Below are 57,671 nucleotides of genomic sequence, written 5' to 3' on the forward strand. Positions count from 1 at the left end.
GACCCGGACGGTGCTGGGCAAGGCCGGGATGACGCTGCAGGACATCGATCTGGTCGAGATCAACGAGGCGTTCGCCTCCGTGGTGCTGTCGTGGGATGCCCCGCACCACCGCGTCGTTGATCTCCGCGGCGAGCTCGGCGCCCTGCGGCAGCCCCTGGTCCTGGAGCATCGCGGCCAGCCCGCCCGCGTACCCCTGGCCGACGGCGCGCACCTTCCAGGCGCCCTGCCTGCGGTACAGCTCCAGGGCGACCACCGCGGACTCCGAGTCCAGATCGGTGATCGAGTAGCTGGCGATCTCGGCGCCGTCAAGCCCGGTGACGGCGACGAACGGCGCGGCCATGGCCCCGAACCGGACCGGACCGCCGACACCGGCCGGCAGCGCGAGCAGCACGGTGACGCGGTGGACGCTCTCGGGCATCGCACCCAAGTCGACGGCGAGCCGGTGGTCCGCCGCGGCCTGTTTGGGCACCTCTATCCCGGGCAGCTGCGGCGAGGCGGGGTGCGCGACCCATTCGGCGCCGTGCACCGTGCCCTGCTCATCGCCGAGTGTCGCCCCGGCCACGATCGGATTGCCCGCCGAGACCCGGATCTCCAAACGGGTCTGGGGCAGGGGGTGGTTCTGCCCTCGGACCAGCTCGGCCGTCATCGCCGCTTCCCCTCGTTGTGTTCCGGTGTGTGCATGTACACCAGGTAGTGCCGTGAGCGCGTCGGCCCGGCGGGCAGTGCACCACCGGGCCGACGACGGGATGTGCCGCTTCCAGACGCGGCTTACAGACGCGGCTTACAGATGCGGCAGGATGTGCGGCATCAGGTCCTGGAAGGTGCGCCCGTTGGCCGGCTCACCGACCGCCTTCATCTGCCAGGCGCTGCCCACCCGCTGGACCTTGGCCATGATCTGCGCGGTGTACTGCCCGCCGCCGGTGAGGGTGTAGCGCGCCAGCTCCTGACCGTTGGTCTCGTCCACCAGCCGGCAGAACGCGTTCTGCACCTCGGCGAAGGTCTGACCGGTGAAGGAGTTGACCGTGAAGACGATCTGATCGATATGCACGGGCACCCGCTGCAGATCGACCAGGACTGCCTCGTCGTCGCCGCCCTGACCCGCACCACCGACCAGGTTGTCACCGGTGTGGCGCACCGAGCCGTCGTCGCTCACCAGATGGCGGAAGAAGACGACGTCGATCGGCTGCTTGTCGGCGAAGAGCACCGCCGACGCATCGAGGTCGATCTCCCGGGTACGGGTTCCGAACAGCCCGCGGCGGGGCGCCGCCTGCCAGCCCAGCCCCATCCGCACCGCGGTCAGGGTGCCCCCGTCGGCCTTCTGCAGGCTGATGGCCTGTCCCTTGGACATATTGACCGTCACGCGCTGTCCCTACTCTCGTCTCTCGGATTCCCCGTGGCCGCCTCGTGCGCACGGCCCCGGCCGCGCCGTCGTGCACGGCCTTCTCGAAAAACCCTATGCACTGCCGCGCGGACTCCGGCCGGGTGAGCGGGCTTTTGTGTCGGTCTTGCAACACAGCGGAGGCACAGCTGCCCCAGGGCGTGTCCTACGCCCCAGGGCGCCGGCCGTCAGGAGAGCCCGGCCTCCTTCATCTGCCGCAGCTCCTTCTTCAGCTCCCCCACCTCGTCCCGCAGCCGCGCCGCGACCTCGAACTGCAGCTCAGCCGCCGCGGCCCGCATCCGGTCGGTCATCTCCTCGATGAGCTCGGCCAGTTCGGCCGCCGGACGGTCGGTCAGCTCCCCGTCCTTGCCGGCCTTCCCCGCCTTCCGCGATGCCAACGCGGGCACGGGCGCCTTCGCCTGCCCCTTGCCCTGGTCGGCCGTCTTACGGTAGCCCGTGCCCAGCAGCTCCTTGGTGTCGATCTCCTCGCGGGCGAGGGTCGCGACAATGTCGCCGATCTTCTTGCGCAGCGGCTGCGGGTCGATCCCGCGCTCCGTGTTGTACGCGATCTGCTTCTCGCGGCGGCGGTTGGTCTCCTCGATGGCCTTCTCCATCGCCGGGGTGACCTTGTCGGCGTACATATGCACCTGGCCCGAAACGTTACGGGCGGCACGGCCGATGGTCTGGATCAGCGAGGTGCCGGAGCGCAGGAAGCCCTCCTTGTCGGCGTCGAGGATGGCGACCAGCGAGACCTCCGGCAGGTCGAGGCCCTCCCGCAGCAGGTTGATGCCGACCAGCACGTCGTACTCACCGGCGCGCAGCTCGCGCAGCAGCTCGACCCGGCGCAGGGTGTCCACGTCGCTGTGCAGATAGCGCACCTGGATGCCCAGTTCGAGCATGTAGTCGGTGAGGTCCTCGGCCATCTTCTTGGTGAGGGTGGTGACCAGGACGCGCTCGTCCTTCTCGGTGCGCGTGCGGATCTCATGGATCAGATCGTCGATCTGGCCGTCGGTGGGCTTGACGACGACCTCGGGGTCGACGAGGCCGGTCGGCCGGATGATCTGCTCCACGAAGCCGTCGCCGCGCGAGAGCTCAAACGGGCCCGGGGTCGCGGAGAGATAGACCGTCTGGCCGACGCGCTTCAGGAACTCCTCCCACTTCAGCGGGCGGTTGTCGAGCGCTGAGGGCAGCCGGAAGCCGTGCTCGATCAACGTCCGCTTACGGGAGGCGTCGCCCTCGTACATCGCGCCGATCTGCGGCACGGTGACATGCGACTCGTCGATGACGAGGAGGAAGTCCTCCGGGAAGTAGTCGAGCAGGGTGTGCGGCGGGGTTCCGGACTCCCGGCCGTCGATGTGCAGCGAGTAGTTCTCGATGCCGGAGCAGGTGCCGATCTGGCGCATCATCTCGATGTCGTACGTCGTGCGCATCCGCAGCCGCTGGGCCTCCAGCAGCTTGCCCTGCTTCTCCATCCGGGCGAGGGTCTCCGTCAGCTCGGTCTCGATCCCGGCGATGGCCTTCTCCATGCGCTCGGGCCCGGCCACATAGTGGCTGGCCGGGAAGACATACAGCTCCTGGTCGTCGCTGATCACCTCGCCGGTGAGCGGGTGGAGCGTGGACAGCGCCTCGATCTCGTCGCCGAACATCTCGATCCGGACCGCGAGCTCCTCGTAGACCGGGAAGATCTCGATGGTGTCGCCTCGGACCCGGAAGGTGCCCCGGGTGAACGCCATGTCATTGCGCGTGTACTGGATGTCGACGAAGCGGCGCAGCAGCTGATCGCGGTCGATCTCGGCGCCGACCTTGAGCGGCACCATGCGGTCCACGTACTCCTGCGGCGTGCCGAGGCCGTAGATGCAGGAGACGGATGCCACGACGATCACATCGCGCCGGGTGAGCAGCGAATTCGTCGCGGAGTGGCGCAGCCGCTCCACCTCCTCGTTGATCGAGGAGTCCTTCTCGATGTAGGTGTCCGACTGCGGGACATACGCCTCGGGCTGGTAGTAGTCGTAGTACGAGACGAAGTACTCGACCGCGTTGTTCGGCAGCAGCTCGCGGAATTCATTGGCGAGCTGGGCGGCCAGGGTCTTGTTGGGCGCCATGACCAGCGTCGGCCGCTGGAGCTTCTCGATCATCCACGCGGTGGTCGCGGACTTTCCGGTGCCGGTCGCGCCGAGCAGCACGACATCCGGCTCACCCGCACGGATGCGCCGGTCGAGGTCGGCGATGGCCGTCGGCTGGTCGCCGCTGGGCCGATAGGGGCTGACGACCTCGAAGGGCGCCACCTTGCGTTCGATCTGAGTTACGGGCCGCATGACACCCACCGTACGACTCGCCACTGACAACGGCCGGAGCGTTATCGGACGCACACGCCCCGTAGCCTGGCCGCATCACCCGGGACGCCCCGAACGAAGGGAATCGATCATGTACGAGTACAAGGTGATCCAGATCCGCGAGGGTCTGATCGGCGGCAAGATGTCGGCGGAGAAGATCGAGGACCTGCTGAACAAGTACGCGGCCGAGCGCTGGCGGGTGAAGGCCATAACGAGCGCCGAGGTGAAGGGGCGGGTCGGCCCCGGCGGCGTGGAGGGGCTGCTGGTCACCTTCGAACGGCCGCGCGGCTGACGTCGGACAGCGCGGGCATGTTCCGCCCCTTCGATATCTATCCCGGGCGCGGAACATCTGGGACCCTCTGCCCGTCCGCGAGTCATCAGACGACGCGAGGAGTCCGTATGCAGATCCGCCCCGCCGCCGCGCTGACCGGCGCGCTCCTGGGTATGTCCGTGCTCTTCCTCCCCATGGCCACGGCCACGGCCGCGGCGGCCCGGACCACCGGCCATTCGCACCACCCCCACCCGGTCACCCTGGCCCATCGGGGTGCCTCCGCCTACGCGCCGGAGAACACCCTGGCCGCCGTCGACGCCGCCGATGACCTGGGCATCGACTGGGTGGAGAACGATGTCCAGCGCACCAAGGACGGCGAGCTGATCATCATGCACGACACCACGCTCAGCCGGACGACCGATGTGGAAGAGGTCTTCCCTGACCGCGCGCCCTGGAACATCTCCGACTTCACCCTCGACGAGATCGAGAAGCTGGACGCCGGAAGCTGGTTCGGCCCGCAGTTCGAGGGCGAGTCCGTGCCGACGCTCGACGAGTACATGGACCGGATCTCGGACAACCACCAGAAGCTTCTGATGGAGCTCAAGGCGCCCGAGCTCTATCCGGGTATCGAGCGCCAGACGCTGCGGGAGCTGCGCAGGGAGGGCTGGCTGGACCACCGGCACAAGCGGAGGCTGATCGTCCAGAGCTTCAGCGCCGACGCCGTAAGGACGGTCCACCGGCTGCGGCCGGATGTAAAAACCGGCTTCCTCGGCACCCCGGCCGTCGCCGATCTGCCGGAGTACGCCGAGTTCACCGACCAGATCAACCCGAGCTACAAGACCATCGACGCCGATTACGTGGCCGAGGTCCAGTCGATGGACGGCGCGCACGGCCGGCCGCTGGAGGTCTTCACCTGGACCGTGAACGACGGCCCGACCGCGGTCGGGGTCGCCCGGATGGGGGTGGACGGCATCATCACCAACAAGCCCGATGTGGTCCGGGACGCCCTGGACGACGCACTCTGATCTGTCCGGCCCCGCCCTGACCTGGCACTCTCCGATCGAGACGCCCCGGCAGCCGACGGCCGCCGGGGCGCTGTCAGTGGCCGCGCCTACGCTGGCACCGTGACGATCGCAGAGCGGCGGACCCCGCCGCATCCGGAGCAGCGGCCCGAGGCGCACGATACGCACGCCTGGTCATGGGCGGTGCTGGAGGCGCCCATCGGCCCCCTGCTGCTCGCGGCCACCGGCCAGGGGCTGGCCCAAGTGGTCTTCCATGCCGACGAGAAGACGGCCGCCGAGGCCGTCTCGCGCCTGACCCGCCGCCTCGGCACCGGGCCCACGGCCCCGACGGCACCCCTGGCGCCTCGCTGCCCCGCGCATCTCGCCACGGCGATACGGGAGCTGGAGAGCTATTTCGCCGGTGACACGAAGGAGTTCACCGTCCCCCTGGACTGGTCGCTGATCACCGGCTTCAACCGCCGGGTGCTGCGCGAGCTGGCCGCCCATGTTCCGTACGGCACGGTCGTCGGCTATCAGGACCTCGCGGACCGGATCGGCGAGCCGGGTGCCGCGCGCGCGGTCGGCGTGGCCATGGGCAGCAATCCACTGCCGGTCGTAGTCCCCTGCCACCGGGTCGTCGAAAGCGGCGGCGGCATAGGCGGCTTCGGCGGCGGTCTGGAGACCAAGCGCACCCTGCTGGCCCTGGAAGGGGTTCTTCCGCAACCCCTCTTCTGAATCGTTCTCCTGGCCCCGGGCCAGAAAATATCTTGTTCCGGAAATCCTCGGCCGTCTTGTGGTTGATGCCTTTCCCCCTTATCTTAGGAGCGCTCGCGGACCCGCACCGGGCAAGAATGCGCCGGAAGCCTATCCAGGCGCCCATTGATCTGGCATTTGCCAACCGCCGGGCATCTCTCGCGATCGGCCGTACAGCACGTACCGCACGATAACGCTCGACAGCTCTTCCGTTCTTCAGCCGTTCCGCTCTTCGGCTGTCCCGCTCTTCGGCTGTTCCGCCTCGAAGCTCTTGCGTTCTGCCGCTCTTCCCAGAAAGACCGTACGCATTTCAATCACGGCTCAACCACGTCCCCGTAGATGACCGAATTGGAGAGCCATGTCCGGTGTTCTGCTCGCGAGCGGCGCAGCCGCGGCACTATTCGCCTCGGCCCTTTCCGTCCAAGGTGTTTCCCCGGCCCCCGATGTGCCGCCGGACAAGATCCAGATAAGCGTCAAGACCGTGAACGGCTCGGGCTGCCCCAAGGGGACCGCCGCCGTGGCCGTCGCAAGCGACAACACGGCGTTCACCGTGACCTACAGCGACTATCTCGCGCAGGTCGGCCCCGGTGCGGACCCGACCGACATCCGCAAGAACTGCCAGCTCAACCTGGGCGTGCACATACCGCAGGGGTTCACCTACGCCATCGCCCAGGTCGACTACCGCGGCTACGGGTACCTCGAAAAGGGCGCGAAGGGCACCGAGAAGGCGAGCTACTACTTCCAGGGATCGTCGGACACGGCGTCACGCACCCATGACTTCAGCGGTCCGTACAACGACAACTGGCAGACCACCGACAGCGCCGACTACAGCGCGCTGGTGTGGGCGCCCTGCGGCCAGGACCGCAACTTCAACATCAACACCGAGCTGCGGGTGAGCGCGGGCACCTCCGCGACCGGCACCACCAGCTTCATGGCCATGGACTCGACAGACGGCGGAGCCAACACCATCTACCACCTGGCCTGGAAGGAATGCCCCTCATCCCTCCAGTAGCACGGTAAATCCACCAATCGAATGGAGAATCATGCCCGGTGTTCTGTACGCAGGCGGCGTGGTCGCGGCGTTATTCGCCTCGACGCTCACCTCCCAGGCATACGCGCAACCACCGTTCGACACCGTGCCACCCGACAAGATCGTGATCACGGTCGCGACCGTCAACGGTTCGGGCTGTCCGGCGGGCACGGCGGCGGTGGCCGTCTCCCCCGACAACACCGCGTTCACCGTGACGTACAGCGACTATCTCGCCCAGGTGGGCAAGGGCGCCAAGCCGACCGACTTCAGAAAGAACTGTCAGCTGAGTCTGGTCACACATGTGCCGCAGGGCTTCTCCTACGCCATCGCCAGCGTCGACTACCGGGGCTACGCCCATCTGGAAAAGGGCGCGTCCGCCATCGAGAAGGCCTCGTACTATTTCCAGGGACAGTCGCAGACGACATCCAACTCGCATGACTTCAACGGCGTCTACGACGACAACTGGCAGACGACCGACACGGCCGATATCGCCACCGTGGTCTGGTCGCCCTGTGGTGAACTCCGGAACTTCAACATCAATACCGAGCTGCGGGTCAACGCCGGCACGTCCAACACCAAGGACACAACGAGCTTTATGACCATGGACTCGACGGACGGCGATGTGAGCACCACCTATCACTTCGCTTGGAAGGAATGCCCGGCGCAGAAGTAGCAGCCGCGCGCCGGACGGCCCCCGGACCGGGCCTACGGCTCCGGGCGGCGCCACGCCGGATGCCGGGGGTCGTCCACCCGCACCACCACATCCGCGGTCTCGTGCGGCCGCACCTCGTCCTCGTAGCGCGCGAAGGCGGGCAGCGTCCACCGCTCGTCCTGGTCGGTGCGGCGGGCGAGGGCGGCCGGGGACAGCCGCAGATGGACCGACAGATCGAACGGGAACCAGTGCCCCAGGAGCAGCGCTCCATGGAGCAACAGCACCCCGCCCGGCGGCAGTTCGGCATACGGGGTGCGGGTGGCCCGGTCGGTCGCCGGATCCCAGAGGTCGGGCAGGACCCGCCCGGTCTCGCCCGCCCCCGGCTCAAGCGGGTCGAAGACCTCGCGCCACAGGGCGCCCGTGTCCAGCCAGCGGTCGTAGTACGCGTCGGCGTCCCGCCGCCCGTACTCATAGCGCAGCGAGGCGGGCCGCCAGAACCCGGCCGCCGCGACCACCAACGCCGGCCGCCCCCGTATCCGCAGCGCCTCGGACAACTCCCGCGCCAGGTCCCCGGTGCGCGCCGCCGGAGCCCCGTCGACCGCCACCCGGAGCCAGGGGCTGCCGTCCGCGGCCGTCAGTCCGGCGATCCGGTCGGCGGTCGCGTCGGTCAGCCGTTCCCAGGAGATCGCTTCGAGCCGCACGCCCCCATCATGCCGTGGCCCGCCCCGCCGTGGGTTGCCCCGCTGGGGGTTGCGGGTTGCCCGCTCATGCCGTGGCCCGCCCCGCCGAGGGCCGTACGATCGGATCGTCCGGCCCCGAGGAGAGGCGACCATGGCATCCCAGATAGCGCTGCTCCGCGGCATCAACGTGGGCGGCAAGAAGAGGTTCCCGATGGCGCGGCAGCGCGAGCTGATGGCCGATCTGGGCTTCACCGACGTCACCGTCCACCTCCAGAGCGGCAATATCGTCTTCGCCGACCCCGGCACCCCGCCCGAGGAGACGGCCCGTACGCTCGAGAAGCGCTTCGCCGCCGACCTCGGCTTCTCCGTACCCGTGCTGGTCCGTACGCGCGACGAGCTGGCCGCGACCATCGAGGCCAACCCCTATCCCGAGGCGACGGCCGAGCCCAAGACCCTGCATGTGGTCTTCCTGTCGGACGCCCCCGCTGACACCGCCCCGCTGGACGCCCTGGATCTGGCCTCCTACGCCCCGGACGAGTTCCGTCTCATCGGCGGTGCGCTCTATCTGCACTGCCCGGACGGCATCGGCCGCTCCAAGCTCGCCGCGAAGGTCACCGGCCTCCGGCTCGGCGTCCTGGCCACCGCACGCAACTGGAACACGGTCACCAAACTGCTGGCGCTGGCCGACGCCTGACCCCGGCTCCGCCGCTCAGCTCCAGCCGTACCGCTGACGCAGCCGCACCACGACCCCGTCGAAGCGCGGCCGGTCGAGCGCGCACGCCTCGCGGCGCATCCCGTCCGGATGCACCCGCAGCACCCGGTCCAGGTCCACCCAGGACTCCCGCCCGGCGCGGTCCCACGGCCCGGAGCCGATCCCGACCCACTCGCGGTCGTCGTCGTGCCGCTTGCTCGACAGCTGTACGGCGAGCAGCGTCCCGCCCGGCTCGCGCGCGACGACCAGCACCGGCCGGTCCTTGCCACGCCCGTCGTTCTCCTCGTACGGCACCCAGGTCCAGACGATCTCGCCGGGGTCCGGGTCCCCGTCCGGATCCGGTGCGTACTGCGTCCGCACGCGCCCGACCTGCCGCGGATGGGCTTCGACGGTGGCGGCGGGGCCGGTGCGTCCCGGGAGCGCCTCGCCGTCCGCGGCCCCGTTGGCTGCGTTGATCCCGTTGGTCCCGTTGAATGGCCTGATCACGACCCACACGTTAGCCCGTCCGCGAGACGGGGTGACATGCCAGGTCCCTGAGGTGGAAGGGCAGTACGTGCCAGATGTTCTCGACCCGGTGGCGGACCTCGTCAAACGGCGCAGCGACCCGGTCGTCGTACAGACCCTGCGTTCCGCGGCGGCCGCGACCATCGCATACGTCGTCGCCCTCAAGCTCAGCAAGGAGCCCGCCCCGCTGACAGCCCCGCTCACCGCCCTTCTCGTCGTCCAGGTCACCCTCTACGCGACCCTCACCACCGGCATCCGCCGGGTGAACTCCGTGGTCGTGGGCGTCCTGATCGCCATCGGCTTCAGCGCGCTGGTGGGGTTGACCTGGTGGAGTCTGGGCCTCATCATCATCGCTGCCCTGACCATCGGTTATTTCGTACGCGTGGGCGAGTTCGTCCAAGAAGTGGCGATCAGCGCCATGCTCGTCCTCGGCGTGACCCGGGTGGCCACCACCGCCTGGGACCGGGTGCTGGAGACCCTCATCGGCGCCGGGGTCGGGCTGGCCTTCAACTTCTTCCTCGCCCCACCGGTATGGGTCGAGTCGGCCGGCAAGTCCATTGAGGACCTCGCCCGCCGGATGCGTCAGCTGCTGCTGCACATCGGCGAGGAGCTCGGCAGCCAGGTCCCCGTCGACCGCGCCGCCGCCCGTCTCCACGAGGCCCGCCGCCTCGACCACGACATCGCCCAGGTCGATGCCGCCCTCCGGCAAGCTGAGGACAGCGTGCGGCTCAACCCCCGCGTCAAGGAGGGCCTCCTCTACCGTGTGGTCCTCCGCACCGGCCTCGACACCCTGGAGATCTGCACCGTCATCCTGCGCGTCATGACCCGCACCCTGACCGACCTCGCCAAACAGCGGACGGACGAGCCCCTCTTCTCCCAGGACGTGGCGGATGCCCTGAAGGACCTCTTCACCCACCTCGCCGCCGCCGTCGAGAACTTCGCCGTCCTGGTCACCACCCAGGTCAGCACCAACGCCGAGGAAGCCGAATCCCGCCTCGCCAGCGAGCTCGCCAAAGCCCAAGCCAGCCGCGACCGCGTCGCCCAGCTCCTCCTGCGCCGCGTCCAGGAACACCCCCGTCAATGGCAGCTCCACGGAGCCCTGCTCGCTGAGATCGACCGGATCCTCGACGAACTGGACATGGAGCAGCGCTCCAAGCGCCTCATGGAAGAGCTCGACCGCAGCACCCGCGAGAAGCGCGAGCGCTTCCCCTTCCTCCGCAAACTCCGCCGTTGGGCCCGCGGCGAGGGCCGGAAAAGCGCCTCGGCCTCCTGACCCGGCCCCGGTCCACCGGACGCCCCTAGTTGAGCGGGTACCGGTCCCGGGGGAAGACCACGTCGTCGTAGGGCTCGTACAGCTCGACGGAGCGGTGGAACGCGAAGGCGAAGTCGTCGGCGAGTTCGGCGATCACGGCGCGGCCCTCGGTCCGGGCCAGCCAGGACGGGGGGAGGCGGAGGTCGCCGTGGTGGGCGCCCAGGAGGTTGCCGCAGATCGATCCGGTGGAATCGCTGTCGCCCGAGTGGTTGACGGAGAGCAGCAGGGCCGCCTGGACGGGGCTGCGCGGGGGCATGGGGTCGTAGCTGATCTCACCGCCGGGGCCGTAGTCGATCTGCTGGGCCGGGGTACGGGCCAGGGCGCTGTAGACCGCGATGGCCAGCGCCTCCTCGGCGACCCAGCCACCGCCGAGCGATTCGGTCTTCTCGGGGGTCGAGTCGCCCTCGGCGGCCAGGTCGATCGCCGTGCGCAGGGCGGCGGTGGTCTCCTCGTGGCGGGGGTAGCGGGCGAGGAGTTCCAGGGTGCGCAGGGCGGACCCTTCGAGGGACTCGCCGTGGAGAAGACAGGCGATTATCGCGGCCAGGGCACCCGCGGCGTAGTAGCCAGTCGGATGGCCGTGGGTGATCTGGGCGCAGCGGGCGGCGAGTTCGAAGCAGTCGCGGGGGTCCTGGCCGGTGAGGCCGAAGGGCGCCGAGCGCATCACGGTGCCGCAGCCCTTGGAGCCGGGGTTGACCGGGCCGGGGGCGCCGTCGAGCGGGTCGTGCGGGGCGGGGATGTGCTCTTCGGTGAGGCCGGAGAGGCAGGCGTTGCCGGGTGCGCGGCGGGCATAGAGCCAGGGTTCGGTGCGCAGCCAGCCGGAGCGGACCAGGTCGTGTTCGTTCTTGGCGGGCGGCGGCGCGGGGTGGTTCTGGGTGTCGAGCCAGCGCAGATAGGCGTGGCGGACGATGGTGGTCTCGGCGCCGCCGATGCCCTTGGACGAGGCCCTGGCGTGGGCCCGTATCAGGCCTTCCGCCGTGAACAGGGTCATCTGGGTGTCGTCGGTGACACGGCCCACGGCGCCGCTCCCGTCCGGGACGAGGGTGGTGACGCCCGCGGTCCCATGGGTCTCGCGGATCCTGCGCAGGGAGAGGAATTCGATCGGGTTCCCGAGGGCGTCGCCGATGGCCCCGCCCAGCAGACAGCCGCGGATCCGGGCCCGCCTGGCGGCCGATTCGTCCCATGACTGGCGGATCACTGGCGGCTCCTCGTCGCATGCCGTCTCGTCGGGCTGATCACCACATGATCGCAGGTCTCCCGGACCGGCCTATGGCAGTAGATTCGAAGTGGGGGAAAGTGGGAGATGCGGTGTGATGTCCATGCGGCTGATACGTACGGGTGACGAGCCCCTGCACGCGCGCAGCCCGCTGCGGATGCGGCTCTGGCTCGCCGCGTGGGGGCTGGTGTGGACGCTCGGCGGCGCGGTGGCCTTCGCGGCCGCCGGACGGCCCGGGTGGGCGGCCGCCTGTGCGGTGCTCGCCGCCCTCACCCTCGCCGATCTGGTCTTCGTCATCCGGCATCTCCGGCAGGGGCCGCACTATCAGCCCGGCCGGGATGTGCCGCCGTACGCACCGGTCGGCCGGCGCGGGCGCGGACGCGGACGCGACCGGCCGGGCTAGGCGCTGGCCGGGGGATCCTCGCGGGCCCGGGGCGCCTCAGCCCCTTCTGGCCCTACTCCGCGCCCTTGCCGTCCTTCCCGTCCTTCCTGTCCTTGTCCTCGAACCGAGCCGCCTCGACGAAATCCGGGCGCGGGTCGAGCGCCGCCGCGAGGCGGAAGTGGCGGGTGGCCTCGGCCCGGCGGTTGGCCCGCTCCAGGGTGCGGGCCAGGGCGAAGTGGGCGTAGGCGTTGTCCGGCTCCCGCTCCAGGACGAGCTGGAACTCCAGCTCCGCCGAGCGCAGCTGGGCCGCGCCGAAGAAGGCGCGCGCCCGCAGCAGGCGGGCCGCGGTGTTCTCGGGGTGGGCGGTGATGACCGAGTCGAGCAGCTTGACGGCGCCCCGCGGGTCTCGGGCGGCGAGCAGCTGCTCCGCGGCGCGGTAGTCGATGACATGGGTCTCGGGCGTGGGCTCGGGCACAGCCGTTTCCTTCCCCAGGCGCGTGATCGGTAAGGCGATGGGTGGGGTGATCCGGTGGGTGAGGTGGTCCTTCACGGATGATCGTCGCTACGGGCAGCACAACAACCGCCCCTTACGCCGCATTCCCCGTCGCGCGTCCCGCCAAGCCCCGCGTCAAGCCCGGCCTCAAACCCAGCCTCAAGCCAGGCGGCCGAGCCCAGCTCAGCCCGCGGCCCCGGACCTCCGCTCCAGCAGATCCGCCCAGACCTTTCTGACCTGCGGTTCCAGCGCCTCGATCGGGCCGTCGTTGTCGATGACGACATCGGCGACGGCCAGCCGCTCCGCGCGCGTGGCCTGCGCCGCCATCCGTGCCCGGGCCTCGTCCTCGGCCATGCCGCGCAGCCGTACCAGCCGGTCGAGCTGGGTCTCGGGCGCGGCGTCCACGACCATGACCATGTCGTACAGCGAGGCCAGCCCGTTCTCGACGAGGAGCGGGACGTCATGGACGACGACGGCGTCCGGCCCGGCGTCCGCCTGGAGCTCGGCGGAGCGGTCGCGGACCAGGGGGTGGACGATCGCGTTCAGCGCGCGCAGCCGCTCGGGGTCGTTGAAGACGATCCCGCCGAGCCTGGGCCGGTCCAGGCTGCCATCGGCGGACAAGATCTCAGGCCCGAACTCGGCGACGACGGCCGCGAGTCCAGGCGTACCCGGCTCGACCACCTCACGAGCGATCCGGTCCGAGTCGATCAGCACCGCTCCGTACGAGGACAGAATCCGCGATACCTCGCTCTTGCCCGCGCCGATTCCACCCGTGAGCCCCAGCTTCAGCATGGGGCCACGCTATACGGACCGATGGTCAGCCGCCGCCCTCGCCCTCCCGCTCGGCCAGAAAGCGCTCGAACTCGGCTCCCAGCTCATCCGCCGACGGCAGCTCGGCCGGCTCCGCGACCAGATTGCCGCGGCTCTCGGCCCCGGCCACCGCGTCGAACTGGTGCTCAAGGCCCCGTACGAGCGCGACGAGGTCCTCGTCCCCCTCCGAGATCTGCCGCTCGATCTCCTCCTGCGTCTTGAGCGCCTCATTGCGCAGCGCGTGTGCCGCCCCCGGCAGGACCAGGCCGGTGGCCGCGGTGACGGCTTCGAGCGCGGTGAGCGCCGCGTCCGGATAGGCGGACCGGGCGAGATAGTGCGGGACATGCGCGGCGACGCCGAGCACATCGTGACCCGCCTCGGCGAGCCGGTACTCGATCAGGGCCTCGGCGCTGCCGGGCACCTGGGCCTCGTCGAAGTAGCCGCGGTGGCCGGGCATCAGATCGGTGCGGTTGCCGTGCGGGGTGATGCCGACCGGGCGGGTGTGCGGAACGCCCATCGGGATGCCGTGGAAGTTCACGGCGAGGCGCACGCCCAGCCGCTCGATCATCTGGCGCACGGCCGCCGCGAAACGCTCCCATTCCACATCCGGCTCGACCCCGGCGAGCAGCAGGAACGGGGCCGCGGTCGCGTCGCGCACCAGATGGAGCTCGATCGCCGGCGTCTCGTACTCCGTCCAGCGGTCGCGCCGGAAGGTGAGCAGGGGGCGACGGGCCCGGTAGTCGACCAGCCGGTCGTGGTCGAAACGGGCGACGACCTGGTGCGGCAGCCCGTCGAGCAGCCGCTGGACGATCTGGTCACCGGTCTCGCCGGCGTCGATGTAGCCGTCGAAGTGGTAGAGCAGCACCAGCCCGGCCGAATCCCGCGAGGCTACCGCGTCGACCTCCGCGAGTCCGCTCGGCTCCCATGCGTACAAATCCTGCGGATCTAGCACTGTGACCGCTCCTCCTTGTGTTCCGCACCGAAGAACACCGAACGGGGGCGGGGGCATTCCCGGCCCCGGCCAGACGTCTTCCGCGGCGCGGCGCGGTGACACTCTGGTCGCCCGCGAAGCAGACGCACGCCGCGGGCTTTTGAGGCGGCGAAGGCCGGGGCGTCCGGACCGGGCGTCTTCATGGCATCACCTGTCGCCGTTCTCGTTGCAGATACAGGCGTTGGCGTTCGTAGTGGTGAACACCTCCAGCGGCACGCCCAGTTCCCGGCAGTGGACCCTCCTGATCATCCACTGCGGGATCCGGGCCGGCCCGGCAAGGCGCTGTTACGACCCGTCAGGGTCTCTTGCATCGCACATGTTTTCCCTTTGCGCGAACACGAGCGCAACGCGAGTGGGAGGCGACCGCGGCTGCGGTCTCGCACCAGCGCGGCGCGATTGCGACGTCGGCGCGCTGGGCGGGGTTGACGCGTCCGTGCGGCGCCCTTATCTTCGCGAGCCGCCAGAAGTTCACCATGTCAGCCCAGGTTCACTCTTCAGAACCCCGAGGTGTCATCCCTGACCCCGGCACAGGAAGGCAGAGCCATGCACTCTCCCGGCCGCTCCCCCTCCCGATTACGCACCCTCGCCACCGCCTCCGCCGCCGCGCTGGCCGCCGCCGGCGGGCTGATCGCGGCGGGCACGACCGCGCGGGACGCCCCCGCCGTCACCGCCGCGCTGATCTCCGTCTCGGACGCCGACGGGCTCAAGGACGCCCTCGCCGCCGCCCGGCCCGGCGACACGATCCGGCTCGCCGACGGTACGTACCACGGCAGCTTCGAGATCAACGCCTCCGGAACCTCCGGCTCCAGGATCACCCTCACCGGCTCGCCGAAGGCGATCCTCACCGCGAGCGGCGGCTATGGACTGCATCTGAACGGCGCCTCGTACTGGACGGTCAAGGGCATCACGGTTACCGGCGGCCGGGAAGGCATCAAGATCGACAGTGCGGAGAGCGTCACCGTCGACTCGGTTTCGGTCACCGTCCAGGGGCATGCGTAAGGCCCGCCCCCCAGGGGGGAGCGGGCCTTACAACGATCAGCCGGTGCGGCTAGCGGCAGCCGCCGACCGGGTCAGACCGGTTCAGCTCTGGCCGCCGGCCAGCTTCTCGCGAAGCGCGGCCAGCGCCTCGTCCGAGGCCAGGGCGCCGGAGTTGTCGGCCGACTCCGAGGAGTACGAACCGCCGCCACCCGAGGTCTGCCCGCCCGGCGCCGGGGCAGCGCTGCCGGTCTCGGCAGCGGCCTGCTCGTCGGCCTCGCGGGACTTGATGACCTGCGCCTGGTGCTGCTCGAAGCGCTGCTGCGCCTCGGCGTACTGGGTCTCCCAGGCCTCGCGCTGGGTCTCGAAGCCCTCGAGCCAGTCGTTGGTCTCGGGGTCGAAACCCTCGGGGTAGATGTAGTTGCCCTGGTCGTCGTAGGACGCGGCCATGCCGTACAGGGTCGGGTCGAACTCGACCGCGGACGGGTCGGCACCGAAGGCCTCGTTGGCCTGCTTCAGCGAGAGGCTGATGCGGCGGCGCTCGAGGTCGATGTCGATGACCTTGACGAAGATCTCGTCGTTGACCTGGACGACCTGCTCCGGGATCTCCACGTGGCGCTCGGCCAGCTCGGAGATGTGGACCAGGCCCTCGATGCCCTCGTCCACGCGGACGAACGCACCGAACGGAACGAGCTTGGTGACCTTACCCGGGACGACCTGACCGATCTGGTGGGTCCGGGCGAACTGCTGCCACGGGTCTTCCTGGGTCGCCTTGAGCGACAGGGAGACGCGCTCGCGGTCCATGTCGACGTCCAGGACCTCGACCGTGACCTCCTGGCCGACCTCGACAACCTCGGACGGGTGGTCGATGTGCTTCCAGGACAGCTCGGAGACGTGGACCAGACCGTCGACGCCACCCAGGTCCACGAAGGCACCGAAGTTGACGATGGAGGAGACGACGCCGGAGCGCACCTGACCCTTCTGGAGGGTGGTGAGGAAGGTCTGGCGGACCTCGCTCTGGGTCTGCTCCAGCCAGGCACGGCGGGACAGGACCACGTTGTTGCGGTTCTTGTCCAGCTCGATGATCTTGGCCTCGAGCTCCTTGCCCACGTAGGGCTGAAGGTCGCGGACGCGGCGCATCTCCACCAGAGAGGCGGGGAGGAAGCCACGGAGGCCGATGTCGAGGATGAGACCACCCTTGACGACCTCGATGACGGTACCGGTGACGATCCCGTCCTCTTCCTTGATCTTCTCGATGGTGCCCCAGGCACGCTCGTACTGGGCGCGCTTCTTCGAGAGGATCAGGCGGCCTTCCTTGTCCTCCTTCTGAAGGACAAGGGCCTCGATCTCGTCGCCGACGGCCACGACCTCGTTCGGGTCGACGTCGTGCTTGATCGAAAGCTCGCGAGAAGGGATGACGCCTTCGGTTTTGTAACCAATGTCGAGCAGGACCTCGTCCCGGTCGACCTTCACGATGACGCCGTCGACGATGTCGCCGTCGTTGAAGTACTTGATCGTCTCGTCGATCGCGGCGAGGAAGGCTTCCTCGGAACCGATGTCGTTTACCGCCACCTGCGGGGTGGTGCGGGTTGCCTCGGTGCTGCTCGTCATGTGGGAAAGGGCTCCGGTACGGACATTGAGTCGTAGGTACTGCTACGCCGAGGACCCTTATCGCACTGCCGAAGCCGGACAGCCTTGGAGGCGTTTGTCTTTCCCGAGGGATCGAAAAGCGCCTCGGCGACCGAGGGGCCATACAACAGATGCGAGCGCGGCCTGCTCCGTCTGAGGCGCGCAAGCCCGCAGCGCAACTTGTAGCATACGGGGGCAGCCGGGCATGGTCAATGCACGAAGAGCACACGCGGGGCCTAACGCCCCGAACCCGGCAATTTGCATGGTCCGTACTGCGACGCGGTCCTTACCGTGCCCCGCAGCCACAGGTCGATACAGAGAGTACGACGACGCGCGCGATGGTCCAAGAACACGAGCCCAGTGACGCCCCGGCACCGGACGCCCCGGAACCGACCGCCACCCGTCGGACCGCCGACGACACGGAGAGCAGCCGGGCCAGCCGGGGGTGGTGGGACCGCAACGCGGACGAGTACCAGGACGAGCACGGCGGCTTCCTCGGCGACGACCGGTTCATATGGGGCCCCGAAGGGCTCGACGAGGCCGAGGCGCGGCTGCTCGGGCCGGCGGACGGGCTGGCCGGGCTCGACGTACTGGAGGTGGGTGCGGGCGCGGCGCAGTGCGCGCGCTGGCTGGCGGCGCGGGGGGCGCGGCCGGTGGCGCTCGACCTCTCGTACCGGCAGCTGCGGCACGCGCGGCGGATCGACGCCGAGACCGGCGGCAGGTCCGAGATCGCCTTGGTCCAGGCCGACGCCACGGCCCTCCCCTTCCGGGGCGGCTCGTTCGACCTCGCCTGCTCGGCGTACGGAGCGATCCCGTTCGTCGCCGATCCGGTGCGGGTGATGCGCGAGGTCCGGCGGGTGCTGCGGCCGGGCGCGCGGTGGGTCTTCTCGGTGACGCATCCGGTGCGATGGGCCTTCCCCGACGAGCCGGGTCCCGAGGGGCTGTCCGTGGCCGGCTCCTACTTCGACCGCACGCCCTATGTGGAGCAGGACGAAGCGGGCCGGGCCGTCTATGTGGAACACCACCGGACGCTCGGCGACCGGGTGCGGGACGTGGTGGCCGGGGGCTTCCGGCTGATCGATCTCGTGGAACCCGAATGGCCCGCGTGGAACCACCAGGAGTGGGGCGGCTGGTCCCCGCTGCGCGGGAACCTCATCCCGGGCACGGCCATCTTCGTCTGCGAGCGGGACTGAGCCGGCCGGTGACCCTCCGTACTGACGCGCTCCAAAGCCTTGCCGTTCGCGAAGCCGTACCCGAACTGCTGCGCGCCCTCGACGACCGTGGGGCGGCGGTGCTGTGCGCGCCGCCGGGGACCGGTAAGACCACGCTGGTGCCGCTGGTGCTGGCCGGACTGGTGGGCGACGGCCGGCCGGTACGGCGGGTGCTGGTCGCCGAGCCTCGGCGGATCGCGGCGCGGGCCGCCGCGCGGCGGATGGCCTGGCTGCTGGGCGAGCGGGTGGGAGAAGGGGCAGCGCGCAGCGCTTCCGACCGGGGTGGTGGCCGGGCGACGGGTGGGCGGGTCGGATTCACCGTGCGCGGGGAGCGGCAGGCCGGGCGCGGGACCGTGGTCGAGGTCGTGACGACCGGTGTGCTGTTGCAACGGCTGCAACGCGATCAGGAGCTGGCCGGGGTCGACGTGATCGTCCTCGACGAATGCCATGAGCGGCATCTGGACGCCGATACAGCCGCCGCCTTCCTGCTGGACGTGCAGGCCACGCTGCGCCCCGATCTGCGGCTGGTCGCGGCATCCGCGACGACGGACGCGGAGGGCTGGGCGCGGCTGCTCGGCGGCGACGCCGAGCCCGCACCGATCGTGTCCGCGCCGGGCGTGTCGCACCCCGTGGAGATGGTGTGGGCGCCGCCCGCGCGCCCCGTACGCCCGCCGCACGGGATGCGCGTGGACCCTGCCCTGCTGGAGCACGTCGCGACCGTAGTACGGCGGGCGCTGCGCGAGCGGGACGGCGATGTGCTGTGTTTCCTGCCCGGCGTCGGGGAGATCGCGCGGGTGGCCGGCCGGCTGGGCGGTCTGACGGACGTGGACGTCCTGCAGGTCCACGGGCGGGCGCCCGCCGCCGTACAGGAAGCGGTGCTCGCGGGGGCGGACGGCGGACGGCGGCGAGTGGTGCTGGCCACCTCGGTCGCCGAGTCGAGCCTGACCGTGCCGGGCGTACGGGTGGTCGTGGACTGCGGTCTCGCGCGGGAGCCGCGGATGGACCACGCGCGCGGTCTGAGCGCGCTGACGACCGTAAGGGCGTCACGAGCGGCGGCCCGCCAGCGCGCGGGCCGGGCGGGGCGCGAGGCGCCGGGCGTGGTCTACCGCTGCTGGCCCGAGGCGGAGGACGCCCGGCTGCCGCGCTTCCCCTCACCGGAGATCGCCGGGGCGGACCTGACGGCCTTCGCCCTGCAGGCGGCCTGCTGGGGCGACCCGGACGCGTCGCGCCTGGCGCTGCTGGACCCGCCGCCGGCGGGGGCGATGACGGCCGCCCGGGAGACGCTGACGACGATCGGCGCCGTGGACCCCACCGGACGGGCCACCGAACGCGGTACCCGGATGGCCCGCCTCGGCCTCCATCCCCGCCTCGCCCGGGCGCTTCTGGACGGCGCGAGGGCGGTCGGCGCCCGCCGAGCGGCGGAGGTCGTGGCCCTCCTGAGCGAGGAGCCGCCGAGGGCCTACGGCGACGACCTGACCGCCGCCTGGCGCACCGCCCGCCACGGCGCCGACGCCTACGCCACGAGGTGGCGCCAGGAGGCCCGCCGCCTGGAGCGCGCGGTGACCGGGGATTCGCTCGCAGCGCCGCGTGCCGATACGCCGGCCGGGCAGCCGGAGGCGGGGGCGGCGGGCGCGCGGGCGGACGCCGGGAGCGGCGCGCCGACCGCCCCACCCGCCGGCGCGGGGGCCACCCGCCCGGGCACCGGGCAGCCGGACGTTCACACGGGACCCGGGCAGTCGCACGGCCAGGCCGAGACGGCAGCGCCGCGCGCCGACACGCCGGCCGGGCAGCCGGCGGGGGCGCGGGGTGGCTCGGCGGCGGGGCGCGGCGGCGGTCACGACGATGCCGTGGCCGGGCTTGTGGTCGCGTTGGCGTTTCCGGAGCGGGTGGCCCGGCGGCGGGGGGAGCGGGCTTATCTGATGGCGGCCGGCACGGGGGCCGAGCTGGGGGACGGGTCGCGGCTCGGCGACGCCCCCTGGCTCGCCGTGGCCGTCGCGGACCGGCCGGTGGCCTCCGCGTCCGCGCGGGTGCGGCTCGCCGCCGTGACCGACGAGGACACGGCCCGCGCGGCGGCCGCCGCGCTGGGGTCGGACGGCGAGGAGGTGCGCTGGGCCGACGGTGACGTGGTCGCGCGCCGGGTGACCCGGCTGGGCGCGATCGAGCTGGCGGCCCGGCCGCTGGCCGCGCCCGATCCCGCGCTCGTACGGGAGGCCCTGCTGGAGGGGTTGCGCCGCGAGGGTCTGGGGCTGCTGCGGTGGTCGGCGCAGGCCACGGCGGTGCGGCAGCGGATGGCGTTTGTGTACCGGGAGCTGGGCGAGCCCTGGCCGGACGTCTCGGACGCGGCGCTGCTGGACCGTACGGACGACTGGCTGGGCGTGGAGCTGGACCGGGCCCGCCGGCGGGCCGATCTGGAGCGGGTGGACGCCGGGCAGGCGCTGGCCCGGCTGATGCCGTGGGCCACGGGCGACGCCGCGCGCTTCGAGGAGTTCGCGCCGGAGCGGATCGAGGTGCCGAGCGGATCGCGGGTGCGGGTGGAGTACGGCGAGGGGCAGCCGGTGCTGGCGGTGAAGCTGCAGGAGCTGTTCGGATGGCAGGAGACGCCGCGGATCGCGGGCGGGCGGGTGCCGCTGCTGGTGCATCTGCTGTCCCCGGCGGGGCGTCCGGCCGCGGTCACCGCCGATCTGGCGTCGTTCTGGAAGGACGGCTACCGGTCCGTACGGGCCGAGCTGCGCGGCCGGTACCCCAAGCACCCCTGGCCGGAGGATCCGGGGACGGCCGCGCCGACCCGGCGGACCAACGCCCGCCGCTGAGCCGTAACGACAAGGGCCGTTCAGTCGGCCCAGGCGCGGAGCCGCCGCGCGGTCTCGCTCAGCCGGAACCTGGTGGTCTTCCGTATGTCGCGGACGAGCTTGACCATCCCGCCCGGCGGCGGCGTGACCGGCTCTCCGGACTCCTCCATGTACATCTGGGCGCAGGCCGCGCCGATCGTGGCGTTGTAGTCGGAGAACGGTTCGAGGATCAGCGAGGTGTGCAGAAAGGTCGCGGCGCGCGCCGCGACCTCCTCGTAGTAGGGCTCCCCCGCGAACCGCTCGTAGCGGTGCCGCTCGGTCATGCAGTGCAGGGCGCCCCAGTCCCGCACCGGGGTGTTGACCGGGGAGACCTCGACCTGGACATTGAGCACCCAGCCGGCGTCGACATACAGGATCACCGCTGGCCTTCCGGGAACTCCCGCTCGAATTCGACCTTGTACTCCAGGGCGAATTTCACGGCCCCTTCGACGAAGCGCTGCTTCTGCCGCCGCCGCACCACGTCCTCGGTCAGTATGTCGTGGGCGAGCCGCTTGATCGCCACGCCCTTCTCCTTGGCCTCGGCGCGCAGCTCGGCCAGCTCCTGCTCGGTGAACTCGATCGTGATGCCAGGCATGGGCGGCATGCTATCCACGCCGATACCCTGATCACTACCGCTGTCGCTACCCCGGGCGAATTCCGGGACGGAGGTTGACGCGCCGGCCGGCACCGCCCCCGAGCCCGGTGCGGGCTCGGGGGCGGTGCGTGAGTACGTCAGGCGCCCGGTCAGGAGGCGGCGGCCTGGGCGACGGTCAGCTCGACGTCCAGCACCGTGCCCTCGGCCGTGGTCAGGCGGAGCAGGAAGGTGCCCGCGTGGTCATCGGTGAGGATCTTCGGCAGGGTGAGCTGCCCGAGGACGTTGGTCTTCAGGGCGGTCAGGGTCCGGACCGGGTTGCCCTTCTCGTCCAGGAAGTACGGGCCCTTGTCGTTCTGCTGGGGCTGCGCGGCTTTCGCGGAGTCCGGCGTGATCATGGTCGCGGTCACCGGCACCTGAGCCGCGACCTTGCCCTGGTACGTCGCCTTGACGGTGAGCGGGTCGGTGAAGAAGCCGCCGGTCTCGGCCTTGAGGGCCTTGTCGTCGAGCCGGGCCAGCACATCGGCCCGCGGTACGGGCCGGGCCTTGACGGTCGCGGCGAAGTCGACCGGGGCCACATCCCGCCCGACCACCGTGGCGCGCACGGTGAAGGAGCCCGTCTTCTCGCCCGCGGCCAGCTTCGGCGCGGTGGCGATGCCGTCGGAACCGGTGAGCACGGTGGCGGACCTGACGAGGCCGATGAAGCGGGCGTCCGTCTCGCCGCGGATCTCGTACCTGACCCGTGCCCCGGCCACCGGCTTGCCCGCGGCGTCCACGGCCTTGACCCGGGGCGACCGGGCGAAGTCGGCGCCCGCGGTGGCGGACAGCTCCTTTGCACCGACGGAGCCGAGCTTGTCGGCACCGCTGGGCGTCGGGATCGGGGTCGGCTTCGTGGGCGTGTGGCTCGGCGAGCCGGGGGTCTCGATCTTGCCCGAGCCGGTCGCCGGGGACGTCGGAGTGGAGCTGTCGTCGTCCCCGGTGGGCTTGGGGAGGGTGTGAGCGTGGTGCTCCTGCTTGCCCTTGCCCTTCCTTCCGGAGCCCGAGCCGTCGCCGCCGCTCGTGTCGTCGCCCGAGGGCAGCACTCCGGCGCCGTCGGGGAGCTCATGGGTGCCGCGCTTGTAGTACTCGAACCACGACAGGACCGTGTTCAGATACTCCCGCGAGTGGTTGTAGCCGAGGATCGCGCGGTCCAGGTCGTCCTGGACGGACAGATCACGGCCGGCCGCGCAGAGGTAGCCGCCGGCGGCGAGCGCCGCGTCATAGACGTTGTTGGGGTTCTTCTCGCCGTCACCGTTGCCGTCCTTACCCCAGCCGGCCCAGGTGGACGGGATGAACTGCATGGGGCCGACGGCCCGGTCGTGCGTACTGTCGCCGTCGTACGCACCGCCGTCGGTGTCCTTGATCAGGGCGAAGCCCTTGCCGTTGAGCGCCGGGCCGAGGATGGGCGTGACGGTGGTGCCCTCGGAGTCGACATTGCCGCCGCGGGCCTGGCCGGACTCGACCTTGCCGATCGCGGCGAGCAGCTGCCAGGGCAGATTGCAGCCCGGGTTGGACTCCTTGAGGGCCGCTTCGGCCCCCTTGTACGCGTCGAGGACGGACGCGGGGATGCCCGCCTCGGCCTTGGTGGCGCCGCCCGGGAGCCCCGGCAGATCGATGGAGGAGCCCGGTTTGTCGGGCGTGGTCAGCGGCGGCAGATCGGTCTGGTACGACGAACCGCCGTCGATGGGGGTGTCGGCCTCGGCCGGTGTCCGTGACTCACCGGCCGCCTGCTCCCGGTTACGGTCCCGGTCGCTGTGGTCCGTACTGGCGAACCCGGGCGCCTGGGACGCGGTGAGGGCGGCCATCGCGGCCGCCGCCACCGCCGTCGTGGCCGCCCCCTTGCGCAGTCGTCGGCCGATAAGCGGTGCCATCCGTATGTCCCTCCCGTCGAGCAAGCGCGCTCCCCCGCGCGTCAACCCTGGTGACACTACGACAACTTATGGCACGCAGCTACCGGTGCAAACCGAGCGTCAGCGAATGTCTCAGTGGGCGGCCGACTCCCAGTCAGGACCGACGCCGACCGACACATCCAGCCGGGCACGCAGCTCGAAGGCGTCCGCCATCTCGCGGCGCACCAGCTCCTCGACCCGCTCCCGCTCGCCCGGGGCGATCTCCAGCACGATTTCGTCGTGCACCTGGAGCAGTATCCGCGACGACAGTTTCTCCCGCGTCAACGCCGCGTCCACCTTCAGCATCGCGATCTTCACGATATCGGCGGCGGTGCCCTGGATCGGGGCGTTGAGCGCCATCCGCTCCGCCATCTCGCGGCGCTGGCGGTTGTCGCTGTTCAGGTCCGGGAGATAGCGGCGGCGGCCGAGCATGGTCTCCGTATAGCCGGTGGCGCGCGCCTCCTCCACGACCCGCTGGAGATAGTCGCGCACCCCGCCGAACCGCTCGAAGAAGTTCTCCATCAGCCGGCGCGCCTCATCGGGGGTGATGCCCAGCTGCTGGGAGAGGCCGAACGCCGAAAGCCCATACGCCAGTCCGTACGACATCGCCTTGATCTTGCGGCGCATCTCCGGGTCGACCTCGGACTTGGCGACGCCGAAGACCTGGGAGGCGACCGTGGTGTGCAGGTCCTCACCGGAGGTGAACGCCTCGATCAGCCCCTCGTCCTCCGAGAGATGGGCCATCACGCGCAGCTCGATCTGGCTGTAGTCGGCGGTCATCAGCGACTCGAAGCCCTCGCCGACCACGAAGCCGCGCCGGATCGCCCGGCCCTCGTCCGTGCGCACCGGGATGTTCTGCAGGTTGGGGTCCGTGGAGGACAGCCGGCCGGTGGCCGCCACCGTCTGGTTGAAGGTGGTGTGGATGCGGCCGCCGGGGGCGATCGTCTTGATCAGCCCCTCCACGGTGGAGCGCAGCCGGGCCTGCTCACGGTGGCGCAGCATGATCACCGGGAGCTCGTGGTCGGTCTGCGCGGCCAGCCAGGCGAGCGCGTCGGCGTCCGTGGTGTACCCGGTCTTGGTCTTCTTGGTCTTCGGCAGGCCCAGCTCGCCGAAGAGCACTTCCTGGAGCTGCTTGGGCGAGCCGAGGTTGAACTCATGGCCCACCGCGGCGTGCGCCTCCTTGACCGCCTGCTGGACGGCGCCCGCGAACTGCTGCTCCATGCGCTCCAGCCAGGCGCGGTCGGCGGCGATGCCCGAGCGCTCCATCCGGGCCAGCAGCTCGGAGGTGGGCAGCTCCACATCGTGCAGCAGCCCGGCCGCGCCCACGTCCTTCAGCCGGCCGCCGAACGCCTCGCCGAGGTCCACCACCGTCCGCGCCTTGATCATCAGGGCGTCCTGCTCGGCCTGCTCATCGGTGCCGAAGGCCAGCTGTCCGCTCTCCGCGGCAGCCGCCGGGGAGAGCTCGCGGCCCAGGTACTCGACCGACAGGGCGTCCAACTCGAAGGAGCGGCGGCCGGGCTTGACCAGATAGGCGGCGAGGGCGGTGTCCATGGTGACGCCCGCGACGGACCAGCCGTGCTCGGCGAAGACCCGCATGACGCCCTTGGCGTTGTGCATCACCTTGGGCCGGTCCGCGTCCGCGATCCAGGCGGCGAAGGCCCGCTCGTCGGCCTCGTCCAGCTGGGACGGGTCGAAGCAGGCGGCGGGCCCCTCGGCGGTGGCCAGCGCGATCTCGCTGACGCTGCCGCTGCCCAGGGCCCAGGCGTCGACGGTGGCCAGACCCAGCGGCGCGCCGCCATGGGTCTCCAGCCAGGGGGCGAGCTCGCCCGCGCCCAGCGGCACCCCGTCGACCTCGACACCGGGGCCCGGGGCCGCGGGCTCCTCCTCGGCCGCGCCCGGGTCGACGGCCATGATCCGGTCGCGGAAGTTCTGATGGCGGAACTCCAGGGCGTCGAGGATCACCGACAGTGATTCCCTGTTGTACGGAGCGCGCTTGAGCCCCTCGGGGCCGGTGCCCAGCTCCACGTCCCGCACCAGCTCGGTCAGCTGCCGGTTGAGCTTGACGGCTTCCAGATGGTCGCGGAGCTTCTCCCCGACCTTCCCCTTGACCTCGTCGACCCGCTCCACCAGCTCCTGGAACGACCCGAACTGATTGATCCACTTCGCGGCGGTCTTCTCGCCGACGCCCGGAATGCCGGGGAGGTTGTCCGACGGGTCGCCGCGCAGCGCCGCGAAGTCGGGGTACTGGCGCGGGGTGAGACCGTACTTCTCCTGGACCTTCTCGGGGGTGAACCGGGTCAGCTCGGAGACGCCCTTGGTCGGGTAGAGCACCGTGACATGGTCGCTGACCAGCTGGAACGAATCCCGGTCGCCGGTGACGATCAGCACCTCGAACCCCTCGGCCTCGGCCTGGGTGGCGAGGGTGGCGATGACGTCGTCCGCCTCGAAGCCGTCCACCGCGAAGCGGGTGATGTTCATCGAGTCGAGCAGCTCGCCGATCAGCTCGACCTGGCCCTTGAACTCATCCGGGGACTTGGAGCGGTTCGCCTTGTACTCCGTGAACTGCTCGGAGCGCCAGGTCTTGCGCGAGACGTCGAACGCCACGGCCAGGTGCGTGGGCCGCTCATCACGGAGCGTGTTCGCCAGCATCGAGGTGAAGCCGTAGATCGCATTGGTGGTCTGGCCGGTGGTCGTGTTGAAATTCTCCGCCGGCAGCGCGAAGAACGCCCGGTATGCCAGGGAATGCCCGTCCAGCAGGAGCAGGCGGGGACGGTCCTCCCCCGTACGGTCGGGCGCGGGCGCTGCGGTCTTCTTCGATGCTTTCTCTGCCACGTCACCGATCCTGCCACGCCCCACCGACAATGCTCCCGCCTCCACCGCCCGGACCCCGCCCCGACCGGGGCCGCGGCCCCGGACGTCAGTGGCCCATGACAGGATCGGACTGAGCAGAACCATGTACAGGTCACGCAGCGCCCGAGCCCCAGGGAGAGCGACATGGCAGCCAAGCCACCCGCAGGCGACCCCGTCCAGGACGCGCCCGAGGTCGCGCCCCCGCAGCACGCCGCCGCCGGGCTGCCCGCCGTCGGACATTCCCTGCGCATCGCCCAGCAGCAGATGGGGGTCCGCCGCACCGCGCTCACCCTCCTGCGGGTCAACCAGAAGAACGGCTTCGACTGTCCGGGGTGCGCCTGGCCCGAGCCGGACAAGCGGCACACGGCCGAGTTCTGTGAGAACGGGGCGAAGGCCGTCGCCGAGGAGGCGACGCTGCGCCGCGTCACCCCCGCATTCTTCGCCGCCCACCCGGTGGCCGACCTCGCCACCCGCAGTGGGTACTGGCTCGGCCAGCAGGGCCGGCTGACCGAGCCCATGTACCTGGCCGACGGCGCCGAGGCCTACGAGCCGGTCTCCTGGGAGCGCGCCTTCGACATCATCGCCGACGAGCTGGGCGCCCTCGGCTCCCCCGACGAGGCCGTCTTCTACACCTCGGGCCGCACCAGCAACGAGGCCGCCTTCCTCTACCAGCTCTTCGCCCGCGAATTCGGCACCAACAACCTGCCCGACTGCTCCAACATGTGCCATGAGTCCTCGGGCTCGGCGCTCACCGAGACCCTCGGCGTCGGCAAGGGCAGTGTGCTGCTGGAGGACCTCTACAAGTCCGACCTGATCATCGTGGCCGGGCAGAACCCGGGCACCAACCATCCGCGCATGCTCTCCGCCCTGGAGAAGGCCAAGGCCAACGGCGCGAAGATCATCTCCATCAATCCGCTGCCCGAGGCGGGTCTGGAGCGGTTCAAGAACCCGCAGAACGCGCGCGGCATCGCCGGCGGCGGCACCGCGCTCACCGATCTCTTCCTGCAGATCCGGCTCGGCGGCGACCAGGCCCTCTTCCGCGTCCTCAACAAGCTGATCCTCGAAGCGTCCGATGACGCCTCCGGCGCGGGTGAGGGCGCCGTCGACGAGGAGTTCGTCCGCGAGCACACCCATGGCTTCGAGGAGTTCGCCGCCGCGGCCCGCGCCGCCGACTGGGACGAGACGCTGCGCGCCACCGGTCTGGAGCGGGCCGACATCGACCGCGCGCTGCGCATGGTCCTCGCCTCCCAGCGCACCATCGTCTGCTGGGCGATGGGCCTGACCCAGCACAAGCACTCGGTGCCCACCATCCGGGAGATCGTCAACTTCCTGCTGCTGCGCGGCAACATCGGCCGCCCCGGCGCCGGGGTGTGCCCGGTGCGCGGCCACAGCAATGTGCAGGGCGACCGCACCATGGGCATCTTCGAGCGCCCCGCCCCGGCCTTCCTGGACGCCCTGGAGCGGGAGTTCGGCTTCGCCCCGCCGCGCGAACACGGCTTCGACGTCGTCCGGGCCATCCGCGCCCTGCGCGACGGGCAGGCGAAGGTCTTCTTCGCCATGGGCGGAAACTTCGTCGCGGCCTCCCCCGACACCGAGGTGACCGAGTCCGCGATGCGCTCCGCGCGGCTGACCGTCCACGTCTCCACCAAGCTCAACCGCTCGCATGCGGTCACCGGCGCCCGCGCGCTGATCCTGCCCGCCCTCGGCCGCACCGAGCGGGATCTGCAGTCCGGCGGCCCGCAGTTCGTCACCGTCGAGGACTCCATGGGCATGGTGCACGCCTCGCGCGGGCGGCTGGAGCCCGCGAGCCCGCGGCTGCTCTCCGAGCCGGCCATCGTCTGCCGGCTCGCCCGCCGGGTGCTCGGCCCCGAAAGCCGCACCCCCTGGGAGGAGTTCGAGAAGGACTACGCGACGATCCGCGACCGCATCGCGGCTGTCATCCCCGGCTTCGAGGACTTCAACGCCCGGGTCGGCGACCCGTCCGGCTTCGCCCTGCCGCACGCCCCGCGCGACAGCCGCAGCTTCCCCACCGCCACCGGCAAGGCCAACTTCACCGCCGCCCCCGTCGAGTACCCGACGGTGCCCGAGGGCCGGCTGCTGCTGCAGACCCTCCGCTCCCACGACCAGTACAACACCACCATCTACGGCCTGGACGACCGCTACCGCGGCATCAAGAACGGCCGCCGGGTGGTGCTGGTGCACCCCGAGGACGCCCGCGAGCTCGGGCTCGCCGACGGCTCGTACGCCGATCTGGTCAGCGAGTGGACGGACGGCACCGAGCGGCGCGCCACCGGCTTCCGGGTGATCCACTACCCGACCGCGCGCGGCTGCGCCGCCTCGTACTACCCGGAGACCAATGTGCTGGTTCCGCTGGACGCCACCGCCGACACCAGCAACACCCCGGCCAGCAAGTCCGTGGTGGTCCGGCTGGAACAAAAGCACCCCGCCTAAGCGTTCGCTCAGTGACCTGATAAGAAGGTGGCCACCACAAGCAACCGATCGGAGCCGGTCCTCATGGGCGAGCAGACCAGCGTGAAGTTCCCGCAAGAGGTCCTCGACGAATACGCGGCGCTCGGCGTCGACCTTCCCGCGCTGTTCTCCGCCGGACATCTCGGCACCCGCATGGGGGTGCAGATCCTCGAAGCCTCCGCCGAGCGGGTCGTGGGCACCATGCCCGTGGAGGGCAACACCCAGCCGTACGGACTGCTGCACGGCGGCGCCTCCGCCGTGCTGGCCGAGACCCTCGGCTCGGTCGGCTCGATGCTCCATGGCGGCAGCGGACGGATCGCGGTCGGCGTCGACCTCAACTGCACCCACCACCGCGGCGTCCGCTCCGGCCTGGTCACCGGCGTCGCCACCCCCGTCCACCGGGGCCGCTCCACCGCCACCTACGAGATCGTCATCAGCGACGAACAGGACCGGCGGGTGTGCACCGCCCGGCTGACCTGTCTGCTGCGCGAGGTGGACGAGTCCGGCCGGTCCAGGACCGTCGCCGACATCACCGAGGCCAAGGAGCGCGCCGGGCGGTAACGCCCGGCGCGGCGGACGGCCGCCGCGCGCTCTGAATCGAGGCCGCCCGCCGCGCCGGCGTTTCCCCACCCGAGCGGGCGGCCCGCGCACGGCCGTTGTCTCCCCCGACGGCCGGGCCTACCGTTTCTCCATGAGGGCATCGACCCGCACCGGCTCATGGCCCACGGCCGTCTGCGCACTCGTCCTTGCGGCTGCCGTGACCGGATGTGGCGGATCCGGTGCCGGCCCCGGCCCCGGTCCCGAAAGCCCGTCCCCCCAGCCCTCTTCACCCGTGCGGCTGTGCGTCGACCTGATCTCCTACTGGGCCGAGCAGGATCTGATCGGCGGCCGGTGGGCCGGGCTGGACTGGGAGCAGAAGGGGCTCTCCAACCAGCAGTACGAGATCTACGACGCCATCGTGCGCGCCGCCCGCGCCGAGCGGAAGCGGCATGGCACCGAGGCCGCCAGGGAACTGATCGCGCGTCGGTCCGAGGCGCGCTGCGCGGCCGAGAACGGCGCGACCCGCAGCTCCGAGAACTGGCGCCCGCCGGCATAGCGCCTCCCCCAGCCGGCATCAGGCATCACCCCCAGCCCCGGTGCGGCGCCGAGCCCCCGGCCGCCCTTCGTAACACTCCGTAACACCCACGCAATACAGGGCCGGGCGCTTCCCCTCGGCGGCAGCCACACATGGGATCTTTCCGCGTCCGCGTGAGCATGCCTCTCCGCACTTCACCCGCCAGTTCCTCACACTCCTTAGCGGAACTGCAGCTTCTCACCATCCGGACCTCATGATTAGACCGGATACACACTATTCGTCCCTTACGTTCCACTACACGGACACCCCAAAGTGACGCGCGCCATAACAAGACAGTCACATCATGGCCTGCACCTCTGCCCCCCGCAGCGCCCCACGCTTAGAGTCACAGCCAGTCACGACCGCGTCGGGTGTACGCCGCACCTGCACGTCAGTTCCAGGTCCATCCGGCGAGGACACGGCACCCCAAGACAGGGGCGCCTGGCCAGGGAAAGGATTCCTCGTGCGACACCGTTCCTTGCTTCTCATGACGACCGCGATCACTGCGGGAGCGCTCACCCTCAGCGCATGTGGGTCGCGCGACAACAAAGACGACAGTGGCGGCAAGGACAAGAAGACGACCGTCGTCATCGGGGTCGACGCCCCGCTGACCGGCTCGCTGTCCGCTCTCGGCCAGGGCATCAAGAACTCCGTCGACCTCGCGACGAAGATAGCCAACAAGAACAACGAGGTACCCGGCGTCACCTTCAAGATCAAGGCCTATGACGACCAGGCGGTGCCGTCCTCCGGCAAGCAGAACGCCACCTCGATGGTCGACGAGGAGGACATCCTCGGCATGGTCGGGCCGCTGAACTCGGGCGTCGCCCAGTCCATGCAGGGCGTCTTCAACAAGGCCGACCTCGCCCAGGTCTCGCCCGCCAACACCAACCCGGCGCTGAGCCAGGGCGACAAGTGGGCCTCCGGCAAGAAGGCACGCCCCTTCAAGACCTACTTCCGCACCTCGACCACCGACGTCATCCAGGGCCGGTTCGCCGCGCAGTACTACTACAAGGACGCGAAGAAGCGGAAGGTCTTCGTCGTCGACGACAAGCAGACCTACGGCGCCGGCCTCGCCACGATCTTCGCCCAGGAGTTCAAGCGTCTGGGCGGCAAGGTGGTCGGCACCGACCACCTCACCGTCAAGGAGACCGACTTCTCCGGCATCTCCAACAAGGTCAAGTCCACCGGCGCCGACTCCGTCTACTTCGGCGGCCAGTACCCCGAGGGCGGTCTCCTGTCCGACCAGGTCAAGCAGGCCGGCGCACAGGTCCCGGTGATGGGCGGCGACGGCATCTACGACCCGGCCTTCATCAAGGCCTCGGGCACCAAGAACGACGGCGACTTCGCCACCTCCGTCGGCTACCCGGTCGAGCAACTCGACTCCGCCAAGACGTTCGTGAAGAACTACCAGGCGCAGGGCTACAAGGACCCGTACGCGGCCTACGGCGGCTACTCCTACGACGCCGGCTGGGCCATCGTCCAGGCCGTCAAGTCCGTCGCGGCCGACAACGACGGCAAGCTCCCCGACGACGCCCGCGCCAAGATCACCGAGGCGCTCGCCAAGGTCTCCTTCGACGGTGTGACCGGCAAGGTCTCCTTCGACCAGTACGGCGACACCACCAACAAGCAGCTGACCGTCTACGAGGTCAAGAACGGCGCCTGGAAGGCCGTGAAGAGCGAGACCTTCAAGGACTGACCCCGGCCCCGCCCCTCACTCTCACGAAACGAGACCGCGCGAGGGCGCACACCAGCGCCCTCGCGCGGCGTCATATCCGACACGCTCATCGGAGGCCCTGCGGTGCACGAACTGCCGCAAACGCTGGTCAACGGCCTGACCCTCGGCGCCCTCTACGGCTTGATCGCCATCGGGTACACCATGGTCTACGGCATCGTCCAGCTCATCAACTTCGCCCATGGCGAGATCTTCATGATCGGGGGCTTCGGGGCCCTCACCGTCTACCTCTGGCTCCCCAGCGGTACCGCGCTCTCCCTGGCCCTCCCCCTGATGCTCATCGGCGGCATCGTCGCCTCGGTGGGCATCGCCACGGCCGCCGAGCGCTTCGCCTACCGGCCCCTGCGCGGCGGCCCCCGGCTCGCCCCCCTGATCACCGCGATCGGTCTGTCCATCGCACTGCAGCAGGCCGTCTGGGCGTTCTACCCGGACGCCAAGAAGGCGCGCAGCTTCCCCCAGTTCGAGGGCAAGTCGTTCGAGATCTTCAGCAATCTGCACATCCAGCGCGGCGACGCGTTCCTCCTCATAGCCGCCCCGCTGTGCATGCTCGCCCTGGGACTGTTCGTCTCCAAGAGCCGCGCCGGCCGCGCCATGCAGGCGACCGCACAGGACCCCGACACCGCCAAGCTCATGGGCATCAACACCGACCGCATCATCGTGATGGCCTTTGCCATCGGCGGTGCGTTCGCCGCCGTCGCCGCCCTCTCCCACGGGCTCAAATACGGTCAGATCAACTTCGAGATGGGCTTCATCGCCGGCCTCAAGGCCTTCACCGCCGCCGTCCTCGGCGGCATCGGGAACATCTACGGCGCCATGCTCGGCGGCGTCGTCCTCGGCGTCGCCGAGGCCCTGGCCATCAAGTACATCCAGGACATCCCCGGCATGGACCAGCTCGGCGGCGGGGCCTGGAAGGACGTATGGGCCTTCACCCTGCTCATCGTCGTCCTGCTGGTCAGGCCCCAGGGCCTGCTCGGCGAACGCGTAGCGGACCGGGCGTGAGGAAGTGAACCGATGACCAACGACAAGACCCAGAGCGCCGGCGAGGGCACCGTCGAGGCCGGCGTCACCGCCTCGCGCACCACCCTGCTCCGCGCCCTCACCGCGGCCGGCGGCGTCGCCGCCGTGGTCTCCACCTTCCTCGCCTGGACCTGGACAGCCGAGTTCCCCGGCGATCTGACCGTATACGGCTACCCCGGCGGACTACAGCTCCTCACCCTCGTCCTGGGTGCGGCCACCGCCCTCTTCGCCCTCGCCGCCCTGGACATCCGCGGCCTGCGCTGGCTCACCCCCGCGGGCTCCACCGTGGCCCTGCGGCTGCTGGCCCTCGGCACCTTCGCCGTCACCTGGTTCACCGTCATCGCCATCGCCGTCGACCTCGACGGACTGGTCAACCTGGAGCCGGGCGGCTGGGTCGCCGCCCTCGTCACCGCGGCGCCGGTCGCCACCACATTTCTGCTCCCTGACGACACCCGGCCCATCCGCCGCCCCCAGGAGCTCCCCTCCTGGGCCCATATCCTGATCATCGCGGCGGTCTTCGCCCTCGGGCTCTACGTCGTCAACTACGGCATCCAGACGGACGCGGACCACCCGGAGCCGTTCATCGGCTACCTCATCAGCGTCTGCTTCGCCGCGACCGCCCTCACCAAGGCGGGCCTCATCGCCCGGGTCAGCGGACTCACCGCCGCCTACCGCTCCACCACCCTGATCGCGGCCCTGCTCACCGCGCTGGTCTTCCCCTTTGTGCAGGACAAGTCCAGCTACACCGAACTGGGGGTGACCATCGCCATCTTCGCGACCGTCGCCCTCGGCCTGAACATCGTCGTCGGCCTCGCGGGCCTCCTCGACCTCGGCTATGTCGCCTTCCTCGGCGTCGGCGCCTACACCGCCGCCCTGGTCTCCGGATCCACCGCCTCCACCCTCGACGTGAAGTTCCCCTTCTGGGCCGCCGTGATCGCCGGAGCCGTGGTCTCCCTGATCTTCGGCGTCCTCATCGGTGCCCCCACCCTGCGGCTGCGCGGCGACTATCTCGCCATCGTCACCCTGGGCTTCGGAGAGATCTTCCGGATCGCCGTCAGCAACCTCGACGGCACCTCCGGACCCTCCGTCACCAACGGCCCCAACGGCATCCCCAACATTCCGCCGCTGGAGATCTTCGGCTTCAACTTCGACGACGACCACAGCTTCGCCGGACTCTCGCTCGACTCCAACGGCAACTACTACCTGCTGATGCTGCTGGTCACGATCCTGGTCGTGCTCGTCTTCAGCCGTGCCGGCAACTCCCGCATCGGCCGCGCCTGGGTCGCCATCCGCGAGGACGAGACCGCCGCCACCGCCATGGGCATCAACGGCTTCCGCGTCAAGCTCATCGCCTTCGCCCTCGGCGCCACACTCGCCGGAGTCGCCGGAACCGTATGGGCCCACGTCCAGAGCACCGTCGTCCCCGAGCAGTACGTCTTCGCCGGATCGGTCCCGCCGAACTCCACCTTCCTGCTCGCCGCCGTCATCCTCGGCGGCATGGGCACCATCGGCGGCCCGCTGCTGGGCGCCACGCTGCTCTTCCTCATCCCGAAGAAGCTGGAATTCCTCCAGGACTACCAGCTGCTGGCCTTCGGCGTCGCGCTCATCCTGCTGATGCGCTTCCGCCCCGAGGGGATCATCCCCAACCGGCGGCAGCAGCTCGAATACCACGAGACCGGCCAGCTCGACGTCCCCGACGACACCCGGCTCCAGGACAGCACCGTCGGCGTCACCAAGGCGGAGGCGTGACAGACATGACCACCACCAAGACCTCCCCCGTACTCACCGCCACCGGCGTCACCATGCGCTTCGGCGGACTCACAGCCGTAAGCTCCGTCGACCTCGACGTCCACCCCGGCGAGATCGTCGGCCTCATCGGCCCCAACGGCGCGGGCAAGACCACCTTCTTCAACTGCCTCACCGGGCTGTACGTCCCCACCGAGGGCAGCGTCTCCTACCAAGGCTCCGTCCTGCCGCCCAAACCCCATCTGGTCACCCAGGCAGGCGTCGCCCGCACCTTCCAGAACATCCGGCTCTTCGCCAATATGACGGTGCTGGAGAACGTCCTCGTCGGCCGCCACACCCGCACCAAGGAAGGCCTGTGGTCGGCCCTCCTGCGCGGCCCCGGCTTCAAACGCGCCGAAGCCGCCTCCAAGGCGCGCGCCATGGAACTCCTGGAATTCACCGGCCTCGCCGACAAGGCCGACCACCTCTCCCGCAACCTCCCCTACGGCGAACAGCGCAAGCTGGAGATCGCACGCGCCCTGGCCAGCGACCCCGGACTGCTGCTCCTCGACGAACCCACCGCCGGAATGAACCCCCAGGAGACCCGGGCCACCGAAGAACTCGTCTTCGCCATCCGGGACATGGGCACCGCCGTGCTCGTCATCGAGCACGACATGCGCTTCATCTTCAACCTCTGCGACCGGGTCGCCGTGCTCGTCCAGGGCCAGAAGCTCGTCGAGGGCACCTCGGACGTCGTCCAGAGCGACGAACGCGTCATCGCCGCCTACCTCGGCACCCCCTTCGAGGGCGATCCGGGCGAGGCGGAGGCGGCGGCGGTCCAGGCGGCGGAAGCAGGCGCGTCCGAGACGGCCGAGACGGCCGGCGTCGCCGGCACCGACGCCGACACCGACACCGACGCCGACGCCCAGACGAGCACCACAGCACGTACGGAGGACGAACAGTGACCGCACTGCTCGAGGTCGAGGACCTGCGGGTCGCCTACGGCAAGATCGAAGCCGTCAAGGGCATCTCCTTCAGCGTCGAGGCCGGCCAGGTCGTCACCCTCATCGGCACCAACGGCGCGGGCAAGACGACCACCCTGCGCACCCTGTCCGGCCTCCTGGAACCCCTCGGCGGCTCCATCCGCTTCGACGGCAAACCCCTCAAGGACATCCCCGCCCACAAGATCGTCGCCCTGGGCCTGGCCCACTCACCCGAGGGACGGCATATCTTCCCCCGGCTGACGATCGCCGAGAACCTCCAGCTCGGAGCGTTTCTCCGCAAGGACGCCGACGGAATCGCCGCCGACATCCAAAAGGCCTACGACCTCTTCCCCATCCTCGGCGAACGCCGCTCCCAAGCCGCCGGCACCCTCTCCGGCGGCGAACAGCAGATGCTCGCCATGGGCCGCGCCCTGATGTCCCGCCCCAAACTGCTGATGCTCGACGAGCCCTCCATGGGCCTCTCACCGATCATGATGCAGAAGATCATGCAGACCATCGCCGAACTCAAGGCCGAGGGCACCACCATCCTCCTGGTCGAACAGAACGCCCAGGCCGCCCTGTCCCTGGCCGACCAGGGGCATGTGATGGAGATCGGCAAGATCGTGCTGTCGGGCACAGGTGAGGCGCTACTGCACGACGAGTCGGTGCGCAAGGCCTACCTCGGCGAGGACTGACCGTTCCCGCACGCGGAAAGGCCCGCACCGCCGTCCGGCGGTGCGGGCCTCCGCGTGCGTGTACGTCTACTGGTCCTTCCCGGCCTTCTTCTCCGCCGCGTCCTCGATCACGGCCTCGGCCACCTGCTGCATCGACAGCCGGCGGTCCATCGAGGTCTTCTGGATCCAGCGGAAGGCGGCCGGCTCGGTCAGCCCGTACTGCGTCTGCAGGATGCTCTTCGCGCGATCGACCAGCTTGCGGGTCTCCAGGCGCTGGGAGAGGTCGGCGACCTCCTGCTCCAGCGTCTTCAGCTCGGTGAAGCGGGAGACGGCCATCTCGATGGCCGGCACCACGTCGCTCTTGCTGAACGGCTTCACCAGATACGCCATCGCCCCGGCGTCCCGGGCCCGCTCGACCAGCTCGCGCTGGGAGAAGGCGGTGAGCATGAGGACGGGGGCGATGCGCTCGGCGGCGATACGCTCGGCGGCGGAGATGCCGTCGAGGACCGGCATCTTCACATCGAGGATGACGAGGTCGGGGCGGTGCTCCTGAGCGAGCGCGACGGCCGTCTCGCCGTCGCCCGCCTCGCCGACGACGGAATACCCCTCCTCTTCGAGCATCTCCTTGAGGTCAAGGCGGATGAGGGCCTCGTCCTCGGCGATGACGACGCGGGTTGTCTGCGGCGGGACGTGCGACTGCGCGTCGGGGGCGTCAGCGGTGCTCACTGTGCTCCTCGTTTCCTGACAGGTGGGGCATCATGAGCCTACCTAGCTCCACACAGGCGGGAGACACACGGTATGCTCCTGTCGGGGTTTCCAGCCGGGTTGATGGAATCGGCAGACATGATCGCCTCAAAAGCGATTGCCCGAAAGGGCGTGCGGGTTCAAGTCCCGCACCCGGCACCTTCTCGTCGCCGCCCAAAGCGGACTCTCACGTTCTCGTGAACCTTAGCCGGTTGGGCCCTGCAATCGAACTTCGTAGCGCAGGGTTAGCACATGTACACACATGGCACTGGTGTGCGACAGAAAGCACTCGCCCTGCTCCGTTCCGGAGTCAAGAACGCCGAGGTCTCCCAGAGGCTCGGCGTGCCCGTAGGGACCGTCGGCTACTGGCTCCACCTCGATCGCGCCAAGCAGGGCGCACTCCCCGGCAGATCCCACCGACCTTGCCCACGCTGCGACGGCCGCGAACTCGATCATGCGGCCTACGCCTACTTACTGGGCCTGTATCTCGGCGACGGACACATCATCCAGTACTCCCAGCATCGCGCGCCGAGCCTCATGATCGCCTGTGCCGAAGCATGGCCGGGGTTGATGGACGCATGCCACACAGCGATGCAAGCCGTCTTCCCGGACAACTCCGTTTGCCGGGTGCGCAGGACTGGCTGCCGTAACGTGAAGGTCTACTCCCAGCACCTGGGGTGCCTGTTCCCCCAACACGGGCCTGGAAAGAAGCACGACCGGACGATCGCCCTGGAACCGTGGCAGCAGGCGATCGTGGACGCCCACCCCTGGGAGTTCATCCGCGGGTTATTCCACTCCGACGGCTGTCGGATCACCAACTGGACGACCCGGCTCGTCGCAGGCGAACGCAAGCGCTACGAATACCCCCGGTACTTCTTCACCAACAAGTCCGACGACATCCGCAAGCTCTGCTCCGACACCCTCACCAAGGTCGGCGTCGAATGGACGACCCTCGCGCGCGGCAGCGATCCGTTCAATATCTCCGTCGCCCGCCGCCCCTCCGTCGCCCTCATGGACGCCCACGTCGGGCCGAAGTACTGAGGAGGCGAACCCCGCACTCCGGCCCAGCGAGGGCTACCGCAGGTCGTCGGCGCCGATGTGGTGGACGCGGACCAGGTTGGTGGAGCCGGAGACGCCGGGTGGGGAGCCGGCGGTGATGATGACGAGGTCGCCCTTCTGGCAGCGGCCGAGCCGCAGCAGCTCCTCGTCGACCTGCGCCACCATCTCGTCCGTGGAGTCGACCTTCGGGCCGAGGAAGGTCTCGACGCCCCAGGTCAGATTGAGCTGGGAGCGGGTGCCCGGCTCCGGGGTGAAGGCGAGGAGCGGGATCGGGGAGCGGTAGCGGGAGAGGCGGCGGACGGTGTCGCCGGACTGGGTGAAGGCGACCAGGAACTTGGCGCCGAGGAAGTCGCCCATCTCGGCCGCCGCGCGGGCGACCGCGCCGCCCTGGGTACGGGGCTTGCTGCGCTCGGTGAGCGGGCGGAGGCCCTTGGCGAGGATATCCTCCTCGGCGGCGGTGACGATGCGGCCCATGGTCTTCACCGTGGCGATCGGGTACTTTCCGACGCTGGTCTCGCCGGAGAGCATCACCGCGTCCGTGCCGTCGATGACCGCGTTGGCGACGTCGGACGCCTCGGCGCGGGTGGGGCGGGAGTTGTCGATCATCGAGTCGAGCATCTGGGTCGCGACGATCACCGGCTTGGCGTTCCGCTTCGCCAGCTTGATCGCGCGCTTCTGGACGATCGGCACCTGCTCCAGCGGCATTTCGACGCCGAGGTCGCCGCGCGCGACCATGATGCCGTCGACGGCGTCGACGATCCCTTCCAGGTTCTCGACCGCCTGCGGCTTCTCGACCTTGGCGATGACGGGGAGCCGGCAGTCCTCCTCGACCATCACGCGGTGGACGTCCACGACGTCGTTGCCGTTGCGGACGAAGGAGAGGGCGATGATGTCGGCGCCGGTGCGCAGCGCCCAGCGCAGGTCCTCGATGTCCTTCCTGGAGAGCGCGGGGACCGAGACGGCGACGCCGGGCAGGTTGAGGCCCTTGTGGTCGGAGACCATGCCGCCCTCGATGACGATGGTGTGCACCCGCGGTCCGTCGACGTCGACGACCTCGAGGGTGACCCGGCCGTCGTCGACGAGGATGCGCTCGCCCTTGCTGACGTCGGAGGCCAGCCCCTCGTACGTGGTGCCGCAGCGGAACCGGTCGCCCTCGATCGGCTCGACGGTGATGGTGAACTCGTCTCCGCGTTCAAGGAGTACGGGCCCTTCGCGGAAGCGGCCGAGCCGAATCTTCGGACCTTGAAGGTCGGCGAGGATGCCGACGCTGCGACCGGTTTCCAGCGAGGCTTTGCGCACTCGCCGATAACGCTCCTCGTGCTCGGCGTAGGTGCCGTGGCTGAGGTTGAGGCGGGCCACGTCCATTCCGGCTTCGACGAGTGCTTTGATCTGCTCGTACGAGTCGGTCGCGGGTCCCAAAGTACAGACGATTTTTGCTCGGCGCATGTCGCCGAGCCTATGACTTACCGACGAGTAAAGAACCGAGAAGTGCGCACTCCCCCATGGCCTTTGGATGGCCGGTTGCCGACAACTAATGAAACGTGCGCACGGCCGCTCCGATGAGCGATGGAGGCGGTCGTTCACAGCTCCGGGCGGGTCATGGTGAAGCGCGCGTTGACGTGCGCGTATACGGTCTGGCGCTGCGGCTCCAGGTCCAGGGCCGGGGCGGCGTCCTCGGCGGAGGTCGCGTAGGCGGAGCGGCTGCGCGGGGAGGCCACCGCGACCGGCACCATCGGGCCCTGCTCCGCCTCGAGGTCGGCGAGCTCGACAAGGGCGACGAGCCGGGCGCCCAGCGCCCCGGCGTACTCGCGGGCGCGCTGCACCGCCTCCCGTACGGCCTGCCGGCGCGCCTCGCCGTGTGCGGGCGAGTCGGGGCGCAGCCCCCACCAGGGGCCGTCGATCCGGGTGAGCTCGAGGTCGGCGAGGCGGGTGGTGAGCTCGCCCAGCGCGGTGAAGTCGGTGAGGGCCGCGTCGATGTGCACGCGGCCGTGGTAGGCCCGTACGCGCTCGTGGCGGCCCTTGGCGAGCTCCGGGTGGACGGTGAAGGCGCCGGTCTCCAGCTTCTCGACCGCCTCGCCGTAGGACTTCACGAGATCGAGGACCTGGTTGTTGCGGCGGGTGAGGTCGTCGAGCGCGGCACGCCGGTCGGCGCCGCGTGCGCTGACGGTGATGCCGAGGCGGGCGATCTCGGGGTCGACTTCGAGGCGTGCCTCGCCGCGGACCGCGACGCGCGGGGTGTCGGGGGTGCCGTAGGGCACGGGGGCGGCGGGCGGCTGCGAGGGCTGTGAGGGCTGATCCATAGAGGGCTTCCCTGGGGTGTGGCGTACAGAGGCGTAGACGATGCGTATCACGCCGCGGCGCGGTCCCTCAGCCGGTTGACCATCCATCAGGACTGCCTGGGAGCAATCTGATCGAACCTGATGGGGGTGTTGCGAAACGGTACGGCCGCGCCAGAATCTACGCGCGTTGCGCCCGAATGGAGGGCCCGCGTACCGCAGGGGAGAAGAGATGCCGCTCAACCGTAGGACGTTCCTGGGCCGCTCGGCGGCGACGGGCGCGGGGGTCGCGCCGGCCGGAGCCGCCGCCCCGGCCGAGGCGCAGGGGCACCAGGCCCGGACCGGCATCGGAAGCGGTACGCCGTCACCGTCATGGGCACCACCGATCTGCACGGCAATGTCTTCAACCGGGACTACTTCACGGATGCCTCGTTCGACGACGCGGCGCACAATGACGTCGGCCTGGCGAAGATCTCGACGCTGGTGGACCGGATCCGCGAGGAGAAGGGCCGCCGCAATACGCTGCTGATCGACGCGGGCGACACCATCCAGGGCACCCAGCTGTCGTACTACTACGCCAAGGTGCCCGGTCACGGGTGCGAACGGCCCCGTGCACCCCATGGCCCAGGCGATGAACGCGATCGGCTATGACGCGGCGGCGCTCGGCAACCATGCGTTCAACTACGGCATTCCGGTGCTGCGGAAGTTCGAGGAGCAGTGCGACTTCCCGCTGCTGGGCGCGAACGCGCTGGACGCGAAGACGCTGCGGCCCCACGGGCGTCCGGTTCTTCGAGGCGGACGGCAGCGGCACGGGCATCGGGGTGCGGTCCGGCCACATCCCCGCCGAGCAGGTGGCCCATGTCGCCGACCAGGCGTGCGACTGGGCTGTCGAGGCGCTGAGCGCGCTGCGGAGGCCGGCCGTATGGCCCGAGTGCCCCGCTCACCCCGACGCGCATCCGCTCCAGGCCGAGGTGCGGGACGGCGCGGCGGTGTGGTCATGTCCGCGTACGGGCGAACCGGTCGCGCTGGTCGGGAAGGGTCCTGCTGCCGATGACGGAGCCGCACGGCCCTGACGGCTGAAGGCCGAAGGTGGTGAACGCGGTGCGTGGCGGCAGCGGATAGGCGGGCTCCGCCGTCAGCGCGTTGAGGATGACGGCGGAGCGCCAGGCCGCCAGGCCCAGGTCGGGGGTGCCGACGCCATGGGTGTGGCGCTCCGCGTTCTGGACGTACACCGAGCCCTTGATCAGGGGGTCGAGGACGAGGCGGTGGTCCGTGTCGACGCGGGGGCGCTCGGAGGAGTCCCGGCGGATGTACGGGTCGAGGGCGGCGAGCAGCGTGTCGACGCGGCGCTCGCGGTAGCCGGTGGCGAGGACGACGGCCTCGGTGGTGTGGCGGGCCCGGGTGCCCTGCTCGCCGTGTTCCAGATGGAGTTCGAGGCGGGCGGCGGCGATCCGGCCCGCGGTGCGGACGGTGACGCCGGGGGTGAGGACGGCGCCCGGCCAGTCGTTGAGGTGCTGGGCGCGGCGGTAGAGCTCGTGGTGGATGGCGTCGATGGTCTCGTGGGCGATGCCCTTGTAGAGCTGCCACTGCCGGGGCAGCAGCTGGTCGCGCATCGCCTCGGGCAGGGTGTGGAAGTGGCGGGTGTAGTCGGGGCTGAACTGCTCCAGGCCCAGCTTGCTGTACTCCATGGGCGCGAAGGCGGGGGTGCGGGCGAGCCAGTGGAGGCCCTCGGCGCCCAGGGGCCGGTTGCGGAGCAGGTCGAGGAAGACCTCGGCGCCGGACTGGCCGGAGCCGATGACGGTGACCTGGCCGGTGGCCAGCAACCGCTCGCGGTGCTCCAGGTAGTCGGCGGAGTGGAGGACGGGGACGCCCGGGGCGTCGGCGAGGGGGCGCAGGGGTTCGGGGACGTAGGGCTCGGTGCCGACGCCGAGGACGAGGTTACGGGCGTACGTACGGCCCAGGGCCTCGCCCTCGCCGTCCGGGCCGAGCCGGGTGAAGTCGATCTCGAACAGCCCGTATTCGTGGTCCCAGCGGACGGCGTCGATCTGATGGCCGAAGTGGAGGCCGGGGAGCTGTTCGCTGACCCAGCGGCAGTAGGCGTCGTATTCGGCCCGTTCGATGTGGAAGCGCTCGGCGACGTAGAAGGGGAACAGCCGCTCGTGGGTCTTGAGGTAGGTGAGGAAGCTCCAGGGGCTGCCGGGGTCGGCGAGGGTGACCAGATCGGCCAGGAAGGGGACTTGGATCGTCGCGCCGTCGATGAGGAGGCCGGGGTGCCAGTGGAAGGCGGGCCGCTGGTCGTAGAAGGCGGTGCGCAGGGTGGGGATGCCGTGGGCGAGGGCGGCCAGGGAGAGGTTGAACGGGCCGATGCCGATGCCGGCCAGGTCCAGCGGCTTCTCGGCGGCGGGTTCCTGCGCCGGGGTGGGGGTGGGGGGTTGTGCGGTGCTCATGGGGTGTTGCCTTCCACGAGTGCGAGCAGCCCGCGCAGATCGCTGGGCTGGGTGTACGGGTTGAGAAGGGTCGCCTTGAGCCACAGCCCCTCGGGGGTGATGGCGCGGCCGAGGACGGCCGTGCCGTCGTAGAGCAGGCGGCGGCGTAGCGCGGCGACGGCGGAGGGCCTCGCTCCGGCGGGGCGGAAGAGGACGGTGCTGATGGTGGGGCGGGCGTGGAGTTCGAGCCGGGGGCTGGCCTCGATGAGGTCCGCGAGGTGCCGGGCGGCGGCGCAGACGCGGTCGATCAGCTCCCCGAGGCCGTGGCGGCCCAGCGCCCGCAGGGTGACGGCGACCTTGAGGATGTCGGGGCGGCGGGTGGTGCGGTGCGAGCGGCCGAGCAGATCGGGGAAGCCGGCGTCGGTGTCGTCGTCGGCGTTGAGATAGTCGGCACGGTGCGCGAGCGGGGCCAGGGCGGCGGCGTCGGGGACGGCGAGGAGGCCCGCGGCGACCGGCTGCCAGCCGAGCTTGTGCAGGTCGAGGGTGACGCTACGGGCGCGGTCGAGCCCGTCGAGCCGGTCGCGCAGGGCGTCGCTGAACAGCAGCGGGCCGCCGTAGGCGGCGTCGATATGGAGGGCCGCGGCGTGGCGGTCGCAGACATCGGCGATGCGCGGGAGGGGGTCGATGGCCCCGGTGTCGGTGGTGCCGGCGGTGGCGACGGCCAGGACCGGATGGCCGGCCAGCGCGCCGAGGGCGTCGTCGAGGCAGGCCGGGTCGAGGACGCCGGCGGGGGTGGGGAGGGTGAGCGGCGCGGGCAGCCCGAGCAGCCAGGCGGCGCGGTGGACGCTGTGGTGGGCGTTGGCACCGCAGACGATCCGGAGCGGGGTGGTGGCCCCGGCGACGCGGGCCGCCTCGCGGGCCAGCACCAGGGCGAGTTGGTTGGACTCGGTGCCGCCGGTGGTGACGAGGGCGTCGGGCGCGGGGCCGTGGGGGTGGACGAGCCGGGCGAGGGCGCGGCAGGTCAGCGCCTCCAGCTCGCAGGCGGCGGGGGCCTGGTCCCAGGAGTCGAGGGAGGGGTTGAGCGCGGAGACGGCGAGATCGGCCGCGGCGGCGACGGCGAGCGGAGGGCAGTGCAGATGGGCTGCGCAGCGTGGATCGGCGGGGTCGGCGGCCCCCGCGGCGAGGGCCCGTACGAGCGCCCGCAGCGCGCCGTGCGCCCCCTCGCCGACGGCGGGGATGACCGGCTCCACCGCGTCCCGAACCCGCAGCGCGACAACCACGGGCCCACCGGCCGGAAGCGGACCGGGCCGCTCGGCGACCCCTGCGGCGAGGGCGTCCAGGACGGTGTCAACCATCGGCCGAAGCGCACCCGGACCGTCACTCCCCCCGGCGAGGAGGCGGTCGGTCCCGGTAACGGGCACAGGCATGAATGTGCCCCTCGTCTAGAAGTCGGGCAGGTGGGAGCTGCCTCAACGTACTTCCCGCGGCAGCGGTTCGGCCGATGGCAGGGAGAACTCCACCCATACGTGGGACGCCCCCGCGCGGCGGGTTGATCGCGGCTGGGGCCGCGCCGTTGAGGGGCGCCCGTGAGCGACGTCCGGCGCGGCGGCGCCCCCGTCGTGGGGGCGCCGCCCACCGTGGGGGCGCCGCCCACCGTGGGGGCGCCGCCCACCGAGGCGCCGCCTGCCACGGGGGCGGGCGGCACCCGGCGCGGGTGTGGGCAGCACCCGGCGAGGGTGTGGGCGGCGCCCGGCGAGGGTGTGGGCGGCGCCCGGCGAGGGGGCGCCGGCCAGGGGTGTGGGCGGCGCCCGGCGCGGGTATGGGCACCGCCCCGGCGCGAGACAACCCGGCCAGGCGCCGCCGGACACGGGGGCGGGCAGCGCCCCGGTCGGGTACCGGCAGCGCCCCGGCGCGGGTACCGGAAGCGCCCCGGCGCGGGTACGGGCACCGCCCCGGCGCGGGTACCGGCACCACCCCGGCGCGGGTACGGGCACCACCCCGGCGCGAGACAACCCGGCCAGGCGCCGCCGGACACGGGGGCGGGCAGCGCCCCGGTCGGGTACCGGCAGCGCCCCGGCGCGGGTACGGGCACCGCCCCGGCGCGGGTACGGGCGCCCGGTCGGGCGCCTCCGGCCGGATCGCCCCCGCCATGAGTCGCCCGGCGCGGGCACCCAGCACACCGAGGACGCCACCACGGCTGCCGGCAACGTCCGGCGGGCGGGGTGCTACCCCAGCGCGAGACAACCGGCCATGCGCCGCCGGGCACGGGTACGGGTAGCGCCCGGCGAGGGACAATCCGTGGACCTACTCCCCCTGCTTCTCCCCCTTCTTCCCCTTCTCGCGCACGCGCAGAGCGCGCCGCAGATCGTCGATATGGTCGGCGAGCCGGCGGTGCAGGGCGGGGACGGCGCCGGAGTCCTTGAGGCACTCCTCCCCCAGCCGCAGGGTCTCCAGGTCCACGGTCGTCGGGAAGGCCCAGCGGGCGACGGTGTCGGCGATGGCGGGTCCGCGGCGGGCGGCGACGGCGACGGCGGCCGGGAAGTAGCGCGGAACGTAGCCGGCGAGCAGGTCGTGGTGTTCGGGCTGCCAGAAGCCGGTGGCGGTGGCGGTGACGAGATAGTTGGAGAGCCCGGGACCGTCGTCCTCACCGAACAGGGCGTGCCACGCGGCCTCCTTCGCGTCCGGGTCCGGCAGCGCGGCCCGGCAGCGGGCGGCGCCTTCCTGGCCGGTGGCGCTGGAGTCGCGGGCGAGTTCGGCGTCGATGTCGGCGGGGCCGGCGGCGCCGAGGACGGCGAGCCGGGCGAGGATCTGCCAGCGCAGCTCGGGGTCGAGGGCGGGGCCGCCGGGGACGGTGTCGCCGTCGAGCCAGTCGGTGAGCCCGGCGGGGGCGGTGGCGCTGTCGATGAAGGTGCGTACGGCGGCGAGCCGCAGTCCGGGCCCGGAGCCGTCCTCGGTGCGGCGCAGCAGATCGCGGCAGGTGGCCCTGAGGGTGGCGAGGGCGGCGGGGCGCTGGTCGGCGGGGAGGTAGCGGTCGGCGATCTGGGTGCGGGCGAAGGCGAGCACGCCTTGGACGACCGCTATGTCGGTCTCGCGCGGAAGGTGGGCGCGGGCGGCGTGGAGATAGTCGGCGGGCGCGAGGTCGCCGTCGCGGACCATGTCGCGGGCGGCGTTCCAGATGACGGCGCGGCTGACGGCGCCGGGGAGGCCGGACAGGGAGCGGACGACGGCCTTCCAGGATCCGGGGTCGAGGCGGATCTTGGCGTAGGTGAGGTCGCCGTCGTTGAGGAGGAGCAGATCGGGGCGGGGGCCGGTGAAGGAGAGGGTGAGGGCGGGGTCGGCGCCGCTCAGCTCGGCTTCGACGCGCTCGCGCAGCACGAGCTGGTGCGGGGCGGCGGGTGCGTGGTCGTAGAGGCCGATGGCGATGCGGTGCGGCCGGGCCGCGCCGTCGCCTTCGCTCTCGTGGCGGATTTCGGCGCTCCACCGGCCGCCGTTGGCGGTGATGGCGGGGGTGAGGGTGTCGACGCCGGTGGTGCGCAGCCAGCGGTCGGCCCAGGCGTGGACGTCGCGGCCGGAGGAGCGGGCGAGGGAGTCTATGAAGTCGGCGAGGGTGGCGTTGCCGAAGCGGTGCCGGGTGAAGTGGTCGTTGATGCCGTCGAGGAAGTCCTTCTCGCCGAGCCAGGCGACGAGCTGACGCAGCGCGGAGGCGCCCTTGGCGTAGGAGATGCCGTCGAAGTTGAGGCGGGCGGCGGCGGTGTCGGGGACGAGTTCGGGCGTGGGGGCGACGGGGTGGGTGGAGGGGCGCTGGTCGGCGTCGTAGCCCCAGTTCTTGCGGCGGACGCCGAAGTCGGCCCAGGTGTCGGTGTAGCGGGTGGCCTCGGTGAGGGTCTGGTAGCCCATGTACTCGGCGAAGGACTCGTTGAGCCAGATGTCGTCCCACCACTTCATGGTGACGAGGTCGCCGAACCACATATGGGCCATCTCATGGGCGATGACCATGGCGCGGGTCTGGCGCTCGGCGTCGGTGACGGCGGAGCGGTAGATGAATTCGTCGCGGAAGGTGACGAGGCCGGGGTTCTCCATGGCGCCGGAGTTGAACTCGGGGACGAACGCCTGGTCGTAGGAGTCGAAGGGGTAGGGCTCGGCGAAGATCTCGTGGTAGCGGTCGAAGCAGCGCCGGGTGATGTCGAAGAGTTCGTCGGCGTCGGCTTCGAGGTAGGGGGCCAGCGAGCGGCGGACATGCAGTCCGAAGGGCAGTCCGGCGTGCTCGGTGCGCATCGAGTGGTACGGGCCGGCGGCGAGCGCCATCAGATAGGTGCTGATGGGCGGCGTGGGCGCGAGCTCCCAGCGGCCTTCGGCGGGGTCGCCGACGCGGGTGGCGATGCCGTTGCCGAGGACGGTCCACTCGGGCGGGGCGGTGACGCGGACGTCGAAGACGGCCTTGAGGTCAGGCTGGTCGAAGGCGGCGAAGACGTCATTGGCGTCGGCCATGCAGCACATGGTGTAGAGGTAGGTCTCGCCGTCGGCGGGGTCGGTGAAGCGGTGCATGCCCTCGCCGGTGTGCGAGTAGCGCATGTCCGTCTCGACGCGCAGCTCGTGCTCGCCCTCGGTGAGGGCGGTGAGCGGGAGCCGCTCGTCGGCGAGCGGCCCGGCGGCGTCCGCGAGGTCGAGTTCCCGGCCGTCGAGCACGGCGCGGTGGAGGGTGGCCGGGTTGAGCTCGACGAAGGTGTCCGCGCCCGCCTCGCGCGCGCTGAAGCGGATGGTGGTGATGGAGCCGAAGAGCTCGTCGCCACGGGTGAGATCGAGATCGATCGTGTAGCGGTGGACCTCGATGAGGCGGGCTCGGATCTGCGCTTCCTCGCGCGTCAGTACGGACATGGGGACATGCTGCCCTACGTGCGGCGGGCCGCACACGGGTGGGAAGAGGTTGCCGGGCGCGGAGGGCCGTAGGGGCGCACTACCGGTGTGCGCCCGCCCGGCATCGCGCGGGGCCGCGGCGGGGGCGGCGGCCCGGCGGGCAGTGCGCGGCGGCCCGGCGGGCGGGGGCGTCAGATGCGGGCGATGGTCTCGTGGTGCCGGATGACCTCGGCGATGATGAAGTTGAGCAGCTTCTCGGCGAAGGCCGGGTCGAGTTTGGCGCTCTCGGCGAGCTCGCGCAGCCGGGTGATCTGGCGCGCCTCGCGGGCCGGGTCGGCCGGAGGAAGCTTGTGGGCGGCCTTGAGGTGGCCGACCTGCTGGGTGCACTTGAAGCGTTCGGCGAGCATATGGACCACGGCCGCGTCGATGTTGTCGATGCTGTCGCGCAGCCGGGCCAGCTCGGCGCGTACGGATTCCTCGACTCCGTCGTTGGTGCTGGTCGTGTCCGGCTCGGCGGTGCGGTGGGTCTCGCTGTGCGTCATGGCCCCCGACCCTATGACAGCGGCACGGGAGCCGGGCCGCCCCGTCCCCGGTGGGGGGTTACGAAGGGGGCGGGGCGGCCGTCGGGGAGGGCCGCCCCCGGTGCGGCGCCTCCACCGTGGAGGAGTCACCTGGGCAGGGGAAGGTTCCACTTCTTCCGCTACTTTCCCGCGCACGGCCGCGGCCCCGGCCGTCCCCGCTACCCTCCCTCGCATGATCGCGACGCTTCAATGCACCGTCATCGACTGTCCCGACCCCGCCGCGCTGGCCGCCTTCTACGGCCGGATCCTGGGCTGGCGGGTGGACGACAGCGACCCGGAATGGGCGACCCTCACCGCCGCCGACGGGCAGCGGCTGGCCTTTCAGCCGGCGCCCGACCACCGGCCGCCGCGTTGGCCGGATCCGGCCCATCCGCAACAGGTCCATCTGGACTTCGACGTGGACACGGTCGAGGACGTGGAGCGGGCGCAGCGCGAGGTGATCGAGCTGGGTGCGACGTTCCTGCATGACAGCGGCGGGGAGCGGTCGGGGTTCCGGGTCTTCAGCGATCCGGCCGGGCACCCCTTCTGTATCTGTTACGGACAGACCGGACCGACCGGACCGAGCTGACCGGGGCCGGCGCGCGGTGCGCCGGCCCCGGTCCGGGGTGGGTGGGGATCAGCCGCCGAGCTGGGCCGCGCCCGCCTTGATGTCCTTGGCGAAGGTGCTCACCTCGGTGTAGACGCCGGGCTTGCCGGGCCGTGCGCAGCCCTCGCCCCAGCTGACGATGCCGACCTGGATCCACTGGCCGCTGTCGTCCTTGCGGAACATCGGGCCGCCGGAGTCACCCTGGCAGGTGTCCACGCCGCCTTCCCTCATCTTCCCGGCGCAGATCTCCTCGCCGGGGACGAGGTCGCTGTAGGCCGATCCGCAGGTGGCGTCGTCGACGAACGGCACGGTGGCCTTGAGCAGATAGCGCTGCTGGCCGCCGCCCTCGACGGCGGCGCCCCAGCCCGCGACGGTGAAGTCGCCCTTGTTGTAGGCGTCGGTCTCGGCGATCTTCAGGGTGGGCTGGCTGATCGGCTTGGCGAGCTTGATGAGCGCCCAGTCCTTGCCCTGGCCGTTGTAGCCGGGGGCCTGGAGCACCCGGGTGGACTTGACCTTGACGGCGCTGGAGCTCTGGAGGTCGACGACGCCGGCGGTGGCGGTGATGGAGGTGTTCGCACCGCTGCCGTTCACACAGTGGGCGGCGGTGAGCACGATGTCATTGGTGTAGAGCGCTCCGCCACAGCCCATGGACAGCCGGACCATGAAGGGGAATTCGCCCTGGGCGGCGCGGGTGCCGCCGACGACGGAGGGGCTGGGCTCGGGGCTGGTGGCCTGGGCTATCGCGCTGCCGGGGGTCAGGCTGAAGGCGGCGAGGGCGACCGTGCCGAGGGCCGAGGCTCTCTTGAGGTGCTTCAGGTGATTCCGCAACGGATTTCCTTTCGTGGGGGGTTCAACCGCGAATGTCAGGCTCATGCCAATTCGCAATTCGGGGAATCGGCCTCCGGAACCGCATGGGATGAGCCCTGAAACGCCCTGTGATTATGTGGAGCGGGTGAACGGGGTGACAAGGGTCGCTTTCCGGCCAGCGCGGCCTACTGGCGCCCGCGAAATACGCCCGTAAGGTTGAGTCCGGAAAAGGCGTGCGGCGGGACGACGGGCACGGGGTGACGGCGTGGCGGCACCGGGCAGCGACATCGAGCACGGGTATCCCCATCTGGACACCGTCCGGGCCGCGATCACCGCGCTCTACCGGCGGCTGTCCCGCGACACGGTGGACACCTTCGGACTCAGCGTGGTCCCCGGCGATGTGGCCTTCTCCGACCAGGACGACCTCCACCTCGGCGTTCAGCGGGTCGCCCGCGTCATGGTGCGGCATCTGCGGCTGCCCGACGCCCGGATGATCGTGAGCTTCCGGGAGATGCGGCATGCGGGGAATGTGGAGCTGGCCGCCGGGCCCGAGTACTTCATCGAGCTCAACTCCCGCTTCAAGTCCCACCGGCGAGACATCGGCGCGGCGCTCGCCCATGAAGTGACGCATGTGTATCTGCACCGGCTCGATCTGACGTTCCCCGGCACTCGCGACAACGAAATCCTCACCGACACCACCGCCGCCTATCTCGGCACGGGCTGGTTGCTGCTCGACGCCTACCGCCAGGACTCGGTTTCCAGCCAGAAACTGGGCTATCTGACGCCGGAGGAATTCGGCTATGTGCTCGCCAAGCGGGCGCTGCTCTTCCATGAGGACCCGGCCCTGTGGTTCACCAGCCCCCAGGCGTACGAGGCGTACACCAGGGGGCTGGAGCTGGCGCGCCACGATGAGCGGCAGCCGCCGCTCACCGCCGCCGGATGGGCGGGCCGACACCGCTACGCCAAGGACCGCCGGGCGGCCCGGAGTCGGGCCGAGGCCGAGCCCCGCGCCCCAAGCCGGCCGCTTCCCACCGGCGGTGACTACGTCTTCGAGGGCGGCGCCCCGCTGAGCGTCTCCTTCCCCTGCCCGACCTGCCGTCAGCGGATCCGGGTCCCGGTGCGCGGCCGGCTGCGGGCCCGCTGCGGACTGTGCCGTACGGTGCTGGAGTGCGACACCTGACGGCGGTGCCGCACCCGCCGCCTTGGGGGGCTGGAGTGCACTCCAGGTCGTACGCTCGCGTGCATGAGCCCCTCCATCGCCACCAACACCCGTGTCGCCCTGGACGAGCTGCTGGAGTTCGTCCGCCCGCGCCACCGTGCCATCCTGATGACCCGCCGGACCGACGGCTCACCGCAGGCATCGCCGCTGACCTGCGGCGTCGACGACTCGGGCCGGATCGTCGTCTCCACGTACCCCGAGCGCGCCAAGGTCCGCAACGCCCGGCGCGACCCGGCCGTGAGCCTCATCGTGCTGTCCGACGAGTGGAACGGACCATGGGTCCAGATCGACGGCACCGCCGAGGTGATCGACCCGCCGGAGTCCGTCGAGCCGCTGGTCGAGTACTACCGCAATATCGCGGGCGAGCACCCGGACTGGGACGAGTACCGCGAGGCCATGCGCAAGCAGGGCAAGTCGCTGGTCCGCGTCACCCCCGAGCGCTGGGGCCCGGTCGCCACGGGCGGCTTCCCCGCCCGCCTGGTCGAGGGCGACGAGGGATGACGGTTCAGCACCGCCCCGCCCGCCCGTAGAGGACGATCCGCATCCCGGTGACGTCCCTGACGGCGCATCGGTGGAAGTCCTCCGCCGGCACCTCGCGGTTCGCCTTCTCCTGAGGGGTGTCGTCCAGCGGCCGGCCGGCCGGGTCGTTCACCGTGACGATCCGCCCGGCCGTCAGCATGCGGGCCCGGATCCGGGGCGCCGGCAGCTCGATGCCGTGCAGCGTGCCCGAGGGGATCGCGTGCCGGGCCAGGGCCAGCTCGTTGAGCCCCTGGAAGTCCTCCGGGTGGGACATGATCGGCTCCCGGCGGCGCGCGGGCATGAAGAGCACCCCGTCGCCGGGCCGGCTCAGCTCCCGTACGGCGCGGGCGGCCGCGATGGGGTCGTCGAGCCGGCTCTGCGGAGTCCGCAGGTGAAGGGGAAACGGCAGCAGGGCCGCCACGGCCAGCCCCGCGGGCCACGGCCCTCGGGGCGGCCAGGGTGCGTGCCAACGCGTCCAGCCGCGTGCCGATCAGCAGCGCGAGGCCGACGTAGGCGTAGAGGACGTAGCGGTCGACGCAGAGCGGCTTGTCCTGGGCGACGAAGGCGCTGCGCTCGCGTGCGGCGGGGGCCGAGGGGCCTGTCCGAAGATCCGTAAGGTTCCGGTGGTGGGCGCCAGCAGATCGGCGGCCAGGGAGAGCAGGGTGCTCTTGCCCGAGCCGTTGGGGCCCACCAGTGCGCAGCTACGGTTGGCGGGCAGCCGGAAGGCGACCTCTCTCAGGGCCCACCCGCGCCGGTATGTGGTCTTCTCCCCGGAGCGATGTCAAGCCGCCGAGGTCAGGCCGAACGCCACGCGGCGCCCGCCCCCGGTCGGGTGGGGGAGGCGCCGCGCGGCCGGTCCGTACGCCGTTGTACGGGCGGAGCTTGGGGAGGGGTCAGACCATGAGGGCCCGGTCCGTCGGACGGATCGGCGCGGGCAGCGCGCTGGCTCCCGCCAGATAGCGGTCCACGCCGCGTGCCGCGGAGCGGCCCTCGGCGATGGCCCAGACGATCAGCGACTGGCCTCGGCCCGCGTCGCCCGCCACGAAGACCCCGTCCACATTGGTGGCGAAGTCGGCGTCGCGCGCGATGTTGCCGCGCTCGTCCAGCTCCAGGCCGAACTGCTCGACCAGGCCGTTCTCCCGGTCGGTGCCGGTGAAGCCCATGGCCAGGGTGACCAGCTGGGCCGGGATCTTCCGCTCGGTGCCCGGCTTCTGCTCGAGCTTGCCGTCCTTGAACTCCACCTCGACCAGGTGCAGCCACTGGACATTGCCGTCCTCGTCGCCCTCGAAGTGGGTGGTGTTGACGGAGTAGACCCGCTCACCGCCCTCCTCGTGCGCCGAGGTGACCTTGTAGAGCATCGGGAAGGTCGGCCAGGGCTGGTTCGGGTTCCGCTCCTCGCCCGGCTTCGGCATGATCTCCAGCTGGGTGACGGAGGCGGCGCCCTGGCGGTGGGCGGTGCCGACGCAGTCCGCGCCGGTGTCGCCGCCGCCGATCACCACGACATGCTTGCCCTTGGCGCTGATGGGGGACGTGGTGAGGTCCCCCTCCTGCACCTTGTTGGAGAGCGGCAGGTACTCCATCGCGAAATGGATGCCGTTCAGCTCGCGCCCCGGGACCGGCAGATCGCGGGAGGTGGTGGCGCCGGCCGCGATGACCACCGCGTCATAGCGCCTGCGGAGCTTGGCCGCGTCGATGTCGCGGCCGATCTCCGTCTCGGTGCGGAACTTGGTGCCCTCCGCGCGCATCTGCTCGATGCGGCGGTTGATGTGGCGCTTCTCCATCTTGAACTCGGGGATGCCGTAGCGCAGCAGCCCGCCGATGCGGTCGGCCCGCTCGTAGACGGCGACCGTGTGGCCCGCGCGGGTCAGCTGCTGGGCGGCGGCGAGCCCCGCCGGGCCCGAGCCGATGACGGCGACGGTCTTGCCGCTCAGCCGCTCGGGCGGCTGCGGGGTGACATCGCCCGCGTCCCACGCCTTGTCGATGATGGTGACCTCGACGTTCTTGATGGTCACCGCGGGCTGGTTGATGCCGAGCACGCACGCGGACTCGCACGGCGCCGGGCACAGCCGCCCGGTGAACTCCGGGAAGTTGTTGGTCGCGTGCAGCCGCTCGCTGGCCTCCCGCCAGTCCTCGCGGTAGGCGTAGTCGTTCCACTCGGGGATGAGGTTCCCCAGCGGACAGCCGTTGTGGCAGAACGGAATGCCGCAGTCCATGCACCGGCTGGCCTGCTTGCTGATGATCGGCAGCAGGGAGCCTGGGACGTAGACCTCGTTCCAGTCCTTGACGCGCTCGTCCACCGGGCGGGTCTTGGCGACCTCGCGGTCAGTGCTCAGAAAGCCCTTGGGATCAGCCATTGGTCGCCGCCTCCATCATCTTCTCGGTGGTCTCGGTCTCGGAGAGCCCAGCTCGCTCGGCGGCGTCCTTGGCGGCGAGCACTGCCTGGTAGGTAGCAGGGATGATCTTGCTGAAGCGGGTGAGGGCGCTCTCCCAGTCGTCGAGCAGCGCGCCCGCGACGGTGGAACCGGTCTCCTCCTGGTGGCGTCGCACCGCGTCGTGCAGCCACTGCTTGTCGGTGTCGTCCAGCTCGCCGATGGCGCTGACGAGCTCGCGGTTGACGTTGTCCCGGTCCAGGTCGATGACGTACGCGATACCGCCGGACATACCGGCCGCGAAGTTACGGCCCGTGGGGCCGAGGACGACCGCCCGGCCGCCGGTCATGTACTCACAGCCGTGGTCGCCCACGCCCTCGGAGATGACGGTCGCGCCGGAGTTGCGGACGCAGAACCGCTCGCCCACCTTGCCGCGCAGGAACAGCTCACCGCCGGTCGCGCCGTACGCGAGGGTGTTGCCCGCGATGGTCGAGTACTCGGCGAGATGGTCGGCGCCCCGGTCCGGGCGGACGACCACCCGGCCACCGGACAGGCCCTTGCCGACGTAGTCGTTGGCGTCGCCCTCCAGCCGCAGCGTGACACCGCTGGGCAGGAACGCGCCGAAGGACTGGCCGGCCGAGCCGGTGAAGGTGATGTCGATGGTGTCGTCCGGCAGGCCCGCGCCGCCGAACTTCCGGGTCACCTCATGGCCGAGCATGGTGCCGACGGTCCGGTTGATGTTGCGGATCGCGACCTGGGCGCGGACCGGCTGGGCCGCCTCGGCGCTCTCCGCGTTCAGCGCGTCGGCCGCGAGCTTGATCAGCTCGTTGTCGAGCGCCTTCTCCAGACCGTGGTCCTGCTTGACCGCCTGGTGCCGAACGGCGCCGTCGGGCAGCTCGGGCACGTACAGCAGCGGGGCGAGGTCGAGGCCCTGCGCCTTCCAGTGCTGGACGGCCCTGGCGGTGTCGAGCAGCTCGGCGTGGCCGATGGCCTCTTCCAGCGTACGGAAGCCCAGCTCGGCGAGGAGCTCACGGACCTCCTCGGCGATGAACTGGAAGAAGTTCACCACGAACTCGGCCTTGCCGTTGTACCGCTCGCGCAGCACCGGGTTCTGGGTGGCGATGCCGACCGGGCAGGTGTCCAGGTGGCACACGCGCATCATGACGCAGCCGGAGACGACCAGCGGCGCGGTCGCGAAGCCGAACTCCTCGGCACCCAGCAGCGCGGCGATGATCACGTCACGGCCGGTCTTCAGCTGACCGTCGGTCTGCACGACGATGCGGTCGCGCAGGCCGTTGAGCAGCAGCGTCTGCTGGGTCTCGGCCAGGCCCAGCTCCCAGGGGCCGCCCGCGTGCTTGAGCGAGGTGAGCGGCGAGGCGCCGGTGCCGCCGTCGTGGCCGGAGATCAGCACCACGTCGGCGTGGGCCTTGGAGACGCCCGCGGCGACGGTGCCGACGCCGACCTCGGAGACCAGCTTGACGTGAATGCGCGCCTGGGGGTTGGCGTTCTTCAGGTCGTGGATCAGCTGGGCGAGGTCCTCGATCGAGTAGATGTCGTGGTGCGGCGGCGGGGAGATGAGGCCGACGCCCGGGGTGGAGTGCCGGGTCTTGGCGACCCAGGGGTAGACCTTGTGGCCGGGCAGCTGGCCGCCCTCGCCGGGCTTGGCGCCCTGCGCCATCTTGATCTGGATGTCATCGGAGTTGACCAGGTATTCGCTGGTCACGCCGAAGCGGCCGGAGGCCACCTGCTTGATCGAGGAGCGCCGCGCCGGGTCGTGCAGCCGCTCCGAGTCCTCGCCGCCCTCGCCGGTGTTGGACTTGCCGCCCAGCTGGTTCATGGCGATGGCCAGCGTCTCGTGCGCCTCCTGGGAGATGGAGCCGTACGACATCGCGCCGGTCGAGAACCGCTTGACGATCTCGCTGACGGGCTCGACCTCCTCGATCGGGATCGAGGGCCGGTCCCCCTTGAGGGCGAACAGGCCGCGCAGCGTCATCAGCCGCTCGGACTGCTCGTTCACCCGCTCGGTGTACTTCTTGAAGATGTCGTAGCGGCGCGAGCGCGTGGCGTGCTGCAGCCGGAAGACCGTCTCGGGGTCGAACAGATGCGGTTCGCCCTCCCGGCGCCACTGGTACTCGCCGCCGATCTCCAGCGCCCGGTGGGCGGAGGGGACGCCGGTGGCCGGGTATGCCTTGGCGTGCCGGGCGGCGACCTCCTTGGCGATGATGTCCAGGCCGGCGCCGCCGATCTTGGTGGCGGTGCCATGGAAGTAGGTGTCCACAAAGGACTCGTCCAGGCCGACGGCCTCGAAGACCTGTGCGCCCCGGTAGGAGGCCACGGTGGAGATGCCCATCTTGGACATCACCTTCAGGACGCCCTTGCCGAGCGCCTTGATGAGGTTGCGGATCGCGGTCTCGGTCTCCACACCCGGCAGGAAGGTGCCCGCGCGGACCAGGTCCTCGACCGACTCCATCGCCAGGTACGGGTTGACGGCCGCGGCACCGTAGCCGATCAGCAGCGCGACATGGTGCACCTCGCGCACGTCGCCCGCCTCGACCAGCAGCCCCACCTGGGTGCGCTGCTTGGTGCGGATGAGGTGGTGGTGGACCGCGGAGGTGAGCAGCAGCGAGGGGATCGGCGCGTGCTCGGCGTCCGAGTGCCGGTCGGACAGGACGATCAGCCGGGCGCCGTCCTCGATGGCGGCGTCCGCCTCGGCGCAGATCTCGGCCAGCCGCGCGGCGAGCGCCTCACCACCGCCGCCGACCCGGTACAGGCCGGAGAGGGTGGCGGCCTTCAGCCCCGGCATGTCGCCGTCGGCGTTGATGTGGATGAGCTTGGCCAGCTCATCGTTGTCGATCACCGGGAAGGGCAGGATGACATTGCGGCAGGAGGCCGCGCTCGGCTCCAGCAGATTGCCCTGCGGGCCCACCGAGGAGATCAGCGAGGTGACCAGCTCCTCGCGGATCGCGTCCAGCGGCGGGTTGGTGACCTGCGCGAACAGCTGGGTGAAGTAGTCGAACAGCAGCCGCGGCCGCTCGGAGAGGGCGGCGATCGGCGAGTCGGTGCCCATCGAGCCGATCGGCTCGGCGCCCGCCTTGGCCATCGGCGCGAGGAGAACGCGCAGCTCCTCCTCCGTGTAGCCGAAGGTCTGCTGGCGGCGGGTGACCGAGGCGTGGGTGTGCACGATGTGCTCGCGCTCGGGCAGATCGGCCAGGTCGATCAGACCGGCCTCCAGCCACTCGCCGTACGGCTGCTCGGCGGCGAGCTCGGCCTTGATCTCGTCGTCCTCGATGATGCGGTGCTCGGCGGTGTCGACCAGGAACATCCGGCCCGGCTGGAGCCGGCCCTTGCGGACCACCTTGGCCGGGTCGATGTCCAGGACGCCGACCTCGGAGGAGAGCACGACCAGACCGTCGTCGGTCACCCAGTAGCGCCCCGGCCGCAGACCGTTGCGGTCCAGCACGGCGCCGACCTGGGTGCCGTCGGTGAAGGTGATACAGGCCGGGCCGTCCCAGGGCTCCATCATCGTGGAGTGGTACTGGTAGAAGGCGCGCCGGGCCGGGTCCATGGAGGCGTGGTTCTCCCATGCCTCGGGGACCATCATCAGCACGCTGTGCGGCAGCGAGCGGCCGCCGAGGTGCAGCAGCTCCAGGACCTCGTCGAAGGTCGCGGAGTCGGAGGCGTCCGGGGTGCACAGGGGGAAGACCCGGTCCAGCCCCTTGTCCCCGAACAGGTCGCTGACCAGCTGCGACTCCCGCGCCCTCATCCAATTGCGGTTACCCTGAACCGTGTTGATCTCGCCGTTGTGGGCGACGAAGCGGTACGGGTGGGCGAGCGGCCAGCTGGGGAAGGTGTTGGTGGAGAACCGGGAGTGGACCAGCGCGATGGCCGTGGCGAAGCGGCGGTCGGACAGATCCGGGAAGAACGGCTCCAGCTGACCGGTGGTCAGCATGCCCTTGTAGACGAGGGTGCGGGAGGACAGCGACGGGAAG

Annotated in this window: 46 protein-coding genes, 1 tRNA gene and 5 pseudogenes (1 of these 52 running past the window's edge); 26 read left to right on the top strand and 26 right to left on the bottom strand. The window is 70.7% G+C overall.

The genetic code is table 11. From position 1 onward, the window contains the following. Positions 1-94, top strand: a pseudogene (locus ABZS71_RS24375) (hypothetical protein); the annotation flags it as partial. Here ABZS71_RS24375 and ABZS71_RS24380 read toward each other — a convergent pair. The 3 genes and pseudogenes from ABZS71_RS24380 to uvrB all read right to left on the bottom strand — a co-directional run. Continuing rightward, positions 89-646, bottom strand: a pseudogene (locus tag ABZS71_RS24380) (TerD family protein); the annotation flags it as partial. The pseudogenes ABZS71_RS24375 and ABZS71_RS24380 sit on opposite strands and share 6 nt — an antisense overlap. A 135-nt stretch (positions 647-781) precedes the next feature. After that, entirely contained in the window at positions 782-1,360 is a 579-nt protein-coding gene (locus ABZS71_RS24385) for a TerD family protein (RefSeq protein WP_355859785.1), read from the bottom strand. 206 nt (positions 1,361-1,566) lie between these two features. Then, positions 1,567-3,693, bottom strand: a complete 2,127-nt coding sequence (gene uvrB / locus ABZS71_RS24390) for an excinuclease ABC subunit UvrB (protein WP_355859783.1) — start codon at positions 3,691-3,693, stop codon at positions 1,567-1,569. A 109-nt stretch (positions 3,694-3,802) separates the two neighbouring features. Between uvrB and ABZS71_RS24395 the strand changes: the two genes are divergently transcribed. From ABZS71_RS24395 to ABZS71_RS24415, 5 genes are all read left to right on the top strand, one after another. After that, positions 3,803-4,003, top strand: a complete 201-nt coding sequence (locus tag ABZS71_RS24395; protein WP_356213566.1) for a DUF4177 domain-containing protein — start codon at positions 3,803-3,805, stop codon at positions 4,001-4,003. A gap of 107 nt (positions 4,004-4,110) precedes the next feature. Then, positions 4,111-5,007, top strand: coding sequence for a glycerophosphodiester phosphodiesterase family protein (locus ABZS71_RS24400; RefSeq protein WP_355859779.1), 897 nt, complete (start codon positions 4,111-4,113; stop codon positions 5,005-5,007). 180 nt (positions 5,008-5,187) lie between these two features. Then, positions 5,188-5,718, top strand: coding sequence for a methylated-DNA--[protein]-cysteine S-methyltransferase (locus ABZS71_RS24405; protein ID WP_356213683.1), 531 nt, complete (start codon positions 5,188-5,190; stop codon positions 5,716-5,718). 376 nt (positions 5,719-6,094) lie between these two features. Further along, positions 6,095-6,748, top strand: a complete 654-nt coding sequence (locus ABZS71_RS24410) for a DUF4360 domain-containing protein (protein WP_356213569.1) — start codon at positions 6,095-6,097, stop codon at positions 6,746-6,748. A gap of 31 nt (positions 6,749-6,779) precedes the next feature. Further along, entirely contained in the window at positions 6,780-7,439 is a 660-nt protein-coding gene (locus ABZS71_RS24415; RefSeq protein WP_356213572.1) for a DUF4360 domain-containing protein, read from the top strand. Between the two features lie 32 nt (positions 7,440-7,471). Here ABZS71_RS24415 and ABZS71_RS24420 read toward each other — a convergent pair whose 3' ends face one another. After that, positions 7,472-8,119: a uridine kinase gene (locus ABZS71_RS24420; protein WP_356213575.1), complete on the bottom strand. Its 648-nt coding sequence runs from the start codon at positions 8,117-8,119 to the stop codon at positions 7,472-7,474. Positions 8,120-8,249: 130 nt separating this feature from the next. Here ABZS71_RS24420 and ABZS71_RS24425 point away from each other — a divergent pair, with 130 nt between their 5' ends. Next, positions 8,250-8,792, top strand: coding sequence for a DUF1697 domain-containing protein (locus ABZS71_RS24425; protein WP_356213578.1), 543 nt, complete (start codon positions 8,250-8,252; stop codon positions 8,790-8,792). 15 nt (positions 8,793-8,807) lie between these two features. Here the strand turns inward: ABZS71_RS24425 and ABZS71_RS24430 are convergent, their stop codons facing one another. Continuing rightward, a complete protein-coding gene (locus ABZS71_RS24430; protein WP_355859800.1) occupies positions 8,808-9,266 on the bottom strand; it encodes a type II toxin-antitoxin system PemK/MazF family toxin in 459 nt (152 codons plus the stop codon). Positions 9,267-9,363: 97 nt separating this feature from the next. Between ABZS71_RS24430 and ABZS71_RS24435 the strand changes: the two genes are divergently transcribed. Further along, a complete protein-coding gene (locus tag ABZS71_RS24435) occupies positions 9,364-10,587 on the top strand; it encodes an aromatic acid exporter family protein (protein WP_356213581.1) in 1,224 nt (407 codons plus the stop codon). Between the two features lie 25 nt (positions 10,588-10,612). On the opposite strand, the gene ABZS71_RS24440 is transcribed toward ABZS71_RS24435, so the two are convergent. Beyond that, positions 10,613-11,821: an ADP-ribosylglycohydrolase family protein gene (locus ABZS71_RS24440; RefSeq protein ID WP_356213583.1), complete on the bottom strand. Its 1,209-nt coding sequence runs from the start codon at positions 11,819-11,821 to the stop codon at positions 10,613-10,615. 115 nt (positions 11,822-11,936) lie between these two features. Between ABZS71_RS24440 and ABZS71_RS24445 the strand changes: the two genes are divergently transcribed. Then, entirely contained in the window at positions 11,937-12,242 is a 306-nt protein-coding gene (locus tag ABZS71_RS24445; RefSeq protein WP_355857654.1) for a DUF6343 family protein, read from the top strand. 52 nt (positions 12,243-12,294) lie between these two features. On the opposite strand, the gene ABZS71_RS24450 is transcribed toward ABZS71_RS24445, so the two are convergent. The 3 genes from ABZS71_RS24450 to ABZS71_RS24460 form a co-directional block, all read right to left on the bottom strand. Continuing rightward, the gene (locus ABZS71_RS24450) at positions 12,295-12,696 is read right to left on the bottom strand and encodes a tetratricopeptide repeat protein (RefSeq protein ID WP_356213586.1); all 402 of its coding nucleotides are present in this window, start codon (positions 12,694-12,696) and stop codon (positions 12,295-12,297) included. Positions 12,697-12,897: 201 nt separating this feature from the next. Beyond that, a complete protein-coding gene (gene coaE, locus ABZS71_RS24455) occupies positions 12,898-13,506 on the bottom strand; it encodes a dephospho-CoA kinase (protein ID WP_355857648.1) in 609 nt (202 codons plus the stop codon). 25 nt (positions 13,507-13,531) lie between these two features. Beyond that, positions 13,532-14,476, bottom strand: coding sequence for a PAC2 family protein (locus ABZS71_RS24460; protein ID WP_355857645.1), 945 nt, complete (start codon positions 14,474-14,476; stop codon positions 13,532-13,534). Positions 14,477-15,058: 582 nt separating this feature from the next. Here ABZS71_RS24460 and ABZS71_RS24465 point away from each other — a divergent pair. Continuing rightward, a pseudogene (locus ABZS71_RS24465) lies at positions 15,059-15,493 on the top strand (hypothetical protein); the annotation flags it as partial. A 102-nt stretch (positions 15,494-15,595) separates the two neighbouring features. Here ABZS71_RS24465 and rpsA read toward each other — a convergent pair. Continuing rightward, positions 15,596-17,101: a 30S ribosomal protein S1 gene (gene rpsA / locus ABZS71_RS24470; RefSeq protein ID WP_355857642.1), complete on the bottom strand. Its 1,506-nt coding sequence runs from the start codon at positions 17,099-17,101 to the stop codon at positions 15,596-15,598. Between the two features lie 356 nt (positions 17,102-17,457). Here rpsA and ABZS71_RS24475 point away from each other — a divergent pair, with 356 nt between their 5' ends. Both ABZS71_RS24475 and ABZS71_RS24480 read left to right on the top strand, forming a co-directional pair. After that, entirely contained in the window at positions 17,458-18,312 is an 855-nt protein-coding gene (locus ABZS71_RS24475; protein ID WP_356213589.1) for a methyltransferase domain-containing protein, read from the top strand. Then, positions 18,216-21,140 (top strand): ATP-dependent helicase C-terminal domain-containing protein, encoded by a 2,925-nt coding sequence (locus tag ABZS71_RS24480; RefSeq protein WP_356213592.1) that lies wholly within the window; start codon positions 18,216-18,218, stop codon positions 21,138-21,140. Before ABZS71_RS24475 ends, ABZS71_RS24480 begins: the two co-directional genes overlap by 97 nt. Before the next feature lie 20 nt (positions 21,141-21,160). Here the strand turns inward: ABZS71_RS24480 and ABZS71_RS24485 are convergent, their stop codons facing one another. From ABZS71_RS24485 to polA, 4 genes are all read right to left on the bottom strand, one after another. Next, positions 21,161-21,538 carry a hypothetical protein gene (locus tag ABZS71_RS24485; protein WP_356213595.1) on the bottom strand — a complete coding sequence of 126 codons (378 nt, stop codon included), beginning with the start codon at positions 21,536-21,538 and terminating at the stop codon, positions 21,161-21,163. After that, complete coding sequence (locus ABZS71_RS24490; RefSeq protein ID WP_355857630.1) at positions 21,535-21,753, bottom strand: hypothetical protein; 219 nt, start codon at positions 21,751-21,753, stop codon at positions 21,535-21,537. The genes ABZS71_RS24485 and ABZS71_RS24490 overlap by 4 nt, the downstream gene beginning before the upstream one ends. A 149-nt stretch (positions 21,754-21,902) precedes the next feature. Then, complete coding sequence (locus ABZS71_RS24495; RefSeq protein WP_356213597.1) at positions 21,903-23,660, bottom strand: lytic transglycosylase; 1,758 nt, start codon at positions 23,658-23,660, stop codon at positions 21,903-21,905. A 111-nt stretch (positions 23,661-23,771) separates the two neighbouring features. Next, positions 23,772-26,510: a DNA polymerase I gene (gene polA / locus ABZS71_RS24500; RefSeq protein WP_356213600.1), complete on the bottom strand. Its 2,739-nt coding sequence runs from the start codon at positions 26,508-26,510 to the stop codon at positions 23,772-23,774. Between the two features lie 162 nt (positions 26,511-26,672). On the opposite strand from polA, the gene ABZS71_RS24505 reads away from it, so the two are divergent. The 8 genes from ABZS71_RS24505 (at position 26,673) to ABZS71_RS24540 (ending at position 36,263) form a co-directional block, all read left to right on the top strand. Further along, positions 26,673-28,979 carry an FdhF/YdeP family oxidoreductase gene (locus ABZS71_RS24505; protein ID WP_356213603.1) on the top strand — a complete coding sequence of 769 codons (2,307 nt, stop codon included), beginning with the start codon at positions 26,673-26,675 and terminating at the stop codon, positions 28,977-28,979. Between the two features lie 63 nt (positions 28,980-29,042). Next, complete coding sequence (locus ABZS71_RS24510; RefSeq protein ID WP_355857619.1) at positions 29,043-29,558, top strand: hotdog fold thioesterase; 516 nt, start codon at positions 29,043-29,045, stop codon at positions 29,556-29,558. Between the two features lie 130 nt (positions 29,559-29,688). After that, the gene (locus ABZS71_RS24515; protein ID WP_355857616.1) at positions 29,689-30,093 is read left to right on the top strand and encodes a hypothetical protein; all 405 of its coding nucleotides are present in this window, start codon (positions 29,689-29,691) and stop codon (positions 30,091-30,093) included. Between the two features lie 481 nt (positions 30,094-30,574). Continuing rightward, positions 30,575-31,807, top strand: coding sequence for a branched-chain amino acid ABC transporter substrate-binding protein (locus ABZS71_RS24520; protein ID WP_355857613.1), 1,233 nt, complete (start codon positions 30,575-30,577; stop codon positions 31,805-31,807). Positions 31,808-31,909: 102 nt separating this feature from the next. Continuing rightward, on the top strand, positions 31,910-32,842 hold the full coding sequence (locus ABZS71_RS24525) for a branched-chain amino acid ABC transporter permease (RefSeq protein WP_355857610.1): 933 nt from the start codon (positions 31,910-31,912) through the stop codon (positions 32,840-32,842). Between the two features lie 12 nt (positions 32,843-32,854). Beyond that, entirely contained in the window at positions 32,855-34,609 is a 1,755-nt protein-coding gene (locus ABZS71_RS24530) for a branched-chain amino acid ABC transporter permease (RefSeq protein WP_356213606.1), read from the top strand. A 5-nt stretch (positions 34,610-34,614) separates the two neighbouring features. Beyond that, the gene (locus tag ABZS71_RS24535) at positions 34,615-35,550 is read left to right on the top strand and encodes an ABC transporter ATP-binding protein (protein WP_356213609.1); all 936 of its coding nucleotides are present in this window, start codon (positions 34,615-34,617) and stop codon (positions 35,548-35,550) included. Next, positions 35,547-36,263, top strand: a complete 717-nt coding sequence (locus ABZS71_RS24540) for an ABC transporter ATP-binding protein (RefSeq protein ID WP_355857601.1) — start codon at positions 35,547-35,549, stop codon at positions 36,261-36,263. The genes ABZS71_RS24535 and ABZS71_RS24540 overlap by 4 nt, the downstream gene beginning before the upstream one ends. A 66-nt stretch (positions 36,264-36,329) precedes the next feature. On the opposite strand, the gene ABZS71_RS24545 is transcribed toward ABZS71_RS24540, so the two are convergent. Beyond that, positions 36,330-36,968, bottom strand: a complete 639-nt coding sequence (locus ABZS71_RS24545; protein WP_355857598.1) for a response regulator — start codon at positions 36,966-36,968, stop codon at positions 36,330-36,332. A 93-nt stretch (positions 36,969-37,061) separates the two neighbouring features. On the opposite strand from ABZS71_RS24545, the gene ABZS71_RS24550 reads away from it, so the two are divergent. Together ABZS71_RS24550 and ABZS71_RS24555 are read left to right on the top strand one after the other, a co-directional pair. After that, positions 37,062-37,145: transfer RNA gene (locus ABZS71_RS24550), tRNA-Leu, on the top strand. A 93-nt stretch (positions 37,146-37,238) separates the two neighbouring features. Then, entirely contained in the window at positions 37,239-38,027 is a 789-nt protein-coding gene (locus ABZS71_RS24555; protein ID WP_356213612.1) for a helix-turn-helix domain-containing protein, read from the top strand. 33 nt (positions 38,028-38,060) lie between these two features. Here the strand turns inward: ABZS71_RS24555 and pyk are convergent, their stop codons facing one another. Both pyk and ABZS71_RS24565 read right to left on the bottom strand, forming a co-directional pair. Beyond that, positions 38,061-39,491: a pyruvate kinase gene (pyk, locus tag ABZS71_RS24560; RefSeq protein WP_356213615.1), complete on the bottom strand. Its 1,431-nt coding sequence runs from the start codon at positions 39,489-39,491 to the stop codon at positions 38,061-38,063. Positions 39,492-39,625: 134 nt separating this feature from the next. Beyond that, on the bottom strand, positions 39,626-40,345 hold the full coding sequence (locus tag ABZS71_RS24565; RefSeq protein WP_355857589.1) for an SIMPL domain-containing protein: 720 nt from the start codon (positions 40,343-40,345) through the stop codon (positions 39,626-39,628). A 208-nt stretch (positions 40,346-40,553) separates the two neighbouring features. On the opposite strand from ABZS71_RS24565, the pseudogene ABZS71_RS24570 reads away from it, so the two are divergent. Beyond that, positions 40,554-41,093 (top strand): annotated as a pseudogene (locus ABZS71_RS24570) (twin-arginine translocation signal domain-containing protein); the annotation flags it as partial. A 223-nt stretch (positions 41,094-41,316) separates the two neighbouring features. Here the strand turns inward: ABZS71_RS24570 and ABZS71_RS24575 are convergent. The 4 genes from ABZS71_RS24575 to ABZS71_RS24590 all read right to left on the bottom strand — a co-directional run bounded on the left by ABZS71_RS24575 (position 41,317) and on the right by ABZS71_RS24590 (position 48,143). Continuing rightward, positions 41,317-42,768: a SidA/IucD/PvdA family monooxygenase gene (locus ABZS71_RS24575; RefSeq protein WP_356213618.1), complete on the bottom strand. Its 1,452-nt coding sequence runs from the start codon at positions 42,766-42,768 to the stop codon at positions 41,317-41,319. Next, a complete protein-coding gene (locus tag ABZS71_RS24580; protein WP_356213621.1) occupies positions 42,765-44,174 on the bottom strand; it encodes a pyridoxal-dependent decarboxylase in 1,410 nt (469 codons plus the stop codon). The genes ABZS71_RS24575 and ABZS71_RS24580 overlap by 4 nt, the downstream gene beginning before the upstream one ends. 877 nt (positions 44,175-45,051) lie before the next feature. Continuing rightward, a complete protein-coding gene (gene pepN / locus ABZS71_RS24585; protein WP_356213624.1) occupies positions 45,052-47,622 on the bottom strand; it encodes an aminopeptidase N in 2,571 nt (856 codons plus the stop codon). A 170-nt stretch (positions 47,623-47,792) separates the two neighbouring features. Then, on the bottom strand, positions 47,793-48,143 hold the full coding sequence (locus ABZS71_RS24590; protein ID WP_355856793.1) for a chorismate mutase: 351 nt from the start codon (positions 48,141-48,143) through the stop codon (positions 47,793-47,795). 211 nt (positions 48,144-48,354) lie between these two features. Between ABZS71_RS24590 and ABZS71_RS24595 the strand changes: the two genes are divergently transcribed. Then, entirely contained in the window at positions 48,355-48,750 is a 396-nt protein-coding gene (locus ABZS71_RS24595; protein WP_356213627.1) for a VOC family protein, read from the top strand. A gap of 48 nt (positions 48,751-48,798) precedes the next feature. Here the strand turns inward: ABZS71_RS24595 and ABZS71_RS24600 are convergent, their stop codons facing one another. After that, positions 48,799-49,596, bottom strand: a complete 798-nt coding sequence (locus tag ABZS71_RS24600; RefSeq protein WP_356213630.1) for a serine protease — start codon at positions 49,594-49,596, stop codon at positions 48,799-48,801. 244 nt (positions 49,597-49,840) lie between these two features. Between ABZS71_RS24600 and ABZS71_RS24605 the strand changes: the two genes are divergently transcribed. Together ABZS71_RS24605 and ABZS71_RS24610 are read left to right on the top strand one after the other, a co-directional pair. Next, positions 49,841-50,755, top strand: a complete 915-nt coding sequence (locus ABZS71_RS24605; protein WP_356213633.1) for a hypothetical protein — start codon at positions 49,841-49,843, stop codon at positions 50,753-50,755. Positions 50,756-50,818: 63 nt separating this feature from the next. Next, entirely contained in the window at positions 50,819-51,295 is a 477-nt protein-coding gene (locus ABZS71_RS24610) for a PPOX class F420-dependent oxidoreductase (RefSeq protein ID WP_355856781.1), read from the top strand. A gap of 4 nt (positions 51,296-51,299) precedes the next feature. Here ABZS71_RS24610 and ABZS71_RS24615 read toward each other — a convergent pair whose 3' ends face one another. The 4 genes and pseudogenes from ABZS71_RS24615 to gltB all read right to left on the bottom strand — a co-directional run. Beyond that, entirely contained in the window at positions 51,300-51,734 is a 435-nt protein-coding gene (locus tag ABZS71_RS24615; RefSeq protein WP_356213636.1) for a hypothetical protein, read from the bottom strand. A gap of 118 nt (positions 51,735-51,852) precedes the next feature. Continuing rightward, a pseudogene (locus tag ABZS71_RS24620) lies at positions 51,853-52,052 on the bottom strand (ABC transporter ATP-binding protein); the annotation flags it as partial. A 154-nt stretch (positions 52,053-52,206) separates the two neighbouring features. Further along, a complete protein-coding gene (locus ABZS71_RS24625; protein WP_356213639.1) occupies positions 52,207-53,667 on the bottom strand; it encodes a glutamate synthase subunit beta in 1,461 nt (486 codons plus the stop codon). Next, a protein-coding gene (gltB, locus tag ABZS71_RS24630; RefSeq protein WP_356213642.1) for a glutamate synthase large subunit crosses the window boundary here: on the bottom strand, positions 53,660-57,671 show its 3' portion. Its footprint extends 539 nt past the window's final position; the window shows 4,012 of its 4,551 coding nt (coding positions 540-4,551); its start codon lies beyond the right edge, outside the window; its stop codon occupies positions 53,660-53,662. Before gltB ends, ABZS71_RS24625 begins: the two co-directional genes overlap by 8 nt.

It is taken from the genome of Streptomyces sp. NPDC005393 (genome assembly GCF_040606675.1).
Lineage (GTDB): Bacteria > Actinomycetota > Actinomycetes > Streptomycetales > Streptomycetaceae > Streptomyces.

Bases quoted from the DNA above. Each gene is read 5' to 3' on its own strand.
- ABZS71_RS24425 (WP_356213578.1), top strand. From the start codon at position 8,250: ATGGCATCCCAGATAGCGCTGCTCCGCGGCATCAACGTGGGCGGCAAG.
- uvrB (WP_355859783.1), bottom strand. From the start codon at position 3,693: ATGCGGCCCGTAACTCAGATCGAACGCAAGGTGGCGCCCTTCGAGGTC.
- coaE (WP_355857648.1), bottom strand. From the start codon at position 13,506: ATGCTGAAGCTGGGGCTCACGGGTGGAATCGGCGCGGGCAAGAGCGAG.
- ABZS71_RS24625 (WP_356213639.1), bottom strand. From the start codon at position 53,667: ATGGCTGATCCCAAGGGCTTTCTGAGCACTGACCGCGAGGTCGCCAAG.
- ABZS71_RS24575 (WP_356213618.1), bottom strand. From the start codon at position 42,768: ATGAGCACCGCACAACCCCCCACCCCCACCCCGGCGCAGGAACCCGCC.
- ABZS71_RS24555 (WP_356213612.1), top strand. From the start codon at position 37,239: ATGTACACACATGGCACTGGTGTGCGACAGAAAGCACTCGCCCTGCTC.
- ABZS71_RS24445 (WP_355857654.1), top strand. From the start codon at position 11,937: ATGTCCATGCGGCTGATACGTACGGGTGACGAGCCCCTGCACGCGCGC.
- ABZS71_RS24510 (WP_355857619.1), top strand. From the start codon at position 29,043: ATGGGCGAGCAGACCAGCGTGAAGTTCCCGCAAGAGGTCCTCGACGAA.
- pyk (WP_356213615.1), bottom strand. From the start codon at position 39,491: ATGCGCCGAGCAAAAATCGTCTGTACTTTGGGACCCGCGACCGACTCG.
- ABZS71_RS24505 (WP_356213603.1), top strand. From the start codon at position 26,673: ATGGCAGCCAAGCCACCCGCAGGCGACCCCGTCCAGGACGCGCCCGAG.
- pepN (WP_356213624.1), bottom strand. From the start codon at position 47,622: ATGTCCGTACTGACGCGCGAGGAAGCGCAGATCCGAGCCCGCCTCATC.
- ABZS71_RS24480 (WP_356213592.1), top strand. From the start codon at position 18,216: ATGGCCCGCGTGGAACCACCAGGAGTGGGGCGGCTGGTCCCCGCTGCG.
- ABZS71_RS24495 (WP_356213597.1), bottom strand. From the start codon at position 23,660: ATGGCACCGCTTATCGGCCGACGACTGCGCAAGGGGGCGGCCACGACG.
- ABZS71_RS24415 (WP_356213572.1), top strand. From the start codon at position 6,780: ATGCCCGGTGTTCTGTACGCAGGCGGCGTGGTCGCGGCGTTATTCGCC.
- ABZS71_RS24490 (WP_355857630.1), bottom strand. From the start codon at position 21,753: ATGCCTGGCATCACGATCGAGTTCACCGAGCAGGAGCTGGCCGAGCTG.
- rpsA (WP_355857642.1), bottom strand. From the start codon at position 17,101: ATGACGAGCAGCACCGAGGCAACCCGCACCACCCCGCAGGTGGCGGTA.
- ABZS71_RS24580 (WP_356213621.1), bottom strand. From the start codon at position 44,174: ATGCCTGTGCCCGTTACCGGGACCGACCGCCTCCTCGCCGGGGGGAGT.
- ABZS71_RS24595 (WP_356213627.1), top strand. From the start codon at position 48,355: ATGATCGCGACGCTTCAATGCACCGTCATCGACTGTCCCGACCCCGCC.
- ABZS71_RS24610 (WP_355856781.1), top strand. From the start codon at position 50,819: ATGAGCCCCTCCATCGCCACCAACACCCGTGTCGCCCTGGACGAGCTG.
- ABZS71_RS24475 (WP_356213589.1), top strand. From the start codon at position 17,458: ATGGTCCAAGAACACGAGCCCAGTGACGCCCCGGCACCGGACGCCCCG.
- ABZS71_RS24530 (WP_356213606.1), top strand. From the start codon at position 32,855: ATGACCAACGACAAGACCCAGAGCGCCGGCGAGGGCACCGTCGAGGCC.
- ABZS71_RS24590 (WP_355856793.1), bottom strand. From the start codon at position 48,143: ATGACGCACAGCGAGACCCACCGCACCGCCGAGCCGGACACGACCAGC.
- ABZS71_RS24535 (WP_356213609.1), top strand. From the start codon at position 34,615: ATGACCACCACCAAGACCTCCCCCGTACTCACCGCCACCGGCGTCACC.
- ABZS71_RS24515 (WP_355857616.1), top strand. From the start codon at position 29,689: ATGAGGGCATCGACCCGCACCGGCTCATGGCCCACGGCCGTCTGCGCA.
- ABZS71_RS24395 (WP_356213566.1), top strand. From the start codon at position 3,803: ATGTACGAGTACAAGGTGATCCAGATCCGCGAGGGTCTGATCGGCGGC.
- ABZS71_RS24410 (WP_356213569.1), top strand. From the start codon at position 6,095: ATGTCCGGTGTTCTGCTCGCGAGCGGCGCAGCCGCGGCACTATTCGCC.
- ABZS71_RS24400 (WP_355859779.1), top strand. From the start codon at position 4,111: ATGCAGATCCGCCCCGCCGCCGCGCTGACCGGCGCGCTCCTGGGTATG.
- ABZS71_RS24565 (WP_355857589.1), bottom strand. From the start codon at position 40,345: ATGGATCAGCCCTCACAGCCCTCGCAGCCGCCCGCCGCCCCCGTGCCC.